The 53321-nt window shown below is 68.1% G+C and carries 50 protein-coding genes, 3 tRNA genes and 3 pseudogenes; 39 read left to right on the top strand and 17 right to left on the bottom strand.

Going from position 1 to position 53321, the window contains the following annotated elements:
- Positions 1-117 (top strand): annotated as a pseudogene (locus tag A5706_RS35300) (exodeoxyribonuclease V subunit gamma); the annotation flags it as partial.
- 33 nt (positions 118-150) lie between these two features.
- On the opposite strand, the pseudogene A5706_RS18635 reads toward A5706_RS35300, so the two are convergent.
- Positions 151-609 (bottom strand): annotated as a pseudogene (locus A5706_RS18635) (exodeoxyribonuclease V subunit gamma); the annotation flags it as partial.
- Between the two features lie 72 nt (positions 610-681).
- Here A5706_RS18635 and A5706_RS18630 point away from each other — a divergent pair.
- The 3 genes from A5706_RS18630 (at position 682) to cynS (ending at position 1938) form a co-directional block, all read left to right on the top strand.
- A complete protein-coding gene (locus tag A5706_RS18630) occupies positions 682-1197 on the top strand; it encodes a nitroreductase family protein (protein WP_068104658.1) in 516 nt (171 codons plus the stop codon).
- Positions 1198-1225: 28 nt separating this feature from the next.
- Positions 1226-1375: a hypothetical protein gene (locus A5706_RS34400; RefSeq protein ID WP_231985349.1), complete on the top strand. Its 150-nt coding sequence runs from the start codon at positions 1226-1228 to the stop codon at positions 1373-1375.
- A gap of 95 nt (positions 1376-1470) precedes the next feature.
- Positions 1471-1938, top strand: coding sequence for a cyanase (gene cynS / locus A5706_RS18625; RefSeq protein ID WP_068133470.1), 468 nt, complete (start codon positions 1471-1473; stop codon positions 1936-1938).
- Positions 1939-2064: 126 nt separating this feature from the next.
- Here the strand turns inward: cynS and A5706_RS18620 are convergent, their stop codons facing one another.
- The 3 genes and pseudogenes from A5706_RS18620 to A5706_RS18610 all read right to left on the bottom strand — a co-directional run bounded on the left by A5706_RS18620 (position 2065) and on the right by A5706_RS18610 (position 4426).
- Entirely contained in the window at positions 2065-2760 is a 696-nt protein-coding gene (locus A5706_RS18620) for a crotonase/enoyl-CoA hydratase family protein (RefSeq protein ID WP_068133467.1), read from the bottom strand.
- Positions 2757-3616, bottom strand: a pseudogene (locus A5706_RS18615) (hypothetical protein). The gene A5706_RS18620 and the pseudogene A5706_RS18615 overlap by 4 nt, the downstream one beginning before the upstream one ends.
- A gap of 96 nt (positions 3617-3712) precedes the next feature.
- Entirely contained in the window at positions 3713-4426 is a 714-nt protein-coding gene (locus A5706_RS18610; protein WP_068133460.1) for an MBL fold metallo-hydrolase, read from the bottom strand.
- Positions 4427-4497: 71 nt separating this feature from the next.
- Between A5706_RS18610 and A5706_RS18605 the strand changes: the two genes are divergently transcribed.
- The 12 genes from A5706_RS18605 (at position 4498) to rplA (ending at position 9617) form a co-directional block, all read left to right on the top strand.
- Positions 4498-4701 (top strand): type II toxin-antitoxin system VapB family antitoxin, encoded by a 204-nt coding sequence (locus A5706_RS18605; protein ID WP_068104650.1) that lies wholly within the window; start codon positions 4498-4500, stop codon positions 4699-4701.
- A 127-nt stretch (positions 4702-4828) separates the two neighbouring features.
- Positions 4829-4901: transfer RNA gene (locus A5706_RS18600), tRNA-Thr, on the top strand.
- 53 nt (positions 4902-4954) lie between these two features.
- Positions 4955-5028: transfer RNA gene (locus A5706_RS18595), tRNA-Met, on the top strand.
- A 50-nt stretch (positions 5029-5078) separates the two neighbouring features.
- Entirely contained in the window at positions 5079-5246 is a 168-nt protein-coding gene (rpmG, locus tag A5706_RS18590) for a 50S ribosomal protein L33 (protein ID WP_066907182.1), read from the top strand.
- 43 nt (positions 5247-5289) lie between these two features.
- Positions 5290-5769, top strand: coding sequence for a (3R)-hydroxyacyl-ACP dehydratase subunit HadA (gene hadA, locus A5706_RS18585; RefSeq protein WP_068133456.1), 480 nt, complete (start codon positions 5290-5292; stop codon positions 5767-5769).
- Positions 5756-6184, top strand: a complete 429-nt coding sequence (hadB, locus tag A5706_RS18580) for a (3R)-hydroxyacyl-ACP dehydratase subunit HadB (protein ID WP_068104646.1) — start codon at positions 5756-5758, stop codon at positions 6182-6184. Before hadA ends, hadB begins: the two co-directional genes overlap by 14 nt.
- A gap of 3 nt (positions 6185-6187) precedes the next feature.
- Positions 6188-6688, top strand: coding sequence for a (3R)-hydroxyacyl-ACP dehydratase subunit HadC (gene hadC / locus A5706_RS18575; RefSeq protein WP_068133455.1), 501 nt, complete (start codon positions 6188-6190; stop codon positions 6686-6688).
- Between the two features lie 144 nt (positions 6689-6832).
- Positions 6833-6905 (top strand) — tRNA-Trp (locus A5706_RS18570).
- A 98-nt stretch (positions 6906-7003) separates the two neighbouring features.
- Positions 7004-7468 carry a preprotein translocase subunit SecE gene (secE, locus tag A5706_RS18565; RefSeq protein ID WP_068133452.1) on the top strand — a complete coding sequence of 155 codons (465 nt, stop codon included), beginning with the start codon at positions 7004-7006 and terminating at the stop codon, positions 7466-7468.
- Positions 7469-7497: 29 nt separating this feature from the next.
- The gene (gene nusG / locus A5706_RS18560; RefSeq protein WP_068133450.1) at positions 7498-8274 is read left to right on the top strand and encodes a transcription termination/antitermination protein NusG; all 777 of its coding nucleotides are present in this window, start codon (positions 7498-7500) and stop codon (positions 8272-8274) included.
- 84 nt (positions 8275-8358) lie between these two features.
- A complete protein-coding gene (rplK, locus tag A5706_RS18555) occupies positions 8359-8787 on the top strand; it encodes a 50S ribosomal protein L11 (RefSeq protein WP_066907205.1) in 429 nt (142 codons plus the stop codon).
- A 122-nt stretch (positions 8788-8909) separates the two neighbouring features.
- Positions 8910-9617, top strand: coding sequence for a 50S ribosomal protein L1 (rplA, locus tag A5706_RS18550; RefSeq protein WP_068133447.1), 708 nt, complete (start codon positions 8910-8912; stop codon positions 9615-9617).
- Between the two features lie 13 nt (positions 9618-9630).
- On the opposite strand, the gene A5706_RS18545 is transcribed toward rplA, so the two are convergent.
- From A5706_RS18545 to A5706_RS18500, 10 genes are all read right to left on the bottom strand, one after another.
- The gene (locus tag A5706_RS18545; RefSeq protein WP_068133443.1) at positions 9631-10848 is read right to left on the bottom strand and encodes an RNA polymerase sigma factor; all 1218 of its coding nucleotides are present in this window, start codon (positions 10846-10848) and stop codon (positions 9631-9633) included.
- Between the two features lie 7 nt (positions 10849-10855).
- Positions 10856-11554: a YciI family protein gene (locus A5706_RS18540; protein ID WP_068133440.1), complete on the bottom strand. Its 699-nt coding sequence runs from the start codon at positions 11552-11554 to the stop codon at positions 10856-10858.
- Between the two features lie 95 nt (positions 11555-11649).
- Complete coding sequence (mmaA4, locus tag A5706_RS18535; protein ID WP_068133438.1) at positions 11650-12549, bottom strand: hydroxymycolate synthase MmaA4; 900 nt, start codon at positions 12547-12549, stop codon at positions 11650-11652.
- An 87-nt stretch (positions 12550-12636) separates the two neighbouring features.
- Positions 12637-13518 carry a methoxy mycolic acid synthase MmaA3 gene (mmaA3, locus tag A5706_RS18530; protein ID WP_068133436.1) on the bottom strand — a complete coding sequence of 294 codons (882 nt, stop codon included), beginning with the start codon at positions 13516-13518 and terminating at the stop codon, positions 12637-12639.
- Positions 13519-13634: 116 nt separating this feature from the next.
- Entirely contained in the window at positions 13635-14498 is an 864-nt protein-coding gene (mmaA2, locus tag A5706_RS18525; RefSeq protein WP_068133433.1) for a cyclopropane mycolic acid synthase MmaA2, read from the bottom strand.
- 36 nt (positions 14499-14534) lie between these two features.
- Positions 14535-15395 (bottom strand): cyclopropane mycolic acid synthase family methyltransferase, encoded by an 861-nt coding sequence (locus tag A5706_RS18520; protein ID WP_068133431.1) that lies wholly within the window; start codon positions 15393-15395, stop codon positions 14535-14537.
- Positions 15396-15484: 89 nt separating this feature from the next.
- Complete coding sequence (locus A5706_RS18515; RefSeq protein WP_068133427.1) at positions 15485-16390, bottom strand: alpha/beta fold hydrolase; 906 nt, start codon at positions 16388-16390, stop codon at positions 15485-15487.
- Between the two features lie 10 nt (positions 16391-16400).
- Positions 16401-17747: an AarF/ABC1/UbiB kinase family protein gene (locus A5706_RS18510; RefSeq protein WP_068133422.1), complete on the bottom strand. Its 1347-nt coding sequence runs from the start codon at positions 17745-17747 to the stop codon at positions 16401-16403.
- Positions 17748-17799: 52 nt separating this feature from the next.
- Positions 17800-18747 carry an alpha/beta fold hydrolase gene (locus A5706_RS18505; RefSeq protein ID WP_068133418.1) on the bottom strand — a complete coding sequence of 316 codons (948 nt, stop codon included), beginning with the start codon at positions 18745-18747 and terminating at the stop codon, positions 17800-17802.
- Positions 18723-19313, bottom strand: a complete 591-nt coding sequence (locus tag A5706_RS18500; protein ID WP_068133415.1) for a DinB family protein — start codon at positions 19311-19313, stop codon at positions 18723-18725. The genes A5706_RS18505 and A5706_RS18500 overlap by 25 nt, the downstream gene beginning before the upstream one ends.
- 58 nt (positions 19314-19371) lie before the next feature.
- On the opposite strand from A5706_RS18500, the gene A5706_RS18495 reads away from it, so the two are divergent.
- The 5 genes from A5706_RS18495 to rplL all read left to right on the top strand — a co-directional run bounded on the left by A5706_RS18495 (position 19372) and on the right by rplL (position 26363).
- Positions 19372-23523 (top strand): NEW3 domain-containing protein, encoded by a 4152-nt coding sequence (locus A5706_RS18495; protein ID WP_068133410.1) that lies wholly within the window; start codon positions 19372-19374, stop codon positions 23521-23523.
- Positions 23520-24137: a malonyl CoA-ACP transacylase gene (locus A5706_RS18490; protein ID WP_068133408.1), complete on the top strand. Its 618-nt coding sequence runs from the start codon at positions 23520-23522 to the stop codon at positions 24135-24137. Before A5706_RS18495 ends, A5706_RS18490 begins: the two co-directional genes overlap by 4 nt.
- Entirely contained in the window at positions 24137-25060 is a 924-nt protein-coding gene (locus tag A5706_RS18485; RefSeq protein ID WP_068133405.1) for an ROK family protein, read from the top strand. Before A5706_RS18490 ends, A5706_RS18485 begins: the two co-directional genes overlap by 1 nt.
- 241 nt (positions 25061-25301) lie before the next feature.
- A complete protein-coding gene (rplJ, locus tag A5706_RS18480; protein WP_068133403.1) occupies positions 25302-25925 on the top strand; it encodes a 50S ribosomal protein L10 in 624 nt (207 codons plus the stop codon).
- 42 nt (positions 25926-25967) lie between these two features.
- A complete protein-coding gene (rplL, locus tag A5706_RS18475) occupies positions 25968-26363 on the top strand; it encodes a 50S ribosomal protein L7/L12 (protein WP_068133400.1) in 396 nt (131 codons plus the stop codon).
- 51 nt (positions 26364-26414) lie between these two features.
- Here the strand turns inward: rplL and A5706_RS18470 are convergent, their stop codons facing one another.
- Positions 26415-27098 carry a TetR/AcrR family transcriptional regulator gene (locus A5706_RS18470; RefSeq protein WP_068133397.1) on the bottom strand — a complete coding sequence of 228 codons (684 nt, stop codon included), beginning with the start codon at positions 27096-27098 and terminating at the stop codon, positions 26415-26417.
- A 71-nt stretch (positions 27099-27169) separates the two neighbouring features.
- On the opposite strand from A5706_RS18470, the gene A5706_RS18465 reads away from it, so the two are divergent.
- From A5706_RS18465 to A5706_RS18420, 10 genes are all read left to right on the top strand, one after another.
- Positions 27170-28651, top strand: a complete 1482-nt coding sequence (locus A5706_RS18465; protein WP_068133395.1) for a carotenoid oxygenase family protein — start codon at positions 27170-27172, stop codon at positions 28649-28651.
- Between the two features lie 161 nt (positions 28652-28812).
- Entirely contained in the window at positions 28813-29826 is a 1014-nt protein-coding gene (locus tag A5706_RS18460; protein ID WP_068104611.1) for an ABC transporter ATP-binding protein, read from the top strand.
- Between the two features lie 402 nt (positions 29827-30228).
- Complete coding sequence (locus tag A5706_RS18455) at positions 30229-33753, top strand: DNA-directed RNA polymerase subunit beta (protein ID WP_156767213.1); 3525 nt, start codon at positions 30229-30231, stop codon at positions 33751-33753.
- A gap of 46 nt (positions 33754-33799) precedes the next feature.
- Complete coding sequence (locus tag A5706_RS18450; RefSeq protein ID WP_068133388.1) at positions 33800-37747, top strand: DNA-directed RNA polymerase subunit beta'; 3948 nt, start codon at positions 33800-33802, stop codon at positions 37745-37747.
- Positions 37748-37882: 135 nt separating this feature from the next.
- Positions 37883-38638 (top strand): deoxyribonuclease IV, encoded by a 756-nt coding sequence (locus A5706_RS18445; RefSeq protein ID WP_068104604.1) that lies wholly within the window; start codon positions 37883-37885, stop codon positions 38636-38638.
- Between the two features lie 11 nt (positions 38639-38649).
- Positions 38650-39486, top strand: a complete 837-nt coding sequence (locus A5706_RS18440; RefSeq protein ID WP_068133384.1) for a PHB depolymerase family esterase — start codon at positions 38650-38652, stop codon at positions 39484-39486.
- A 46-nt stretch (positions 39487-39532) separates the two neighbouring features.
- Positions 39533-41161: an acyl-CoA dehydrogenase family protein gene (locus tag A5706_RS18435; protein ID WP_068133383.1), complete on the top strand. Its 1629-nt coding sequence runs from the start codon at positions 39533-39535 to the stop codon at positions 41159-41161.
- A complete protein-coding gene (locus A5706_RS18430) occupies positions 41158-42096 on the top strand; it encodes a crotonase/enoyl-CoA hydratase family protein (RefSeq protein WP_068133380.1) in 939 nt (312 codons plus the stop codon). Before A5706_RS18435 ends, A5706_RS18430 begins: the two co-directional genes overlap by 4 nt.
- Positions 42097-42099: 3 nt before the next feature.
- On the top strand, positions 42100-42822 hold the full coding sequence (locus A5706_RS18425) for a PaaX family transcriptional regulator C-terminal domain-containing protein (protein ID WP_068133377.1): 723 nt from the start codon (positions 42100-42102) through the stop codon (positions 42820-42822).
- Positions 42819-43586, top strand: coding sequence for a crotonase/enoyl-CoA hydratase family protein (locus A5706_RS18420; protein WP_068133372.1), 768 nt, complete (start codon positions 42819-42821; stop codon positions 43584-43586). Before A5706_RS18425 ends, A5706_RS18420 begins: the two co-directional genes overlap by 4 nt.
- Positions 43587-43596: 10 nt before the next feature.
- Here the strand turns inward: A5706_RS18420 and A5706_RS18415 are convergent, their stop codons facing one another.
- Together A5706_RS18415 and A5706_RS18410 are read right to left on the bottom strand one after the other, a co-directional pair.
- Positions 43597-44079, bottom strand: coding sequence for a DUF3060 domain-containing protein (locus A5706_RS18415; protein WP_068133370.1), 483 nt, complete (start codon positions 44077-44079; stop codon positions 43597-43599).
- A 39-nt stretch (positions 44080-44118) separates the two neighbouring features.
- On the bottom strand, positions 44119-44484 hold the full coding sequence (locus A5706_RS18410; RefSeq protein WP_068133367.1) for a DUF3060 domain-containing protein: 366 nt from the start codon (positions 44482-44484) through the stop codon (positions 44119-44121).
- Between the two features lie 114 nt (positions 44485-44598).
- Here A5706_RS18410 and A5706_RS18405 point away from each other — a divergent pair, with 114 nt between their 5' ends.
- The 8 genes from A5706_RS18405 to A5706_RS18370 all read left to right on the top strand — a co-directional run.
- The gene (locus A5706_RS18405; protein ID WP_068104583.1) at positions 44599-45252 is read left to right on the top strand and encodes a TetR/AcrR family transcriptional regulator; all 654 of its coding nucleotides are present in this window, start codon (positions 44599-44601) and stop codon (positions 45250-45252) included.
- Between the two features lie 252 nt (positions 45253-45504).
- Positions 45505-45879, top strand: coding sequence for a 30S ribosomal protein S12 (gene rpsL, locus A5706_RS18400; protein WP_003879423.1), 375 nt, complete (start codon positions 45505-45507; stop codon positions 45877-45879).
- The gene (gene rpsG, locus A5706_RS18395; RefSeq protein WP_067012878.1) at positions 45879-46349 is read left to right on the top strand and encodes a 30S ribosomal protein S7; all 471 of its coding nucleotides are present in this window, start codon (positions 45879-45881) and stop codon (positions 46347-46349) included. The genes rpsL and rpsG overlap by 1 nt, the downstream gene beginning before the upstream one ends.
- Positions 46350-46421: 72 nt before the next feature.
- On the top strand, positions 46422-48527 hold the full coding sequence (gene fusA, locus A5706_RS18390; protein ID WP_068133366.1) for an elongation factor G: 2106 nt from the start codon (positions 46422-46424) through the stop codon (positions 48525-48527).
- A 155-nt stretch (positions 48528-48682) separates the two neighbouring features.
- On the top strand, positions 48683-49873 hold the full coding sequence (tuf, locus tag A5706_RS18385; RefSeq protein ID WP_068133363.1) for an elongation factor Tu: 1191 nt from the start codon (positions 48683-48685) through the stop codon (positions 49871-49873).
- Between the two features lie 159 nt (positions 49874-50032).
- The gene (locus tag A5706_RS34990) at positions 50033-51589 is read left to right on the top strand and encodes a PE family protein (protein WP_068133360.1); all 1557 of its coding nucleotides are present in this window, start codon (positions 50033-50035) and stop codon (positions 51587-51589) included.
- 134 nt (positions 51590-51723) lie between these two features.
- Positions 51724-52521: a PE family protein gene (locus A5706_RS34985; protein ID WP_068133357.1), complete on the top strand. Its 798-nt coding sequence runs from the start codon at positions 51724-51726 to the stop codon at positions 52519-52521.
- Between the two features lie 85 nt (positions 52522-52606).
- Positions 52607-53321 (top strand): hypothetical protein (locus A5706_RS18370; protein WP_068133354.1); only part of this gene is annotated, 715 nt, incomplete at its 3' end.

Raw genomic sequence — 53321 nt, 5'->3', positions numbered from 1 at the left:
CTGCGACGCGGCCGACGGTATGCGACGGCGCGTCGGCTGGCGGGGCTGTTCGCGTCGTACGCCCGGCAACGCCCGCAATTGCTCGCCGACTGGCTGGCGGGCGACACGGAGAACCTGGACGAGGACCTGCGCTGGCAGCCGGAACTGTGGCGGGCGTTGCCGGGCGTACGACGCGAACAGCCCCGCCAGCCGACGCGCCGTCGCATACCGTCGGCCCCGGCGCAGCTCCGACTCCTCGCCGGTGTGGAAGTGGCCCAAATGTGTTGCCAGCGTTACGCACCACGGCTCGTCGAGGCTGCAGTCGATGACCTCCAGCAGCGGCCACGTCATCGCCTCCGGCGCCCACGGGTCGTCGTCGACGGTGCCAGTGATTTCCGCTATCAGCGACGCCGGACTGCGGAACGCCACCCCCGCGCACACCCCGTCGCCGCCGGCGGGCCCGGACCCCAGCACGTGCGACAACCGCTGAGAAAGCCAGCGCTCCACGCCGCGCGCGGGCACCAGCACCAGCTCCTCGGCGAACGGGTCGGACTGGGGGTTGGCCAGCAGGGCGCCGAGAGCGTCGGCGAGCAGGTCGGTGCGTTCGGCGCGGTGGAGATGGAGGGCCATTGCGCTGCCACCATAGAACGCCGCACCGACGGGCGGGGATGATTCTGCGCCGACATGCCGTTCGAAAAGGTTATGGAAGCTTGGGACGCGATCAGCGCGCGGCGCAATGTGCGGCAGTACAAACCGGAGCCGGTGTCGGAAGAAGACCTGAACCGCATCGCCGAGGCCGGCTGGCGGGCGCCGTCGGCGAAAAACCGGCAGCCGTGGGACTTCGTCATCGTCACCGACCGTGATCAGCTGCAGCAGCTGTCCACGGTGTGGCAGGGCGCCGGTCACATCGCGGCGGCCCCGGCCGCCATCGCCATCGTCGTGCCCGAGCCGCCGGACCAGCGCAGGCTGGTCACCGACACCTACGACATCGGCCAGGCCACGATGGCGATGATGATCGCGGCCACCGACCTGGGCATCGGGACGGGCCATTCGTCGGTGGGTGATCAGGACAAAGCGCGCGCCATCCTGGGCGTGCCCGACGACCACCAGGTGGCCTTCCTGCTCGGCGTCGGGTATCCCGCCGACCGGCCGCTCACCCCGATCCGCAAGCCGAATCGACGCCCGTTCGCCGAGGTCGTCCACCACGGGCGCTGGTGACCGCGGGTGGCCGAATACGCTTGTGCCCGTGCATGATCACCGCGGCGACTACGGAATCGACGGATCGTTCAAGACCCTCTCGGCGCGCGCCCAGGGCATGGGCGTCGTCGCGCAGGCCGCCGTGGTTTTCGACTCGCCTCGTCGCGGCCACCAAACCCGGGTGAGGCTCGGCAGGTAGGGGATATAGGTCGCCGCAGAATTCGATATCGAGGGCGATATCAGATTCGCAGAGCGTGTTTGTCCGCCGACATGAGCCTGTACCAAACCAGTGCAATGCTGATACGCATGACGAGAAACGAACTCACCGAACAGGTCGTCGTCGCGCGGTTGGCCAGGGGGCTGACCTGGCAGGAGCTGGCCGACGCGATCGACAGGCCGGTGCTATGGACCACGTCGGCGTTGCTGGGCCAGCACCCGATCCCCGCCGAGCTCGGCAAGGTCCTCGTTGAAATGCTCGGCCTCGACGAGTCGGCGGTGCCCTTGTTGGCGGCCCCGCCCATGCGCGGCGGCCTGCCCACCGCCGTGCCGACCGATCCCACCATCTACCGCTTCTATGAAGCCCTCCAGGTGTACGGCGGCGCGATCAAGGAGCTGATCCACGAGCAGTTCGGCGACGGCATCATGAGCGCGATCAACTTCAGCGTCGACCTGCAAAAGCGGCCGCACGCGTCGGGTGACCGGGTGGTGGTGACATTCGACGGGAAATTCCTTCCCTACCAATGGACCTCGGCGGACGACTGACCCACGAAGGTGAAGTGACGGCGCGCGGCGTACGTGCCACACTGGCGACGAGGAGGCGAGCAACGCGGTGGCCAGGTCTTTTACCTGCCACCGCGTTCGCCTGCTCGGTTCTCCAGCGCCGACGGCTCAGAGCCCGAACTCGGCCTCTATTCCGTCGATTCCGGCGCGAATGGCTTTGAGCGCTTCGGCGCGGGCGCGCAATTTGGTTGCGGCGTGGGCATGCTGGTGCAGGCCGGCGAACTCACGCGCGGCCTCCTCGGCGCGGCTGACCACGATCTCGGGCAACACGATTTCGTCGACAAAGCCCGCCGCGAGGGCGGTTTCGCCGAAGAATGTCTTGGCCAGCCCGGCGGCCTGCTGATAGGCGGACTGCGTCAGCCGTAGTTTCATGATCTCCAGGGCCGCGTACGGGATGACCATGCCGATCGCGACTTCGTTGGCCTGGATGTTGTAGGCGTGGGCGGCCACCCGGTGGTCGCCGGACGACAGCAGGAACGCGCCCATCGCGATGGCGTGGCCGGTGCAGGCCATCACCACCGGCTTGGGGTAGGACAGCAGCCGGTAGGCGAGTTCGAAGCCGCCCCTGAGCATGTCGATCGCGGGCTGCGCCTGACCCGAGGTCAGGATCTTCAGGTCGAAGCCGCCGCTGAACACGCGGTCGTTCCCGGTGATCACCAGCGCCCCGGCGTTGTCGCTGTCGGCCCGGTCGATCGCCTCGTTGAGCGCCTGCTGCATGGTCGGGCCCAGCGCGTTGACTTTGCCGTCGTCCATCTTGATGACCGCGATGGAGTCCTGCTTGCTGTAGTGGACCGGACCGCTCATAAGTTGCTCCTTTTATCCCGCGTCAGACGTGCTGGCTGCGGTGCTTGGCCAGATCCGCTTCGGCGTCGCCCCAGCGCACGCTGACGTCGGTGGGCTGGTCGAGCACCCGGGTGCGCCAGCGCTCCTGCGTCTCTTGCACGGCGCCGTTGATCCGCTCGATCTCGCTACGGAACACCTCGGGGCGCGTCTCCTTGCTCGCGTAGTGGAAGTAGGTCAGCAGCCCGCGCAACAGCTCCAGCTTCTGCTTTTCCCGTTTCGCCAGGTCGTGCGTCGTCATCAACTCGATGCGCTGGACCGGCGGCAGGGCATCCCAGTCCAGCACCACGGTCGTCTGCAGGGCGGGTCGCTCGCCCTGCCAGAACCGCCAACCGCGCGGCTTGTCTGGGCGGTCGTAATAGATCAGGGTCCCGGTGAAGCGGGATTCGATGCCGGTTCCGATTTCGGCGCGGTCGAGCGCCGAGTCCCACACCATGCGCCATTCCTGCCCTGGCGCGAGCACCGGCAACTCGCTCGGAAGCTTCAGTTCTGCGACGTCGGCATAGCCGTCGGCGGCGTTTTCGTATTCGGCCACCGTCGGCGGATTCGGAAATGAAAAACGGATGTTGTAGGCCGCCGTCTGGCCGAAATTCCTGACCACGAGTTCGATAACATGCCAGTCGGCGGCATGCGGTTCCATGAACATTGCGACGTGCGGTCGGATCCGCTCCGCGGCCACCCGCCGGTTGAGTCTGAGCTGGCGATTTGTGAAGATCAGCGCGACGACACCCAGCAAGATGGCGGCCCACGCCGCCCACGCCAACCAGGTGCTGGACCCCACATTTGTCACCCCGTGCCAGCCGCCCTGGATCCACCCCATTGAATCCACCCTCCGCTTATATCACAGTGATCTTCGGCGGGAAATTTCGTTGGACCGATCCTAGAGGTATTCGGCCCATAAATTGCCCCACGTCAATTACCCGCCCATCAACATTCGCCACTGATCGAGGTCGGCGGCGCGATACACATAGTTTGTGCGCTTGACCTCCGACAGCGAAGCGCTCGGCTCGGCCGAATACCAGTGTCCCGGAAAGACTGTCGGGTCGCCCGGCAGCGCGGCGAGCCGCTGCAGGCTGCGGTACATCTCGTCGGAGTCCCCGCCGGGGAAGTCGGTGCGGCCGCAACCGTCGAGGAACAGCGTGTCACCGGCGACCAGGCGGTCGCCGAGCAGGAAGCACTGGCTGCCGGGGGTGTGCCCCGGCGTGTGCAGCAGCTCGATCTCGATATCGCCGATGCTGACCTTGTCGTGGCTTTCGTGGGTGGTCAGGTCGCCGAGGCCGATCCCGGTGACCCGCGAAACCCACACGGCTTCATGGGTGTTCACGTGCACCGGGACGGCCGCCCGCTCCAGCAGCTCGGCCAGGCCCTCCATCTGGAAGCCCATCATCGAGCCACCCACGTGGTCGGGGTGATGGTGCGTCACCAGCACACCGGACAGGTGCATGCCGTCGGCCTCGAGCGCGTCGAGCAGGTCACCGGCGGCATACGCGGGGTCGACCACCACGCAGTCGCCGGTCTGGCGGTCACCGATCAGGTAGGCAAAGTTGCGCATCTGCGTCGCGAACATGTCACCGGCGGCGAAATCGCGACCCGAGAGCAGTTGGCGAAAATACAGCCGGTCCTCTGACACCTGACCAGACTAGTGGCTCGTCCGCGACTCGCCGCTCGGTTCACGACACCCTTAATGGGTATTGTTGGCCCATGAGGAAGGTCGAGATCGAAATCGACGACGAGCTGGTCCAAGAGGCGATACGTCGGTTCCATCTGGCCGACACGCGCGAGGCCGTTCATCTCGCGTTGCGGACCTTGCTCGGTGAGTCGGACCCGGAAGAGAAGGACGGCGAGGAGTACGACGAGTTCAGCGATCTCAGCGCGTGGCAACCCCGTCACGGCGAGGGCGGGTGATCTATTAGCTCACCGGCCGCCAACTCGTTTCGGGAGCCGACCAGGCCCACGTCGGTGGTTTGGTGACGTTGCGTCCCAGGCTGTACCCTCTTTTTGGCCCGCGGCAGGACTGTCGCTTGGGTGAACGGCCCCCTTAGCTCAGTCGGTAGAGCGTTTCCATGGTAAGGAAAAGGTCAACGGTTCGATTCCGTTAGGGGGCTCGGCGGACGCCGAGCAGGCAGGCGGCCAACACCCCGAAGCGGGGTGGACCAGAGGCGATGTAGCTCAGTCGGTTAGAGCGAACGACTCATAATCGTTAGGTCGCCGGTTCGAGTCCGGCCATCGCTACAGCACAACAGCACAAGAGCGCGACGCGAGAGATTTGAGAGAGAACGGACATGGCTTCCAGTACCGACGTGCGGCCCAAGATCACCTTGGCATGCGAGGTGTGCAAGCACCGCAACTACATCACCAAGAAGAACCGCCGCAACGACCCCGACCGCATGGAGCTGAAGAAGTTCTGCCCTAACTGCGGCAAGCACCAGCCCCATCGGGAGACGCGGTAGCCCCGAGGCATTCATCGAGATTGGCTAGGTAGGTTCTAGACCTGTGTCATTGAGCGCGGACATCGTCGGGATGCACTACCGCTATCCCGACTACTACGTCGTGGAGCGGGAGAAGATCCGCGAGTACGCGGTGGCGGTGCAAAACGACGACAAGTCGTTTTACGAGGAGGACGCGGCCGCCGAACTCGGCTACAAGGCCCTGGTCGCCCCGCTGACCTTCATCTGCGTTTTCGGCTACAAGGCCCAGTCGGCGTTCTTCAAATACGCCAACATCTCGGTCGAGGAAGCGCAGATCGTCCAGGTCGACCAGGTGCTGAAGTTCGCGAAGCCGATCGTGGCGGGTGACAAGCTCTACTGCGATGTGTGGTTGGACTCGATGCGCGAGGCGCACGGCACCCAGATCATCGTGACCAAGAACATCATCACCGATGAGGCAGGTGACATCGTGCAGGAGACCTACACGACCCTGGCGGGCCGTGCCGGCGAAAATGGGGAGGCGGGATTTTCTGATGGCGCTGCGTGAGTTCAGTTCGGTGAAGGTCGGGGACCGGCTGCCGGAGAAGACCTACCCACTGACCCGTCAGGACCTGGTGAACTACGCGGGGGTCTCCGGCGACTTGAACCCGATCCACTGGGACGACGAGATCGCCAAGGTCGTCGGGCTGGACACGGTGATCGCGCACGGCATGCTGACGATGGGCATCGGCGGCGGCTACGTGACGTCGTGGGTCGGCGACCCCGGCGCCGTCACGGAGTACAACGTGCGGTTCACGGCTGTGGTCCCGGTGCCCAACGACGGCAAGGGTGCCGAGCTGGTCTTCAGCGGCAGGGTGAAATCGGTGGATCCGGACAGCAAGTCGGTCACCATCGCCCTCACGGCCACCACCGGCGGCAAGAAGATCTTCGGTCGGGCGATCGCGTCGGCCAAGCTGGCGTAATCCATGGCTCTCAAAACCGACGTCCGAGGGATGACGTGGATCTACCCGGACTACTTCGAGATCGGCCGGGAGCAGAATCGCGCCTTCGCGCGGGCGATCAAGTGCACCGACCGGGCCTGCTTCGACGAGCAAGCGGCCGCCGAGTTGGGATACGGCGCCCTGGTCGTTCCGCTCACCTTTGTGTCGATCTTCGCGAAGATCATCCAGGACGATTTCTTCCGGAACGTCGATGTGGGCATGGAGACCATGCAGATCGTCCAGGTCGACCAGCGATTCCAATACCGCACGCCCTTGCTGGTCGGCGACAAGCTTTTCGGTCGTATGGACATCGAATCGGTGGACGAGCGTTTCGGCGCCGACATCGTCGTCACCAAGAACACCTGCACAAACGAGAATGGCGAGGTGCTGCTCCTCGCCTACACCACCCTGATGGGCCACGAGGGCGACAATTCCATCCAGCTCAGATGGGACAAGGAAACCGGCCAGGTCGTCAGAACCGCGTAATTAGTATCTGACTCCCACGCCGATGTACACTCGGACCTCGGGGTTTTCCCAGCATCAGCGCGCTTTCCGGGATTCGACTAATCGGGGAGCGCGCCTGTCATGTAAGCCCCGGCAGGTAAGCGCAGGTTGGCCTGCCAACCGCGAAGGGGCGTAGCTCAACTGGCAGAGCAGCGGTCTCCAAAACCGCAGGTTGCAGGTTCAAGTCCTGTCGCCCCTGCTGACGGACCCGTGCGGACCGTGCCATGGTGGACACTGGAAGAAGTGCCCCATCATGCGGGACGGCTCGCAGGAAACTAGCAAACAAAGGAGCATGCGGTGAGCGACGAGGGCGACGCTGCCAACGACGCCGCACGCGACGGCGGCGACACTGACGAGAGCCGCGACAGCGGCGGTCGGACGGCCGTGGTGACCCGGCCCCAACGGCCGACCGGCAAGCGGACGCGGCACCGCGTGGCCGACGACTCGGGTTCGTCCGTGGACGCGGAGTCGCCGGACGAGGTCGAGGTCGCCAAGGAGGGCAAGTCCAAAAAGGGCCGGACGGCTCGGACGGCCAAGGCCAAGACCGCGAAGAAGCCCGGCGCCCGTTCGGTCAACCCGTTCGCATTCGTCTACAACTACCTCAAGCAGGTCGTTGCGGAGATGCGGAAGGTGATCTGGCCCAACCGCCGGCAGATGCTCACCTACACCTCCGTGGTGCTGGCGTTCCTGGCGTTCATGGTGGCGCTGGTCGGCCTGGCTGATTTCGGCCTGGCCAAGCTGGTGCTGCTGGTGTTCGGCTGAGCTTTGAGTTATAGGAAGGACTGAAAACCGTGACTACCTTCGACGGTGACACGTCCGCGGGAGAAGCGGTCGACGTGCAAGACGTCGCCGAGACCACCGAGGCCGCCGAGACCAGCGAGACCCTCGAGACCCCCGACACTCCCGGCGAGGAGGCGCAGGCCCAGCCGAGCGAGGAGGTCGAGGACGACCCCGCCGCCGCGCTCAAGGCGGACCTGCGCAGCAAGCCCGGCGACTGGTACGTCATCCACTCGTACGCGGGATATGAGAACAAGGTGAAGGCCAACCTGGAGACCCGGGTGCAGAACCTGGACGTCGGCGACTACATCTTCCAGGTCGAGGTGCCCACCGAAGAGGTCACCGAGATCAAGAACGGCCAGCGCAAGCAGGTCAACCGCAAGGTGCTGCCGGGCTACATCCTGGTGCGGATGGACCTGACCGACGACTCGTGGGCCGCGGTGCGCAACACCCCGGGCGTCACCGGTTTCGTTGGGGCGACATCGCGCCCGTCGGCCCTGGCGCTCGACGACGTGGTGAAGTTCCTGCTGCCGCGGGGGGCGGCGAAGAAGGCCGCCAAGGGCGCGGCCAGCACCGCCACGGTCGCCGAGGCCGGTGGGCTGGAGCGTCCGACCGTCGAGGTCGACTACGAGGTCGGCGAATCGGTGACGGTCATGGACGGACCGTTCGCGACGTTGCCGGCCACCATCAGCGAGGTCAACGGCGAACAGCAGAAGCTCAAGGTGCTGGTGTCGATCTTCGGCCGCGAAACCCCCGTCGAATTGACGTTCAGCCAAGTCTCGAAGATTTAGTCCGGCGACGATGCGGGGCGGCGAACGCCCCGAGGAGGAGCCGGCGAATTCAGCGCAGTAGCAAGGAAGGAACCACAACATCTCATGGCCCCGAAGAAGAAAGTCGTTGGGCTGATCAAGCTGCAGATCCAGGCCGGGCAGGCCAACCCTGCCCCGCCGGTCGGGCCCGCGCTCGGCCAGCACGGCGTCAACATCATGGAGTTCTGCAAGGCGTACAACGCCGCGACAGAAAACCAGCGCGGCAACGTCATCCCGGTGGAGATCACGGTCTACGAGGACCGCAGCTTCACCTTCGCGCTCAAGACGCCGCCGGCCGCCAAGCTGCTGCTCAAGGCCGCCGGCGTGGGTAAGGGCTCGGCCGAGCCGCACAAGACCAAGGTCGCCAAGGTCAGCTGGGATCAGGTCAAAGAGATCGCCGAGACCAAGAAGGCGGACCTCAACGCCAACGACATCGACGCCGCCGCCAAGATCATCGCCGGTACCGCCCGGTCGATGGGCATCACCGTCGAATAGCACCACCCGTCGGGTGACGATGCGGGCCGGTACGGCCCGAGGAGGAATCCGACAGATCAGACCTCGTGGGAGGGCCAGCTTCGGCCCGCTAACCACGACCCAACACCAGATTGGATGAATCAATGAGCAAGAACAGCAAGGCATACCGCGCCGCCGCCGAGAAGGTGGACCGCGACAACCTGTACACCCCGCTTCAGGCGGCCAAGCTCGCCAAGGAGACGTCGTCGGCCAAGCAGGACGCGACCGTCGAGGTGGCGATCCGGCTCGGCGTCGACCCGCGCAAGGCCGACCAGATGGTCCGCGGCACCGTCAACCTGCCGCACGGCACCGGTAAGACGGCCCGGGTCGCGGTCTTCGCCGTCGGCGACAAGGCCGAGCAGGCGCAGGCCGCCGGCGCGGACATCGTCGGCAGCGACGACCTGATCGAGAAGATCCAGGGCGGGTTCCTCGACTTCGACGCCGCGATCGCCACGCCCGACCAGATGGCCAAGGTCGGCCGCATCGCGCGGATCCTAGGTCCGCGCGGGCTGATGCCGAACCCCAAGACCGGCACCGTCACGCCCGACGTCGCCAAGGCCGTGGCCGACATCAAGGGCGGCAAGATCAACTTCCGCGTCGACAAGCAGGCCAACCTGCACTTCGTCATCGGCAAGGCGTCGTTCGACGAGAAGAGCCTGGCGGAGAACTACGGCGCCGCGCTCGACGAGGTGCTGCGGCTCAAGCCGTCGTCGTCGAAGGGTCGCTACCTGAAGAAGATCACGGTGTCGACGACCACAGGCCCGGGCATCCCGGTGGACCCGGCCGTCACCCGCAACTTCGCGGAGGCCTGATTTCGCGGCTGACCTAACCGCCGCACTCGGCGATGCGGCGCCGCAGGAACTCGCGGCCCGGCTCGGAGCCGTTGGACTGCAACGCCGTTCGGTACCACCGCACGGCTTCGGCGGGCCGTCCCGCGCGCCGAAGCAGATCGGCGCGCAGCGTCGCGACGAGATTCGAGCGGCCCAGCCGGGGGTCGTCCGCCGCCCTGTCCAGCGCCGCCAGGCCCGCGTCGGGGCCGTCGCGGAAGCCGATCGCGATCGCGCGGTTGGCGCGGGCAACCGGGGAGTCCGTGATCGACAGCAGCCGGTCGTAGGCCGCGCAGATGGTGACCCAATCCGTTTGCTCCCAGGACGGCGCCGTCGCGTGCAGCGCGGCGATCACCGCCTGCGGCAGGTAGGGGCCGGTCGATCCTTCGGCCCGCCGTAATCGGTCCAGCCCGCGGGCGATGCGGCCGCGGTCCCAGCGGCGGCGGTCCTGCTCCTCGAGCGGCACCAAGAGCCCGTCGGCGTCCACCCGGGTCGCGCGCCGCGAATCGTGCAGCAGCACAAGGGCGGCCAGCGCGTGCGCCTCCGGCTCGTGCGGCATCAGCCCGCACAGCTCCTGTGCCAGCCGGACGCCTTCGTCGCACAGTTCGTCGCGGATCGCCGACGGGCCGGCGGTCGACCAATAGCCCTCGGTGAACACCGAGTAGATGCAGCCGAGCACGTGCGGTGTGCGCTCGGGCAGCAACTCGGCGGGTGGCACCCGCAGCGGGATGTTGGCGTGCCGAACCTTGTTCTTGGCGCGCGTGATTCGCTGGCCGACGGCCGCCTCGCTCTGGAGCAGCGCGCGGGCAATCTCGCCGACTGTCAGCCCGGACACCAACCGCAGCGTGAGCGCCAGCTGCGACGGCCGGTCCAGCGCCGGGTGCGCGCAGGTGAACATCATCCGCAGCTCGTCGTCGACGACGGGGTGCGGGTCGGTGTGATCGGTGCGCGCCCGAATCTCGTCAACCACTGCGGCCAATTCCTTTCCGGGGCGCACCGATTCGCGGCGCAGCCGGTCCCGCGCGCGGTTACGGGCGACGGTCACCAGCCAGCTGCCGGGGCTGTCCGGCACGCCGTCGCGAGACCAGGTGCGCAGCGCCTCGGCGCAGGCCTCCTGGACGGCGTCCTCCGCGACCGTGAGGTCGCCGGACCACCGCGCGAGCGCGGCGACGGCCGGACCCCACTCCCGGCGGAAGACGCCGTCCAGGCCCGTCATCGGCGAGCTAGAGCGCGGAGATCCCGGCCAGCTGCCGCAACTGCACGGTCGAGGCGGGGATCATCGACGCGACCTTGACGGCCTCGTCGCGATCCGCGGCGCCGAGGAGGTAGATGCCCGTGGCGATTTCGGCTCCCTCGACATACGGCCCGTCGGTGATCAGGACCTCGCCGTTGCGCACCCGCACGGTCGTCGCCGTGGACCGGTCGTGCAACGCGGCACCGCCGACGATGTGGTCGCCGGCGGCCGCGTGCAGATCGGCGTGCTTCGCGGCCATGGCCTCCCACTCCGGCGTGCCCGGCGTGTGTGCGGATTCGCCCGGCTCCAGCAGCAGCGCGAGCCAGTCGTTGCCGGTGAGCTTGCGGGACAGGTCAACCGAGTGGACCGCGGGCCACACTTCCACCGCCCCGAACTTGGCGAGCGGGACATCGCGCGCCAGCGCCAGCGCCTCGTCGAGGTTTTCCGCTTCGAACACGTAGAAGCCGCAGGCCACCTCCGCGGCCTCGGCGAACGGGCCGTCGGTGACGACCGGCGCGTCCGGGCCGCCGGAGATGACCACCGCCGCCGCGGCGGGGGCCAGCGCATCCCCAGACTTGATCGCGGGCCCGGCTTTGGCGTGGAAGTTCTCCCATTCGGCCATCGCGGCGGCCGCGTCTTCGGGTGAGCGGTCTTGCTCCTGGCTGATCAACAGTGCTACATACTGCATTTGTCGTCACCTCCGGTAGTGAGCGAAACCCTGTGTTCCACTCTCTACCTACTCGACGAACGGCGCAGCCCCGATCCGACAGTCGCCGCAAAAACTTAGGAGGCGGAGACGGCACCCGGCTTGAGGTAGGTCACCAGGCTGCAGTCGAGCAACTCGTAGTCGAAGTAGTACTCGCACCCGCGCAGGTACTTCATGTACCGCTCGTAGACCTCTTCGGAGGTGATTTCGATGGCCTTGTCCCGGTTGGCTTCGAGCGCATCGCCCCACATGTGCAGCGTTCTGATGTAGTGCGGCCGCAGCGAAAGCGGTTCGGGAACAACGAAACCGGCCTTCTCGCCATGCTCGACCATCATCTCGGTGGACGGCAATCGGCCGCCCGGGAATATCTCGGTGACAATGAACTTGATGAAACGCACCGTCTCGAAAGTGATCTTCTTGCCGCGGGCGGCCATGTCGTAGGGGTGGTAGCTCACGCTGCTTTGAATGGTCATCCGGCCGTCGTCGGGCATGATGTCGAAGCACCGCTTGAAGAAGTCGGGGTAGTTCTCATGGCCGAAGTGCTCGAAGGCCTCGATCGACACGATCCGGTCGACCGGGTCAATGAAGTCCTCCCAGCCGTGCAGGCGAACCTCGCGCGAGCGGCCGGTGTCGAGCGCCCCGAGCACCTGCTCGCTGCGGGCGTGCTGGTTCTTGGACAGCGTCAGGCCGATCACGTTGACGTCGTACTTCTCGACCGCGCGCTTCATGGTCGTCCCCCAGCCGCAGCCGATGTCAAGTAGCGTCATGCCCGGCTTGAGGTCGAGCTTGTCCAGGTTGAGATCGATCTTGGCCAGCTGGGCCTCCTCGAGCGTCAAATCCGGCGGCTCGAAGTAGGCGCAGCTGTACGTCCGGGTCGGGTCCTGGAACAGAGCGAAGAAATCATCGGAGACGTCGTAGTGCGCCTGAATGTCTTCGAAGCGCGTCCGCGTCTTCGTCGGGCTCGGTTGCTCAGCCATTCTCGTCTTGCTCTCCTGACATCACGTTCGCCGCCTGAAGTGCGGGTATGCCGCGTGGCGGTGTCTGGCCTGCAACGATACCCAAGGTCACTTCGCGAGCGTGAATTGGTTGCAGTCGACGTAGCCGGTCCTGAATCCCTTGGCGCAGCCGGTCAGATATTTCATGTACCGCTCGTAGACCTCTTCCGACTGGATCGCGATGGCCTCGTCCCTGTGCGCCTCGAGCGCCTCGGCCCAGAAATCCAGGGTCCGGGCGAAGTCCGGCTGCAGTGACTGCATGCGGACGATTTTGAACCCGGCCTTCTCCGAGTGTTCCTCGACTTTCTCGATCGTCGGCAGCCGGCCGCCCGGGAAGATGTCGGTCACGATGAACCTGATGAACTTGGCCAATTCCATCGTCACTGGGATGCCGCGCTCGATGAGCTGCCTTCCGTGCAACCCCGTGATCGTGTGCAGCAGCATCGCACCGTCGGCCGGCAGAGCCGCGTAAGCGTACTTGAAGAAATCGTCGTAGCGGTCAAAGCCAAAGTGCTCCAACGCTTCGATGACGACGATGCGGTCCACGGACTCGCCGAACTCTGCCCAATCCCGCAGCAGCACCCGTCGCGAACGCGTGCTGTCGACTCCATCGAGCAGTTGTTTGCAGTACGCATACTGGTTCTTGGACAGGGTCAGGCCGACGACGTTGACGTCGTAGCGCTCGATGGCGCGTTTCATCGTCGAGCCCCAGCCGCAGCCGATGTCGAGCAGCGTCATGCCGGGCTCGAGGCCCAGCTTGTCCAGCGTCATGTCGAGCTTGGCGACCTGCGCTTCCTGCAGGGTCATGTCCTCGCGCGCGAAGTAAGCGCAGCTGTAGGTGCGGGTTGGGTCGACAAACAGTGCGAAGAATTCGTCCGAAAGGTCGTAATGTGCCTGGACATCGTCCAGATTAGATCGCCTGTGCGTGGGGACCGGTGATTCGTCAGACATGTGTCCTCCCGATGGACGCACACCTTGACCAGGTGGCCATCCCCGGGGACCCTACACCGGGCCGAGCCGCATAATTTGCATTTAAGACCGCATGCCGCGGGTTTCTGGCGGTACCGCTACTTCTCCAGAGTGAACTGGTTGACATCGATGTAGCCGATCCGGAACGCGTCGGCGCAGCCGGTCAGGTACTTCATGTACCGCTCGTAGACCTCTTCGGACTGGATCGCGATGGCCTCGTCCCGGTGCGCCTCGAGGCCCGCGGCCCACAGGTCGAGGGTCCGGGCGTAATGCGGCTGCAGCGACTGCCGACGGGTCAACGTGAACCCCGCCTGCGCCGAACGCTCCTGGACCATCTCGATCGACGGCAACCGCCCGCCCGGGAAGATCTCGGTGACGATGAACTTGATGAACCGCGCCGTCTCGAACGTCAGCGGAATGCCGCGCTCGGCGCACTGCGGGCCCGTCAGCCCGGTGATCGTGTGCAGCAGCATCACACCGTCGGTCGGGAGGACTCTGTGTGCGAGCTTGAAGAAATCGTCGTAGCGGTCGTGGCCGAAGTGCTCGAACGCGCCGATCGACACGATGCGGTCGACGGGCTCGTCGAACTGCTCCCAGCCGGCCAGCAACACTCGCTTGCTGCGCGGGCTGTCCATGGCGTCGAACGATCTCTGCACATGGGCCGCTTGGTTTTTCGACAGCGTCAGGCCCACGACGTTGACGTCGTAGCGCTCGATCGCCCGGCGCATGGTGGCGCCCCAGCCGCAGCCGACGTCGAGCAGCGTCATGCCCGCCCGCAGACCCAACTTGCCCAGGGCCAGGTCGATCTTGGCGAGCTGCGCCTCTTCCAGCGTCATGTCGTCACGCTCGAAGTAGGCGCAGCTGTACGTCTGGGTCGGGTCGAGGAACAGGCGGAAGAAGTCGTCGGACAGGTCGTAGTGCGCCTGCACGTCGTCGAAGTGCGGCGTCAGATCCTTGGCCATGGCGTTATGTTCCTCCCTCGGTGCCGGCCGGTCACCTCACTTCGTCAGGGTGTACTGGCCCACGTTGGAGATGCCTTTGCGGAAGAGCTCCGCGCAGCCGGTGAGATAGCGCATGTAGCGGTCGTAGACCTCTTCGGACTGGATGGCGATCGCGCGTTCCCGGTTGGCCTCCAGGTTGGCCGCCCATATGTCCAGGGTCCGCGCGTAATGCGGCTGCAGGTACTGAATCTGCTCGATCGAGAATCCGCTGTCCTGCGCATAGTCAACGATGTCGGGTTCGCCGCACATCTGCCCGCCGGGGAAGATCTCCTTGCCGAGAAAATGGAAGAAACGCAGGTCGGACATCGTGATCGGGATGCCGCGGTCCTTCCATTCCGACTGCGGGTAGGTGAAGATGCTGTGCATCATCATCCGGCTGTCGGAGGGCAGGGTCTTGTAGGCCCAGTCCCAGAACGCGGGCCAGCGCTCCTTCTTGAACGCATCGAAGGCCTCGAAGCTCATGATCCGGTCGACGTGCTCGTCGAACTCCTCCCAGCCCTGCAGCCGGGCCTCGACCCGTCGGGTCGTCGGGAGCGCGGCCAGCCTGGCCTTGGTGCGCGCGTAGTGGTTTCGGCTCAGCGTGATGCCGATGACGTTGACGTCGTGCTTCTCGACCGCGCGGACCACGGCTCCGCCCCAACCGCAACCCACGTCGAGCAGCGTCATTCCGGGCTCGAGGTTAAGCTTGCCCAGCGCCAGATCCAGCTTGGCAAGCTGCGCCTCTTCCAGCGTCATGTCGTCGTTCTCGAAGTAGGCGCAGGTGTAGACCATGTTGGGGTCGAGGAAGAGAGCGAAGAAGTCGTCTGAGATGTCGTAGGTTGCTTGCGACTCTTCGTAATACGGCTTCAGCTTGGCCATCGGTACGTCCAACCTCCTTCGCCAACGGTACAACCCGGCGACTTCTCCGAAAAATCGGACGGAAACGTTATACAGCGAAGCTTTTCGGCTCAGTTGGCGTCAGCGAAGTTGCTAGTCAGCACGCCGATCAGCCGATCCCACAACTGCTGAGGCAGGTCGTGGCCCATACCGTCAAACAAGACTAGTCGAGCGCCGTCGATGGCGCGCGCGACGGCGCGGCCGCCGGAGGGTGGCATCAGCCTGTCCGCACGGCCGTGTATCACCACGGTCGGCGCGACCGTGCGCCGGTTGTAGGGCAGCAGGCTGCCGCTGGCCATGATCGCGCTGAAATGCCGGGCGACGCCCCAGGGGTAGTAGCTGCGTTCGTAACCCTCGATGGCCTCGGCGCGGACCTGCTCCTCGGGCGCGCGGTAGCGCGGGCTGCCGGTGATCTTGGTGACGCGCACGACGTTGTCGACGATCACGTCGAGCGGCGAGTCGGGCGGCGGTCCCTTGAGCACCGCAAGCAGGGCGCGCGGGGCGGGCGGCGGAAGGAACGGGCGATTGTTGCTGGAGAAGATGACCGCCAGGCTCTTGGTCCGCTCGACGAATCGCGCCGCGAAGACCTGCGCGATCATGCCGCCCATCGACGCCCCGACGATGTGGGCGCGGTCGATGCCCAGGTGATCCAGCACGGCGGCCGCGTCGTCCGCCAGGTCTTCCAGCGCGTACGCGGCCTCACCGCGCAGGCCGAACCAGAAGCGCAGCAGCCGGGGGACCAGGGGCTGGCCCGCGCCCGCCTTGGGCGTCTTGTCGGACAGGCCGACGTCGCGGTTGTCGTAGCGGATGACCCGCAGGCCCTGGGCGACGAGCTTCTCGCAGAACGCGGTCCGCCACAGCAGCAGCTGCGCGCCCAGGCCCATGATCAGTAGGACGGGCGGGTCGTCGACGTCGCCCATGTCCTCGTAGTAGAGCTTGAGGTCGCCGGATGTCGCGGCGCCGGTGCGGATTTCCATCGGGATAGCCCTAGACCTCCACGTCGGTCTGGTGCTCGCGGCTGACCTCGACCATGAAGTTGGCGAAGTAACCCGTCAGCTGCGGGTCCGACATCATCTGCCACTTCGGGGCGAGCAGCTTCATGTACCGCTCGACGTAGAGGAACTGCTTGCCGATGAGCACCAGCTCGCGGGGCAGCTTGACGTCGTAGGCGTCGGCCAGCGTCGACAGCTGCCGGCCGATGTCGGCGTAGGACATGTCGCCGAGCGTCTGCATGGTCAGCGGGGTGGCGAACTTCTCGAGGTCCTTGGCGGCCTGGGCCTCGGGCTTCACGGTGCCGACGGCGCCCATCAGCACCACGATCTTGCCGGCCGAGGCGTGGTCCTTCTTCACCAGCAGCGCGTACACCAGCTCGCGCAGCAGCCAGCGGGTGCGGGGGTCGATGCGGCCCATGATTCCGAAGTCGAAGAACACGATGCGGCCCTCGTCGTCGACGTAGAGGTTGCCGGCGTGCAGGTCACCGTGGAAGAGCCCGTGCCGCAGCCCGCCCTCGAAGAGGGAGAACAACAGCGCCTTGACCAGCTCGGTGCCGTCGAAGCCGGCCTTGCGGATGGCGGCGACGTCGTCGATGCGGATGCCGTGCACCCGTTCCATGGTCAGCACCCGGTCGCTGGTGAAGTCCCAGTGCACCTGCGGCACCCGGATGTTCTTGCCCAGCGGAGAGGCGTGCAGGTGCGACACCCAGGCCTCCATCGACTGCGCCTCGAGGCGGAAGTTCAGCTCCTCGGCCAGGTTGTCGGAGAAGTCGGCGACCACGTCCTGCGCCGAGAGCCGACGGCCGAGCTTGGCCAGCTCGACCGCCTGGGCGAAGCGCTTGAGGATCTGCAGGTCGGCGGCGACCCGGCGGCGGATGCCCGGTCGCTGGATCTTGACGACGACCTCCTCGCCGGTGTGCAGGGTGGCGTAGTGCACCTGCGCGATCGACGCCGACGCGAACGGCGTTTCGTCCCACTTGGCGAAAAGCTCGGCGGGGTCGGCGCCAAGCTCTTCGACGAAGAGCTTGTGCACCTCTTTGGCGTCGGCGGGCGGCACCCGGTCGAGCAGGCCGCGGAATTCGCGCGACAGCGACTCGCCGAACGCGCCGGGGCTGGACGCGATGATCTGCCCGAACTTCACGTAGGTGGGACCCAGGTCGGCGAACGTCTGCGGGAGCTGCTTGATGACCTTCTGCTGCCACGGGCCCTTGCTGGGCAGCTTGGTGAGGATGCTTGCGGCGGCGCGGGTGACCTGCCAGCCGGTGGCTGCTACCCGGGCCGCTTCGACCGGCAACGGCACCCGGTCGAGCTTGGCCACCTCGCGGTGTTTGGTAGTAGTCATCTGTGCAGTCTGCCAAATCGAGACTGTCAAGTCCCAATTCCTGTGAGCGCGCTCACGGGTTCTCGCCGAGGGCGAAGTTCTCGGTGAGCGTTTCGATGATCGGCCGCCAGACCGGTTTGGGAAGGTCGTGTCCCATCCCGTCGACCACGACGAACCGCGCGCCGGGGATGGCCGCGGCGACGGCGCGCCCGTTGCGCGGCCGCACCATCGGGTCCGCCGAACCGTGTAGCACGACGGTCGGGGCGGTGATCGCCTTGCTGTAACCCAGCAGGCTGCCGGTGCCCAGCACGGCGTCGAATTGGCGCAGCATGCCCGGCGGGTAGCTGCAGCGGTCGGCGAGTCGGCGCACCCGGTCGCGCAGCTCGGCCTCCGGCGGCAGGAAGTTGGGGCCGTTGAACACCGCGACGTTGCGCACCTCGAAGGCCAATTTCTCCTCGGGCGAGGCGTCTTTGGCCGGCGGATCGAAGGCCAGCCTGATGACGCGCCAGGCCGGCAACGCGGCGAACGGCTTGCCGGTGCTCGACATGATGATGCCCAGCGAGGCCACCCGGTGCGGCTCAGTGGCGGCCAGGATCTGGGCGATCATCCCGCCCAGCGAGGCGCCCACCACGTGCGCCCGGCCGATGTCCAGATGGTCCAGCAACGCCACCACGTCGCCGGCCATGTCAGTCAGCGTGTAGGGCACCGGGCTGGGCCGGCCCAGCAGGTAGCGCCCGACGCGCCGGTACACCGAGCCGGCGGCCCGCAGCCCGTGCATCTTGCCCGACAGCCCGGTGTCGCGGTGGTCGAAGCGGATGACGCGGTAACCGGCGTCGAGGACTTGCGCGCAGAACCCGTCGGGCCACATGGGCAGCTGGGCGCCCAGGCCCATGATGAGCAGCGCCGGCGGCGCGGCCGGGTCGCCGAGATCCTCGTAATAGAGCTCGACCGGGCCGTGCGGCGTCTCGCGGCGCGCGACGCCGCTTCGGATTTGCCCTATTTCCGCCAGGGCTGGACCCATCCTTCGATCTGCCAATTTTCCAGCCCGGCGATCAGCTCGTACATGGTGGCGCCGTCGATGGATTCCCGAACGATGTCGGCGTGCCCCGCGTGGCGGGAGAGCTCGTTGATCACGTGCAGGATCACCCAGCGCACCGACCAGGCCTTCTGGTCCTTCGGGAACCAGGGGATGTCCTGCGGCACGGGCACCGTGGCGTCGAGGTCGGCGGTTTCGACGAGCCGCAGTGACTCCGCGTTCTGCGTCTCGAACGCCCTCAGCAGCCCGGCCAGCGTCTCGTCGGGCCGCATCACGTGCTGGTCGCCGAACTCCTTGGCGATCTGCTCGAACGGCCGGGGATCCCTCGGCGGCAGGTCCGGCGCGGCGGCGACGCGGGCCATCCAGTTGCGTTGCATGGCCGTGACGTGCTTGACCAGCCCGCCGACCGACAGCGCGCTGACCGACGGCGTGGAGCGGGCCTGCTCGTCGGTGAGACCGTAGGAGACGGCGAAATAGGCGCTTTGGTGGAACGCCAGGAATTCGCGCAGGGCGTTGCGTTCGTCGGTGACCGGCGGGGCGAGTGCGGGCATGGCCCGATCCTAGGTCGAGATGCCGACACATCGGCCGGTTGCGCCGTAAGGTGCGGGGATGCAGCTGATTTCGGCGGGCTCGACCGAGCTGTTCGTCGGGCCGCCGGACGCGCCGCTGCAGCTCGCGCGCATCGGCGTCGCGGGCTGCGCCGAGCCGACACCGATCCGCATCGACGGCGACGGCCTGAGCGGGGAGGCCATCGCCCGGCCCGGGAGCGACGTCGTCGAGGTCCCGGTCGCGGTCGAGCGCCCGGTCGTCGGCGAGCGCCGAGCCGCGCGGGCGCGCGCCGGGCGCGTCAGCAGGCCATTCGAGTTCGACATCGCCGAGCCCGGGTGGACGATGTTCATGGTCAGTCACTTTCACTACGACCCGGTCTGGTGGAACACCCAGGGCGCCTACACCAGCGAATGGGCCGAGGACCCACCGGGGCGGCAGGCAAACGGCTTCGCGCTGGTCCGAGCGCACCTCGAGATGGCCCGCCGCGAGCCCGAGTACAAGTTCGTGCTGGCCGAGGTGGACTACCTCAAGCCGTACTGGGACACCCACCCCGAGGACCGCGCCGACCTGCGCCGGTTCATCGAGCAGGGCCGCGTCGAGGTGATGGGCGGCACCTACAACGAACCCAACACCAACCTCACCAGCCCGGAGACGACGATTCGGAACCTGGTGCACGGCATGGGTTTTCAGCGCGGTGTCCTCGGCGCCGACCCGGCCACCGCGTGGCAGCTCGACGTGTTCGGCCACGACCCGCAATTCCCCGGGCTGGCCGCCGACGCCGGCCTGACGTCCAGTTCTTGGGCGCGGGGACCACACCACCAATGGGGCCCGGGCGGCGACGTCGAAGCCATGCAGTTCTGCAGCGAGTTCGAGTGGATCGCGCCGTCGGGCCGCGGCCTGCTCACGCACTACATGCCCGCGCACTACGGGGCGGGCTGGGGGATGGACGAGTCGGCCTCGCTCGCCGAGGCGGAGGACGCCACGCTCGCGCTGTTCCGTCGGCTCAAGAAGGTCGCGCTGACGCGCAACGTGCTGCTTCCCGTCGGGACCGACTACACGCCGCCCAACAAGTGGGTCACCGCGATCCATCGCGACTGGGCGGCGCGCTACACCTGGCCGCGGTTCGTGTGCGCGATCCCGCGGGACTTTTTCGCGGCGGTGCGCGCCGAACTCGCGCAGCGCGATTGCCGGCCGTCGCCGCAAACCCGGGACATGAACCCGATCTACACCGGCAAGGACGTGTCCTACATCGACACCAAACAGGCCAACCGGGCCGCCGAGAACGCCGTGCTTGCCGCCGAGCGCTTCGCCGTGTTCGCCGCGCTACTGGCCGGCGCCGCGTACCCGCAGGCCGCGCTGGCGAAGGCGTGGGTTCAGTTGGCCTACGGCGCGCACCACGACGCCATCACCGGCTCGGAATCCGACCAGGTCTACCTCGACCTGCTGATCGGCTGGCGCGACGCGTGGGAGCTGGGCCGCACCGCCCGGGACAACTCGCTGGCGCTGCTGTCGGCCTCGATCGGAGGTGATGTTGTCGTGTGGAACCCGTTGGCACACAAGCGGACCGACATCGTCACCGCCCGGCTCGGCGCGCCGCTCGGCCCCGGGGTGCGCGTGCTCGATCCCGACGGCACCGAGCTGCCGGCACACGTGGAAGACGACGGGCGGTCGGTCACCTGGTTGGCGCGCGACGTGCCGTCGCTGGGCTGGCGGGCCTATCGACTGGTGCCGGCGGGCGAAGCCGCCGGCTGGGAGCCGATGCCCGGCTTCGAGATCGGCAACGAGCACTCTCGGCTTCGGGCCGACCCGGCGCGCGGCGGGGGGATCGTGTCCCTGGTTTCCGGCGGCCGGCAGCTGATCGCGGCGGGCCGCCTGGGTAACGAGCTGGCCCTCTACGAGGAATACCCGTCGCATCCCAGGCAGGGGGAGGGTCCTTGGCACCTGCTGCCCAAGGGGCCGGTGGTGTGCTCGTCGGAGTCGCCGGCGCGGGTGCGGGCCTACCGGGGCCCGCTCGGTCAGCGCCTGGTGGTGCGCGGCCGCATCGGCGCGCAGCTGCGCTACACGCAAACCCTGACGCTGTGGAACGGGCTGGCGCGGCTCGACTGCCGCACAACCATCGACGAATTCACCGGCGAGGACCGGTTGTTGCGGCTGCGCTGGCCGTGCCCGGTGCCGGGCGCCATGCCGGTCAGCGAGGTGGGCGACGCCGTCGTCGGGCGGGGCTTCGCGCTGCTGCACGACGGGGCCCGCTCGGTGGACACCGCGCGGCACCTGTGGACGCTGGACAACCCGGCCTATGGCTGGTTCGGCCTGTCGTCGGCGGTCCGGATTCGGGTCGGCGCCGAGATCCGGGCGGTGTCGGTGGCCGAGGTGGTGTCGCCGGCGGAGGCGCTGTCCGGGCCGCTGGCGCGCGAGCTGATGGTGGCGCTGGCGCGCGCCGGCGTCACGGCCACCTGCAGCGGCGCCGACAAGCCGCGCTACGGCTGCCTCGACGTCGACTCGAACCTGCCCGACGTCCGGATCGCGCTGGGTGGGCCCGCCCGCAACGTGTTCGCCAAAGCCGTTCTGGCGCAGGCGGACCCGGAGTACTCGGCCGAGCTCGAGCGTCAGCTGGCGGAGACGGGGCGGGCCAGGGTCTGGGTGCCGGCCGCCACGCCGTTGGCCGCGGTCTGGGTGCCCGGTGCGGACTTGCGCGCGCCGCTCGCGCTGCCGGTCCTGGTGCTCGACGCGGCTGACGAGGACGGCCTGACCGGCGCGATCGCGTCGCTGGTCGACGACCTCGGGAATGCCGAGATCCCGGTCCGCCAGCGGCCGCCGTCGGGCCTGGAACCCTTCGAATCCCGTACCGTCGCGCTGCTCAACCGCGGGATGCCCAGCTTCGCCGTCGAGACCGACGGCACGCTGCACACCGCGCTGATGCGGTCCTGCACCGGCTGGCCGTCGGGCACCTGGATCGACGATCCGCGCCGCACGGCGCCCGACGGCTCGAACTTCCAGCTCCAGCACTGGACCCACGTCTTCGACTACGCGCTGACTTGCGGCGACGGCGACTGGCGCGAGGCCGAGATCCCCACGCGCAGCGCGGAATTCGGCCACCCGCTGCTCGCCGTCGTGCCCGGCGAAGGGGAGGGTGCGCTGCCGTCGACCGGGTCGCTGCTGAGCGTCGAGCCCGCCGGCTCGGTCCAGCTGGCCGCCCTCAAGGCCACCGGCAACCCGCTGGCGGCGGGCAGCGCCAGGCCCGTCGACCCGAGCGCGGTGGCCCTGAGGTTGGTGCAGACGACCGGGCAGCCCACCCGCGTCGACCTGACCTCCGATGCGGCCATTGTGCGCGGCCTCGCCTACGCCGACCTGCTGGAGGAGCGGCAGCGACGCGCGGAACCGGTCGACCTGCACGGCTATCAGGTGGCCACCGTGCTGGCCCACCTCGAAACGCGAAGCACAGCAACGGGTTTCGCGCAGCTGGCGCCGGAGGCCGAGGCCGCGCAGCCGCTATACGCGCGCTACTGGCTGCACAACCGCGGACCCGCGCCGCTCGGGGGACTGCCGGCCGTCGCGCACCTGCACCCGCAGCGGGTGACCGCCGAACCGGGCGGCGAGGTGGCGTTGCGGCTCACCGTGGCCGGCGACTGCACCGACGCCACGCTGGACGGCGAGGTGACGGTGCTGTGTCCGGACGGCTGGTCGGCCACTCCGGCGGAGCTGCCGTTCACGCTGCACGCGGGCGACCACCGTGAGGCCGACGTGGCGGTGCGCATCCCGGCGCGCGCGCAGCCCGGGCTCTACCCGCTGCGCGCCCGGCTGTGCCTGACCGGGGACGTCCCGGCGGCGTGGCGACAGGAGGTCGAGGACGTGTGCGTGGTGCAGGTCGGCGCGCACGCCGATGCCCATGGGCGCGAGCTGGTGTACCTCGTCGACGGGCCGCGCGACGTCGAGCTCGCGGCGGGCCAGACCGCCCGGCTGGCGGTGACCGTCGGCACCCACGCCCGCGCCGCGCTGGCGCTGGAGGCGCACCTGATCAGCCCCTGGGGCACCTGGGAGTGGATGGGGCCCGCCGCGCTCGGCGCGGTGCTGCCCGCCCGCGGCACGGTCGAGCTCGGCTTCGAGCTGAGCCCGCCGCCGTGGCTGGATTCCGGCCAGTGGTGGGCGCTGGTCCGGGTGGGCTGCGCGGGCCGACTGCTGTACTCGCCGGCGGTGCGGGTGACGGTGACATGAGCGCCGGTCCGGTGGCGACCGTGGCCGGCGAACCGGTGCCCGTCGACGAGGTCGATGCGGCCGAGGCACGGCTGCGTCGCGGGCGTGGGGCGGACGCGCTGCCGGCGAGGGGCACCGCGGAGGGCAGGCAGCTGCGGCGCTGGCTCACCCAACTGATCGTGACCGAGCGGGTGGTCGCCGCCGAGGCCGCCGCCCGCGGCCTCACCGCCGCCGGCGCGCCCGCCGAGGCCGAGCTGCTGCCCGACGCGACCGCGCGGCTGGAGATCGGCAGCGTGGCCGCCGCCGCGCTGGCGGACCCGTTGGCGCGCGCGCTGTTCGCCGACGTCACCGCCGCGATCGGGGTCGGCGACGACGAGGTGGCCGGCTACCACGCCCGCAACCCGCTGCGCTTCGCCGCGCCGCGCCCCGGACCGCACGGCTGGCGGACCCCCGCGCAGGCCGCGCCGCCGCTGGCGGAGGTGCGCTCGGCGATCGCCGAGAACCTGCGGGGCGCCGCGCGCCGGCGTGCCTTCCGGGTGTGGCTGGACGCGCGACGGGCCGCGCTGGTCCGCCTCGCCCCCGGCTACGAGCACCCGGGCGACCCACGCCAGCCCGACAACACCCACCGCCACTGATGGCCGCCCTCACGCTCTGCCTCGACATCGGCGGCACCAAGATCGCCGCCGGCCTGATCGATCCGGGCGGCGCGCTGGTGCACACCGCCATCCGGCCCACCCCGCCCGGCGGCTCCGCGGAGGAGGTGTGGGCCGAGGTCGCCGCGAGCGTCGCCGACACGCTGCGCGTCGCCGGCGGCGGCGTCACCGCGGTGGGCATCGCCTCGGCCGGCCCCATCTACCTGCCCGCCGGAACCGTCAGCCCGGTGAACATCCGGGCCTGGCGCGGCTTCCCGCTGCGCGACCGCGTCGCGGCCATGATTCCCGGGGCCCCGGGCGTGCCCGTCCGCCTCGGCGGCGACGGCGTGTGCATGGCGCTGGGCGAGCACTGGCTCGGGGCGGGCCGCGGCGCCCGCTTCATGCTCGGCATGGTGGTGTCCACCGGCGTGGGCGGGGGATTGGTGCTCGACGGCGTTCCGTACACCGGGCGCACCGGCAACGCCGGCCACGTCGGTCACGTGGTGGTCGAGGATGACGGCCAACCGTGCGCGTGCGGCGGGCGCGGCTGCGTCGAGACCGTCGCGTCCGGACCGTGGATGGTGCGCTGGGCCCGGGAAAACGGGTGGGCCGCCCCGCCCGGCGCGGGTGCCCGGGACCTGGCCGCCGCGGCGGCGGCCGGGGACCCGGTGGCGCAGCGGGCGTTTCGGCGGGGCACCACCGCGCTCGCGGCGATGATCGCGTCCGTCGGGGCGGTCTGCGACCTCGACCTCGTCGTCATCGGCGGCGGTGTGGCCAAGTCCGGGGACCTGCTCTTCGACCCGCTGCGGGCGGCGCTGGCCGAGTACGCCGGGCTGGAGTTTCTGGCCAGCCTGCGGGTGGTGCCCGCGGCGCTCGGGGGCGAGGCCGGCCTGATCGGCGCGGCCAGGCTGGCCGCGCTCGTGTAGCCGTTTTGGCTGACCGCGGGGCTTCGGGCTATCCTGGTTGCCGATCCACCGAAGACCGTCGGTCACCGAGCAATCGGTTGAAGGTCCGGGAACATCCCGGCGGCCCACGCAGGAGGACGAGGCAGTACACCGGCGCACGCCGGTGCATATTCACGCCCCGGCCGCTTCCTGCGCCGGGGCGTACTTCGTTTTGAGGCGCTCCTCGGTGAATCACCGACAACTTTGACCTCAGGAGGCATGCATGGCCAGGGCTGACAAGGCCACCGCCGTTGCAGACATCGCGGAGCAGTTCAAGGACTCGACGGCCACCCTGATCACCGAGTACCGCGGTTTGACGGTGGCCAACCTGGCCGAGCTGCGCCGCTCGCTGGCGGGATCGGCCACCTACACGGTGGCCAAGAACACGCTGATCAAGCGGGCCGCAGCCGACGCCGGCATCGAGGGCCTCGATGAGCTGTTCGCCGGCCCGACGGCCATCGCGTTCGTCAGCGGCGAGCCGGTCGACGCCGCCAAGGCGATCAAGACGTTCGCCAGGGAGAACAAGGCGCTGGTCATCAAGGGCGGCTACATGGATGGCCACCCGCTGAGCGTCTCCGAAGTCGAGCGCATCGCGGACCTGGAGTCCCGCGAGGTGCTGCTGGCCAAGCTGGCCGGCGCGATGAAGGGCAACCTGGCCAAGGCGGCCGGCCTGTTCGCCGCCCCTGCCTCCCAGATGGCCCGGCTGCTGGCCGCCCTGCAGGAGAAGAAGCCCGCCGAAGCCGCTGCGCCGGAGCCTGCCGCAGCGGCCGCTGAGGAACCCGCGGCACCCGCGGAACCCGCGGCGCCCGCCGAGGAAACGCCCGAAGCACCGGCCGAAGCCGAATAACAACCAACCCGCAACTTAGGAAAACAAGGAAGGACCCACACCATGGCCAAAATCTCTAGCGACGACCTGCTCGACGCCTTCAAGGAAATGACCCTGCTGGAGCTCTCGGACTTCGTGAAGAAGTTCGAGGAGACCTTCGAGGTCACCGCGGCCGCCCCGGTCGCCGTCGCCGCCGCCGGTGGTCCGGCCGCGGGTGGCGCGCCCGCCGAGGCCGCCGAGGAGCAGTCGGAGTTCGACGTCATCCTCGAGGCCGCCGGTGACAAGAAGATCGGCGTCATCAAGGTGGTCCGCGAGATCGTCTCCGGCCTGGGCCTCAAGGAGGCCAAGGACCTCGTCGACGGCGCGCCCAAGCCGCTGCTCGAGAAGGTGGCCAAGGAGGCCGCCGACGAGGCCAAGGCCAAGCTCGAGGCTGCCGGCGCCACCGTCACCGTCAAGTAGTTCTGCTTCGCGACGACCCCCGGGACTGCGGTCCCGGGGGTTTTCGTGCGCTCAGCCCGCGCCGAACGCCGCGCGGAACGACTGCCGAATCCTTTCGGGCGAATCTCCCAGGGCGACAAAAAGATTGGTGAACAGCGCGCCGAGCACCGGCCGCACCGCCGCGCCGTCGTCGCCGTAGAAGCCGGCGAGTTCGAGCAATACGAAACCGTGCGTCAGTGCCCAGAACTGGGCCGCTATGGCGACCACCGACTCGTCGTCCGCGCCGCCAACGTTGATCCGACCGGTCAGCCCCGACCGGTGGACCGCACGCACCAAGTGCGAGAAGCTCGGGATGTCCCGCTCGATGTCGGCAACCGTCAGTTTCAGGACGTTTCCCGCCGGGGCGTTGATGCCATGGGCGCTGGTGCTGCCGAACATCAGCCGGTACATGTGGGGGCGGTCGATCGCGTAGCCGCGATAGGCCATCCCGATGGCCAACAAGTCCGCCACCGGGTCGTCGGTCTCGGGCACCGCCAGCGCGGCTTCGAACTGACGCAGGCTCTCCTCGGCGACCGCGGCGATCAGCCCGCGCATCCCGCCGAAATGGGTGTAGACCGCCATCGTCGAGGTCCCCGCCGCGCCGGCCACCCTGCGGGTCTGCAGCGCGTCGGGCCCGTTTTCGTCGAGCAGCTTGACGGCGGCGTCGAGCAACTCGTCGCGGACGCCGCGTACGGCGGGCTCAAGCTCTGAAGTCATTCTTGCCATCTTCTCATCGGGCGCGTACGGTCACAATAACGCTGAAATAACAATGTTATAGGAGCTCAGCAATGACGACTACGGAAACCGTCACGTCCGGGAATCCTTATCTCGAGGGCTTTCTGGCGCCGGTGGGCGCCGAGGTCACCGCGACCGACCTGGAGGTCACCGGGCACATCCCGGAGCACCTTGACGGGCGCTACCTGCGCAACGGACCGAACCCGGCCGAAGAGGTCGACCCGGCGACGTATCACTGGTTCAGTGGCGACGGCATGGTGCACGGCGTCGCGCTGCGCGACGGCAAGGCCCAGTGGTATCGCAACCGCTGGGTGCGCAGCCTCTCGGTGTGCGCCACCCTCGGCGAGCCGGTGCCGGACCGCCTCAACCCGCGGGCGGGCATGCTGTCCTTCGGCGCCAACACCAACGTGCTGACGCACGCCGGCCGCACCCTGGCGCTGGTCGAGGGCGGGGCCGCCAACTACGAGCTGTCCGACGAGCTCGACACCGTCGGAACCTGCGACTTCGACGGCACCCTGGAGGGCGGGTACGCCGCCCATCCGCACCGCGATCCGCACACCGGCGAATTGCACGCCGTGTCTTACTCTTTCGCGCGCGGCCGCACCGTGCAGTACTCGGTGATCGACAACCGCGGGCGGGCCCGCCGCACGGTCGACATCGAGGTGTCCGGGTCGCCGATGATGCACGACTTCTCGCTGACCGAGAAATACGTGGTGATCTACGACCTGCCGGTGACGTTCGACCCGGTGCAAGTGCTGCCGGCGAACGTCCCGCGCTGGCTGGGCGTGCCGGCCCGGCTGGCGCTGCAGTCGCTGATCGGGCGGGTCCGGGTGCCGGGCCCGATCACCGCGATGATGAACCGCAACCCGAAGCACGACGACCGGATGCCGTACGCCTGGAACCCCGGCTACCCGGCGCGCATCGGCGTCATGCCCCGCGAGGGGGCCAACTCCGACGTCCGCTGGTTCGACATCGAACCCTGTTACGTCTACCACCCGCTCAACGCCTACTCCGAAATGCGCGGCGGCGCAGAGGTTTTGGTGCTCGACGTGGTGCGCTACGCGCGGATGTTCGACCGCGACCGGCGCGGCCCCGGCGACACCGCGCCCAGGCTGGACCGCTGGACCATCAACCTGGCGACCGGCGCGGTGGCCACCGAATGCCGCGACGACCGGCCCCAGGAATTCCCGCGGATCAACGAGACCCGCCTCGGCGGGCGGCACCGCTACGGCTACACCGTCGGCGCGTCGTTCCAGGGCGCCGAGGCACCGCTGTACAAGCACGACTACGTCACGGGGTCGGCCACGGTGGCCGCACTCGACCCCGAGCTTTTGCTCGGCGAGATGTCATTCGTGCCGAACCCCGCGGCGGCCGCCGAGGACGACGGCATCCTGATGGGCTACGGCTACCACCGCGGCCGCGACGAAGGGCAGCTGGTGCTGCTGGATGCGCAGACCCTCGAGTCGGTGGCTACCGTGCACCTGCCGCAGCGGGTCCCGATGGGCTTCCACGGCAACTGGGCGCCCTCCGGCTAACACTCGCGTCGAATAGGGGGCGAGGCGCCGAGTCTCAGGTCGGGCACTTTTTGCCAGCGGTCCGATCCAAGCCTGATGCGGGGTGCCTGACGTGCGCTACAGTGACTGATGCCACACAAAAGGGCAGGTGGCGGGCACGAGCGTTGACGGAAGGATTCCCCATGGGCGTCGCAATCGAGGTGAGGGGACTCACGAAGTCGTTCGGTCCCTCGAGAATTTGGGAAGACGTGACGCTGGATATCCCCGCCGGGGAGGTCAGCGTCTTGCTCGGGCCGTCGGGTACCGGCAAATCAGTGTTCCTGAAGTCCCTCATCGGTCTGCTGCGCCCGGAGCGCGGCTCGATCATGATCGACGGCACCGACATCCTCGAGTGTTCGGCCAAGGAGCTTTACGAGATCCGCACGCTGTTCGGCGTCATGTTCCAGGACGGCGCGCTGTTCGGTTCGATGAACCTGTTCGACAACGCGGCGTTCCCACTACGCGAGCACACCAAGAAGAAGGAAAGCGAGATCCGTGACATCGTCATGGAGAAGCTGACGCTGGTGGGCCTCGGCGGCGACGAGAAGAAGTTCCCCGGTGAGATCTCGGGCGGTATGCGCAAGCGCGCCAGCCTGGCCCGGGCGCTGGTGATGGACCCGCAGATCATCCTGTGCGACGAGCCCGACTCCGGTCTGGACCCGGTTCGTACGGCCTACCTCAGCCAGCTGATCCTCGACATCAACGCCCAGATCGACGCCACCGTCTTGATCGTGACGCACAACATCAACATCGCCCGGACCGTGCCGGACAACATGGGCATGTTGTTCCGCCGCAAGCTGGTCATGTTCGGGCCGCGGGAGGTGCTGCTGACCAGCGACGAGCCCGTCGTGCGGCAGTTCCTCAACGGCCGGCGCATCGGGCCGATCGGCATGTCCGAGGAGAAGGACGAGGCCACCATGGCCGAGGAGCAGGCCCTGCTGGATGCCGGCCACCACGCCGGCGGCGTCGAGGAGATCGAGGGGGTGCCGCCGCAGATCACCGCGACGCCGGGCATGCCGGAGCGCAAGGCCGTCGCGCGGCGCCAGGCCCGGGTGCGCGAGATCCTGCACACTCTGCCCAAGAATGCTCAGGCAGCGATCCTCGACGACCTCGAAGGCACCCACCGGTTCAAGGCCAACGAGTTCGGCGGGTCGTAAAAATTTGGAATAACGCGATAACACGGTGCAACTTGCCGCCCCGCCCTCTTGACGACCGGGCCTAAACGGGTCAGTCTGTTGGGCAGCATGTACCCACGGGAAGTCGAGATCGCGAGCCAGCGCCGATGTCCCTGGGTTGATTGTTGTGGGTAGTTGAGGAATGCGCGGTCCTGCGCTATTGTTGGACGTTGCGCTGGCTACCTCCTGCCCACCTCACAATCGCCACTTGACCGCTAACGACACTGTGGTCTTAGCCTGAGCCCCCTCCCGCGGCTTAGCTATTTAGTTGCGCGCGTGAGATCTGGGCAGATCGTTCGCCAGCCGTACCGACAAAATTGATGCGGCGAACGCAGCCGGTTTCCCCGGGGCAGTGAGTCGCACGAGGTGCTGGAAGGACGCATCTTGGCAGATTCCCGCCAGAGCAAGAGTCGCCACCAGAGTTCCAAAGACTCGAATTCCACCAATGGCTCCGTGCCCGGAGCACCCAACCGAGTTTCCTTCGCCAAGCTCCGCGAACCGCTTGAGGTTCCGGGGCTGCTCGACGTGCAGACCGACTCCTTTGAGTGGCTGATCGGGTCGCCGCGCTGGCGCGAGAGCGCTATGGCGCGCGCGGCGGGCATGGGAGGGGCCAACCCGGTGGGCGGCCTTGAAGAGGTGCTCTATGAGCTCTCGCCGATCGAGGACTTCTCGGGCTCGATGTCGCTGTCTTTCTCCGATCCCCGCTTTGACGAGGTCAAGGCGCCGGTCGACGAGTGCAAAGACAAGGACATGACCTACGCGGCCCCGTTGTTCGTCACGGCCGAGTTCATCAACAACAACACCGGCGAGATCAAGAGCCAGACGGTGTTCATGGGCGACTTCCCGATGATGACCGAGAAGGGCACCTTCATCATCAACGGGACCGAGCGCGTCGTCGTCAGCCAGCTGGTGCGCTCGCCCGGCGTCTACTTCGACGAGACCATCGACAAGTCCACCGAGAAGACGCTGCACAGCGTCAAGGTGATCCCCAGCCGCGGGGCGTGGCTCGAGTTCGACGTCGACAAGCGCGACACCGTCGGCGTGCGCATCGACCGCAAGCGTCGCCAGCCGGTCACCGTGTTGCTCAAGGCGCTGGGCTGGACCACCGAGCGGATCACCGAGCGGTTCGGTTTCTCCGAGATCATGATGTCGACGCTGGAGAAGGACAACACCGCCGGCACCGACGAGGCGCTGCTGGACATCTACCGCAAGCTGCGTCCGGGCGAGCCGCCGACCAAGGAGTCCGCGCAGACCCTGCTGGAGAACCTGTTCTTCAAGGAGAAGCGCTACGACCTGGCCCGCGTGGGCCGCTACAAGGTCAACAAGAAGCTCGGCCTGAACACCGAGAACCCGATCACGACGACCACGCTGACCGAAGAGGACGTCGTCGCGACCATCGAGTACCTGGTGCGCCTGCACGAGGGGCAGTCGGTGATGACCGTCCCCGGCGGCGTCGAGGTGCCGGTGGAGACCGACGACATCGACCACTTCGGCAACCGGCGGCTGCGCACGGTCGGCGAGCTGATCCAGAACCAGATCCGGGTCGGCATGTCCCGGATGGAGCGCGTCGTCCGCGAGCGGATGACCACCCAGGACGTCGAGGCCATCACGCCGCAGACGCTGATCAACATCCGGCCGGTGGTCGCCGCGATCAAGGAGTTCTTCGGCACCAGCCAGCTGTCGCAGTTCATGGACCAGAACAACCCGCTGTCGGGTCTGACCCACAAGCGCCGCCTGTCGGCGCTGGGCCCCGGCGGTCTGTCCCGTGAGCGCGCCGGCCTGGAGGTCCGTGACGTGCACCCGTCGCACTACGGCCGCATGTGCCCGATCGAGACCCCGGAGGGTCCGAACATCGGTCTGATCGGCTCGCTTTCGGTGTATGCGCGGGTCAACCCGTTCGGGTTCATCGAGACGCCGTATCGGAAGGTCGTGGACGGGGTCGTTACCGACGAGATCGTGTATTTGACCGCCGACGAGGAGGACCGCCACGTGGTGGCGCAGGCCAACTCGCCGATCGACGAGAGCGGCCGGTTCGTCGAGCCGCGCGTCCTGGTCCGCCGCAAGGCGGGCGAGGTCGAGTACGTGCCGTCGTCCGAGGTCGACTACATGGACGTGTCGCCGCGCCAGATGGTGTCGGTGGCCACCGCCATGATCCCGTTCCTCGAGCACGACGACGCTAACCGCGCCCTGATGGGTGCCAACATGCAGCGCCAGGCGGTTCCGCTGGTGCGCAGCGAGGCACCGCTGGTGGGCACCGGCATGGAGTTGCGTGCCGCGATCGACGCCGGCGACGTCGTCGTCGCGGAGAAGGCCGGGGTGATCGAGGAGGTCTCCGCGGACTACATCACCGTGATGGCCGACGACGGCACCCGGCACACCTACCGGATGCGCAAGTTCGCCCGTTCCAACCACGGCACCTGCGCCAACCAGTCGCCGATCGTCGACGCGGGCGACCGCGTCGAGGCCGGCCAGGTGATCGCCGACGGCCCCTGCACCGAGAACGGTGAGATGGCCCTGGGCAAGAACCTGCTGGTGGCGATCATGCCGTGGGAGGGCCACAACTACGAGGACGCGATCATCCTCTCCAACCGCCTGGTCGAAGAGGACGTGCTGACCTCGATCCACATCGAGGAGCACGAGATCGATGCCCGCGACACCAAGCTGGGCGCCGAGGAGATCACCCGGGACATCCCCAATGTCTCCGACGAGGTCCTGGCCGACCTCGACGAGCGCGGCATCGTGCGGATCGGCGCCGAGGTGCGCGACGGCGACATCCTGGTCGGCAAGGTCACCCCGAAGGGTGAGACCGAGCTGACCCCGGAGGAGCGGCTGTTGCGGGCGATCTTCGGCGAGAAGGCCCGCGAGGTCCGCGACACCTCGCTGAAGGTGCCGCACGGCGAGTCCGGCAAGGTCATCGGCATCCGGGTGTTCTCCCGCGAGGACGACGACGAGCTGCCGGCCGGGGTCAACGAGTTGGTCCGCGTGTACGTGGCCCAGAAGCGCAAGATCTCCGACGGCGACAAGCTCGCCGGCCGGCACGGGAACAAGGGCGTGATCGGCAAGATCCTGCCGGTCGAGGACATGCCGTTCCTGCCGGACGGCACCCCGGTGGACATCATCCTGAACACCCACGGTGTGCCGCGGCGGATGAACATCGGCCAGATCCTGGAAACCCACCTCGGTTGGGTCGCCAAGGCCGGCTGGAAGGTCGACACCGACAAGGGCGTTCCCGAGTGGGCCGCCAACCTGCCCGAGGACCTGTTGCACGCCGAGCCCAACGCCATCGTGTCCACGCCGGTGTTCGACGGCGCGCAGGAGGCCGAGCTGCAGGGTCTGCTGTCGGCCACGCTGCCCAACCGCGACGGTGAGGTGCTGGTCAACGGCGACGGCAAGGCGGTGCTGTTCGACGGCCGCAGCGGCGAGCCGTTCCCGTACCCGGTGACCGTCGGCTTCATGTACATCATGAAGCTGCACCACCTGGTGGACGACAAGATCCACGCCCGCTCCACCGGCCCGTACTCGATGATCACCCAGCAGCCGCTGGGCGGTAAGGCGCAGTTCGGTGGCCAGCGGTTCGGTGAGATGGAGTGCTGGGCCATGCAGGCCTACGGCGCCGCGTACACGCTGCAGGAGCTGTTGACCATCAAGTCCGACGACACCGTCGGCCGGGTCAAGGTGTACGAGGCGATCGTCAAGGGCGAGAACATTCCCGAGCCGGGCATCCCCGAGTCGTTCAAGGTGCTGCTCAAGGAGCTGCAGTCGCTGTGCCTCAACGTCGAGGTGCTGTCCTCCGACGGCGCGGCCATCGAGCTGCGCGAGGGTGAGGACGAGGACCTTGAGCGGGCCGCCGCCAACCTGGGAATCAACTTGTCCCGCAACGAATCCGCGTCCGTCGAGGACCTGGCTTAATCACGTTTTTTTAGGTATCTAAACCCGCAAGGGGAAAGGGAGTTACGTGCTCGACGTCAACTTCTTCGATGAACTCCGTATCGGTCTGGCCACCGCGGAGGACATCAGGCAATGGTCTTACGGCGAGGTCAAGAAGCCGGAGACGATCAACTACCGCACGCTGAAGCCGGAGAAGGACGGCCTGTTCTGCGAGAAGATCTTCGGACCGACTCGGGACTGGGAGTGCTACTGCGGCAAGTACAAGCGCGTCCGCTTCAAGGGCATCATCTGTGAGCGCTGCGGCGTCGAGGTGACCCGCGCCAAGGTGCGCCGCGAGCGGATGGGCCACATCGAGCTGGCGGCGCCCGTCACGCACATCTGGTACTTCAAGGGTGTGCCGTCGCGCCTGGGCTACCTGCTCGACCTGGCGCCGAAGGACCTCGAGAAGATCATCTATTTCGCCGCGTACGTGATCACGTCCGTCGACGACGAGATGCGCCACAACGAGCTGTCCACGCTCGAGGCCGAAATGATGGTGGAGCGCAAGGGAGTTGAGGACCAGCGCGACGCCGAACTCGAGGCGCGTGCGCAAAAGCTGGAGGCGGACCTGGCCGAGCTGGAGGCCGAGGGCGCCAAGGCCGACGCGCGGCGCAAGGTTCGCGACGGCGGCGAGCGCGAGATGCGCCAGATCCGCGACCGCGCCCAGCGCGAGCTGGACCGGCTGGAGGACATCTGGAACACCTTCACCAAGCTGGCCCCCAAGCAGCTGATCGTCGACGAGAACCTTTATCGCGAGCTCGTCGACCGCTACGGCGAGTACTTCACCGGTGCGATGGGCGCGGAGTCGATCCAGAAGCTGATCGAGAACTTCGACATCGACGCCGAGGCCGACTCGCTGCGTGACGTCATCCGAAACGGCAAGGGGCAGAAGAAGCTTCGCGCCCTCAAGCGCCTCAAGGTGGTCGCCGCGTTCCAGCAGTCGGGCAACTCGCCGATGGGCATGGTGCTCGACGCGGTGCCGGTGATCCCGCCGGAGTTGCGCCCCATGGTCCAGCTCGACGGTGGCCGGTTCGCCACCAGCGACCTCAACGACCTGTACCGCCGCGTGATCAACCGCAACAACCGCCTCAAGAGGCTGATCGACCTCGGCGCGCCCGAGATCATCGTCAACAACGAGAAGCGGATGCTGCAGGAGTCGGTGGACGCGCTGTTCGACAACGGCCGTCGCGGCCGCCCGGTCACCGGGCCGGGCAACCGCCCGCTGAAGTCGCTGTCGGATCTGCTGAAGGGCAAGCAGGGCCGGTTCCGCCAGAACCTGCTCGGCAAGCGTGTTGACTACTCCGGCCGTTCGGTCATTGTGGTCGGCCCGCAGCTCAAGCTGCACCAGTGCGGCCTGCCCAAGCTGATGGCGCTGGAGCTGTTCAAGCCGTTCGTGATGAAGCGGCTCGTCGACCTCAACCACGCGCAGAACATCAAGAGCGCCAAGCGGATGGTCGAGCGGCAGCGTCCCCAGGTGTGGGACGTGCTCGAAGAGGTCATCGCCGAGCACCCGGTGCTGCTGAACCGCGCGCCGACGCTGCACCGGCTGGGCATCCAGGCCTTCGAGCCGATGCTGGTGGAGGGCAAGGCGATTCAGCTGCACCCGCTGGTGTGTGAGGCCTTCAACGCCGACTTCGACGGTGACCAGATGGCGGTGCACCTGCCGTTGAGCGCCGAGGCGCAGGCCGAGGCCCGCATCCTGATGCTGTCGTCGAACAACATCCTGTCGCCGGCGTCCGGCCGCCCGTTGGCCATGCCCCGACTGGACATGGTGACCGGGCTGTACTACCTGACCACCGAGGTCGACGGCGACACCGGCGAATACTCACCGGCCGCCAAGGACCAGCCGGAGGTCGGGGTGTACTCCTCGCCCGCCGAGGCGATCATGGCGTCGGACCGCGGTGTGCTGTCGGTGCGGGCCAAGATCAAGGTGCGGCTGACCCAGCTGCGCCCGCCCGCCGAGATCGAGGCGGAGCTGTTCCCCAACGGCTGGCAGCCGGGCGACTCCTGGATGGCCGAGACCACGCTGGGCCGGGTGCTGTTCAACGAGCTGCTGCCGGTGGCCTACCCGTTCGTGAACAAGCAGATGCACAAGAAGGTGCAGGCCGCGATCATCAACGACCTGGCCGAGCGCTACCCGATGATCGTGGTCGCGCAGACCGTGGACAAGCTCAAGGACGCCGGTTTCTACTGGGCGACCCGCAGCGGCGTCACGGTCTCGATGGCCGACGTGCTGGTCCCGCCGCGCAAGAAGGAGATCCTCGACCATTACGAGGAGCGCGCCGAAAAGGTCGAAAAGCAGTTCCAGCGTGGCGCTTTGAACCACGACGAGCGCAACGAGGCGCTGGTGGAGATCTGGAAGGAAGCCACCGACGAGGTCGGTCAGGCGCTGCGCGAGCACTACCCGGCCGACAACCCGATCATCACGATCGTCGACTCGGGTGCCACGGGTAACTTCACCCAGACCCGAACGCTGGCCGGCATGAAGGGCCTGGTGACCAACCCGAAGGGTGAGTTCATCCCGCGTCCGGTCAAGTCGTCGTTCCGCGAGGGCCTGACGGTGCTTGAGTACTTCATCAACACGCACGGCGCTCGAAAGGGCTTGGCGGACACCGCGTTGCGTACCGCCGACTCCGGGTACCTGACCCGTCGTCTGGTGGACGTGAGCCAGGACGTCATCGTCCGCGAGCACGACTGCGAGACCGAGCGCGGCATCGTCGTGGAGCTGGCCGAGCGCCAGCCCGACGGCACGCTGATCCGCGACCCGTACATCGAAACCTCGGCGTACGCGCGGACTTTGGGCACCGACGCGGTCGACGAGAAGGGCAACGTCGTCGTCGCGCGTGGCGAGGACCTGGGTGACCCGGAGATCGACGCGCTGCTGGCGGCCGGCATCACGCAGGTCAAGGTGCGCTCGGTGCTCACCTGCACCACCGGCACCGGCGTCTGCGCGACGTGCTACGGGCGCTCGATGGCCACCGGCAAGCTGGTCGACATCGGCGAGGCCGTCGGCATCGTCGCGGCGCAGTCCATCGGTGAGCCCGGCACCCAGCTGACGATGCGGACCTTCCACCAGGGTGGTGTCGGTGAGGACATCACCGGCGGTCTGCCCCGGGTTCAGGAGCTGTTCGAGGCTCGCGTGCCGCGCGGCAAGGCGCCGATCGCCGACGTCACCGGGCGCGTTCGCCTGGAGGACGGTGAGCGGTTCTACAAGATCACCATCGTTCCCGACGACGGCGGCGAGGAGGTCGTCTACGACAAGCTCTCCAAGCGGCAGCGGCTGCGTGTGTACAAGCACGAGGACGGGTCCGAGGGAGTGCTGTCCGACGGCGACCACGTCGAGGTGGGCCAGCAGCTGATGGAAGGCTCGGCCGACCCGCACGAGGTGCTGCGCGTGCAGGGCCCGCGCGAGGTGCAGATCCACCTGGTCCGCGAGGTCCAGGAGGTCTACCGCGCCCAGGGTGTGTCCATCCACGACAAGCACATCGAGGTGATCGTTCGCCAGATGCTGCGCCGCGTCACCATCATCGACTCGGGCTCGACGGAGTTCCTGCCCGGCTCGCTGATCGACCGCGCGGAGTTCGAGGCGGAGAACCGCCGGGTGGTGGCCGAGGGCGGCGAGCCCGCCGCCGGCCGTCCGGTGCTGATGGGTATCACGAAGGCGTCGTTGGCCACCGACTCGTGGCTGTCCGCGGCGTCGTTCCAGGAGACCACGCGAGTGCTGACCGATGCGGCGATCAACTGCCGCAGCGACAAGCTCAACGGTCTGAAGGAGAACGTGATCATCGGAAAGCTGATCCCGGCCGGTACCGGCATCAACCGGTACCGCAACATCCAGGTCCAGCCGACCGAGGAGGCCCGCGCCGCGGCGTACACGATCCCGTCCTACGAGGATCACTACTACAGCCCGGACTTCGGCCAGGCCACCGGAGCCGCGGTTCCGCTGGACGACTACGGGTACTCCGATTACCGCTAGTCCACACAGAAAAAGCCCCGGGTTTCGGCCCGGGGCTTTTTCGTACCCGCCGAGTGTCACGCCAGCGTGGCTCTGGCGTCCCAATGTCACGCTGGCGTGACGCTCGCGTCGGCTGCGCTTACTACACTGGCCACCGTGCTCATCGGTTCGCACGTCCACTCCGACGATCCCCTGGCCGCCGCGCAGGCCGACGGCGCCGACGCGGTGCAGTTCTTCCTGGGCAACCCGCAGAGCTGGAAGAAGCCCAAACCGCGCGACGACGCGGAGGCGCTGAAGGCGTCGACCATCCCGCTGTACGTCCACGCGCCGTACCTCATCAACGTGGCCTCGGCCAACAACCGCATCCGCATCCCGTCGCGCAAGATCCTGCAGGACACCTGCGACGCCGCCGCGGAGATCGGCGCCACGGCGGTGATCGTGCACGGCGGCCACGCCGACGACGACGACATGGAGGCCGGATTCGAGCGGTGGGTCAAGGCGCTGGACTACCTCGAATCCGATGTGCAGGTGTACCTGGAGAACACGGCGGGCGGCGACCACGCCATGGCCCGTTATTTCGACACCATCGGCAGGCTCTGGGATCACATCGGGGACAAGGGAATCGGCTTCTGCCTGGACACCTGCCACGCGTGGGCCGCGGGTGAGGAGCTGATCGACGCGGTCGACCGGATCAAGGCCCTGACGGGCCGCATCGACCTGGTGCACTGCAACGACTCGCGCGACGCCGCGGGCTCGGGCGCCGACCGGCACGCCAACTTCGGCACCGGTCAGATCGACCCCGACCTGCTGGTCGCGGTGGTCAAGGCCGCCGACGCGCCGGTGATCTGCGAGACCGCCGACGAGGGCCGCAAGGACGACATCGCGTTCCTGCGGGAAAACACCGGCGGCTGATCCGCGGGCCCATGCTCGGTCGGCTCGCGGCGCTTCTCGGAGTGGTCCTGCTGGTCGCCGGCTGCGCGCCGTGGCGCGAACTTCCGTCGGGCTTCGTCACCGGCACCAGCCTGCACCACCTCAACGTCGGCGGCCACGATCGCGACTATCGGCTCTACAAGCCCGCGGAAGCGCCCGCGTCGGCCGCACTGGTGGTCGTCATGCACGGCTATTCCGGCAGCGCCGCGCAAGCCGAAAGAGGTTACGACTGGGACCGTTTGGCCGATTCGGCCAAATTCGTCGTCGCCTATCCGGATGGGTTGGACCGGGCCTGGAACGTCGACGGGGAGGGTTGCTGCGGCCGGCCGGGACGGGAGGGCGTCGACGACGTCGCCTTCATCAGCGCGGCCGTCGCCGACATCGCCCGCAACGTCGGCATCGACCACGCCAAGGTCTACGCCACCGGCATGAGCAACGGCGCCATCATGTCCTTCACGCTGGCGTGCACCACCGACATCTTCGCGGCGATCGGCCCGGTTGCCGGCACCCAGCTGAACGCGTGCCGCAGCCCGCGCCCGACATCGGTCGTGCACATTCACGGCACCGCCGATCGGCTCGTCCCGTACGCCGGCGGGCAGGGCTTCAGCGTCATCAACGGCCCGTCGGTGCCCGACGTCAATGCGTTCTGGCGCAACCTCGACCAATGCGGCGCCGCGACCGCGACCACCAGCGGCCCCGTCACCACCTCGGCGGCGGCGTGCGCGGACAACCGCGGCGTCGTCCTCGTCACCGTCGACGGCGGCGGCCACGAGTGGCCGCCGTTCGCGACCCAGACGCTTTGGCAATTCTTCGCGGCGCACCCGCGCTGATCATTACAGCTCTTGTGCGACTGTCGGAAAAATGTAACATGAACCCATGCCTGATACCCATGTCGTGACCAACCAGGTTCCGCCCCTGGAGAACTACAACCCGGCCACGTCCGCCGTTCTCGTCGAGGCCTTGATCCGCGAGGGCGGGCAGTGGGGCGCCGAAGAGGTGAACGAGCTCGGGGCGCTCGCCGGCAGCCGCGAGGCGCAGCGGTGGGGCGAGCTCGCCGACCGCAACCGGCCGGTGCTGCACACCCACGATCAGTACGGGCACCGCATCGACGAGATCGAGTACGACCCGGCCTATCACGAGCTGATGCGCGCGGCGATCGGCCACGGCATCCACGCGGCGCCCTGGGCGCACGCGCGCCCGGGCGCGCACGTGGTGCGCGCCGCGAAGATGTCGGTTTGGAACGTCGAGCCCGGACACACCTGCCCCGTCTCGATGACGTACGCCGTCGTCCCGGCCCTGCGCTACAACCCCGAACTGGCGGCGATTTACGAGCCGCTGCTGACCAGCCGCGAGTACGACCCCGAGTTGAAACTGGCCACCACGAAGGCCGGCATCACCGCGGGCATGTCGATGACCGAGAAGCAGGGCGGCTCCGACGTGCGCGCGGGCACCACCCAGGCGACGCCGAACGGTGACGGCAGCTACAGCCTGACCGGCCACAAGTGGTTCACCTCGGCGCCCATGTGCGACATCTTTCTGGTGCTGGCGCAGGCGCCGGGCGGGCTTTCCTGCTTCCTGCTGCCGCGGATCCTGCCCGACGGCACCCGCAATCGGATGTTCCTGCAACGGCTCAAGGACAAGCTCGGCAACCATGCCAACGCCTCAAGCGAGGTGGAGTACGACGGCGCCGTCGCGTGGCTGGTGGGTGAAGAGGGCCGCGGCGTCCCCACCATCATCGAGATGGTCAACCTCACCCGGCTGGACTGCACGCTCGGCTCTGCCACCAGCATGCGCACCGGCCTCACCCGCGCCATCCACCACGCCCAGCACCGAAAGGCGTTCGGCGCCTACCTGATCGACCAGCCGCTGATGCGCAACGTGCTGGCCGACCTGGCCGTCGAGGCCGAGGCCGCCACGATCGTCGCGATGCGGATGGCCGGTGCCACCGACAACGCGATCCGGGGCGACGCGACGGAGGCCCTGCTGCGCCGGATCGGCCTGGCCGCCAGCAAGTACTGGGTGTGCAAGCGCGCCACCCCGCACGCCGCCGAGGCGCTGGAATGCCTGGGCGGCAACGGCTACGTCGAGGACTCCGGCATGCCGCGACTGTTCCGCGAGGCGCCGCTCATGGGCATCTGGGAGGGCTCGGGCAACGTCAGTGCGCTGGATACGTTGCGCGCCATGGCAACTCGCCCCGAGTGCGTCGAGGTGCTGTTCGGCGAGCTGGGCAAAACCGCGGGTCAGGATCGCCGGCTGGACGGCCACGTCGAAAAGCTGCGGCAGCACCTGGCCGACCTGGACAACATCGCCTACCGCGCCCGGAAGGTCGCCGAGGACATCTGCCTGGCGCTGCAGGGCTCGCTGCTGGTGCGCCACGGCCACCCCGCCGTCGCCGAGGCATTCCTGGCCACCCGGCTCGACGGCCGGTGGGGCGGCGCATTCGGCACGATGCCCACGGGCCTCGACCTCGCACCGATTCTCGAGCGAGCGTTGGTCAAGGGGTGACCCACGCGATCAGGCCGGTGGACTTCGACAACCTGAAGACGATGACCTACGAGGTCACCGATCGGGTTGCGCGCATCACCTTCAACCGGCCGGAGAAGGGCAACGCGATCGTCGCGGACACCCCGCTGGAGCTCTCGGCGTTGGTGGAGCGCGCCGACCTCGACCCAAGCGTCCACGTCATCCTCGTGTCGGGGCGCGGCGAGGGCTTCTGCGCGGGCTTCGACCTGTCCGCCTACGCCGATCGCACCGGGTCGGCCGGGGGGACCGGCGCCTATCAGGGCACCGTGCTGGACGGCAAGACTCAGGCCGTCAACCACCTGCCGAATCAGCCGTGGGACCCGATGGTCGACTACCAGATGATGAGCCGCTTCGTGCGGGGGTTCTCCAGCCTGATGCACGCCGACAAGCCGACGGTGGTCAAGATTCACGGGTACTGCGTGGCCGGCGGCACCGACATCGCGTTGCACGCCGACCAGGTGATCGCCGCCGCCGACGCCAAGATCGGTTACCCGCCGACCCGGGTGTGGGGCGTCCCGGCGGCTGGGCTGTGGGCCCACCGGCTCGGCGACCAGCGCGCGAAACGCCTGCTGCTCACCGGCGATTGCATCACCGGCGCGCAGGCCGCCGAATGGGGCCTGGCGGTGGAGGCGCCGGACCCCGAGGACCTCGACGAGCGGACCGAGCGGCTGGTCGAAAGGATCGCCGCCGTGCCGGTCAACCAGTTGATCATGGTCAAGCTCGCGCTCAATTCGGCTCTGCTGCAACAGGGAGTGGCCACCAGCAGGATGGTCAGCACGGTGTTCGACGGTGTCGCGCGGCACACCCCCGAGGGGCACGCCTTCGTGGCCGACGCGGTCGAGCACGGCTTCCGGGAAGCCGTCCGGCATCGCGACGAGCCCTTCGGCGACCACGGCCGGAAAGCGTCACAGGTGTAGGCCATGCCGGACATGACGGCCCGGTCGGTGGTGCTCAGCGTGCTGCTCGGCGCCCACCCCGCGTGCGCCACGGCCGGCGAATTGATCGGCCTCACTGCCGATTTCGGCATCAAGGAGACCGCGCTTCGGGTGGCGCTGACCCGCATGGTCGGCGCGGGCGACCTGATCCGGTCCGCCGACGGCTACAGGCTCTCCGATCGATTGCTGGCGCGCCAACGCCGGCAGGACGATGCCATGCGCCCCCAAACCCGACCGTGGCGCGGGGACTGGCTGGTGCTGATCGTGACCAGCGTGGGCGGCGACGCCCGCACCCGCGCGGCGTTGCGAACCGCCATGCACGACAACCGCTTTGGCGAGCTCCGCGAAGGCGTCTGGATGCGGCCCGACAACCTGGCCTCGGAGCTGGACCCGGATGTCGCGGGTCGGGTGCGGACGCTCAGGGCGCGTGACGACGCGCCCGCAGAGCTGGCCGGCGAGCTGTGGGACCTGCCCGGTTGGGCCGAGACCGGCCGCCGGCTGCTCGGCGAGATGGCGGCAGCGTCGGACATTCCCGGCCGGTTCGTCGCCGCAGCGGCGATCGTGCGCCACCTGCTCACCGATCCGATGTTGCCGGCCGATCTGCTGCCCGCCGATTGGCCCGGCGACCGGCTGCGCGACGCTTACCACGACTTCGCCACCGAGCTGGCGCAGCGACGCAACCTACCCCGACTAGTGGAGGCAAAATGAGCGACCCGGTGCGTATCGAGCGAAACGGTCCGGTGACCACGGTCATCCTCGATCGGCCGGCGGCGCGCAACGCCGTCAACGGCCCCACCGCGGCCGCGCTCTACGCGGCGTTCGAGGAGTTCGACCGCGATGACACCGCATCGGTGGCCGTGCTGTGGGGAGACGGCGGAACCTTTTGCGCCGGAGCCGATTTGAAGTCCTTCGGCACGTCCGACGCCAACGAGGTGCACCGCACCGGCCCCGGGCCGATGGGGCCGACGCGGATGGTGCTGTCCAAGCCGGTGATCGCCGCGGTGAGCGGCTACGCCGTCGCCGGCGGCCTGGAGCTGGCCCTGTGGTGCGACCTGCGGGTCGCCGAGGAGGACGCCGTGTTCGGCGTGTTCTGCCGGCGCTGGGGAGTCCCGCTGATCGACGGCGGCACCGTGCGGCTGCCCCGGCTCATCGGGCAGAGCCGCGCCATGGACATGATCCTCACCGGCCGCGGCGTCCGGGCCGACGAGGCGCTGGCCATGGGGCTGGCCAACCGCGTCGTGCCCAAAGGCCAAGCGCGCCAAGCGGCCGAGGAACTGGCGGCAGAGCTCGCGGCCCTGCCGCAACAGTGCCTGCGGTCGGATCGGCTCTCGGCGCTGGCGCAGTGGGGCAGGCCGGAATCGGAGGCGATCGATTTCGAATTCGCCAGCATCGCGCGCGTCGCCGCGGAGGCGGCGGAAGGGGCCGGGAGGTTCGCCGCGGGGGCCGGGCGCCACGGCGCGGCGGCCAATTAGCCTGGCAGCCTTAGCCCTTGCTGATGGTGTTGCCCGAGCCGAGGTTGTCGACCTTCGGCTCGCCGTCCTTGTAGGTGACGGTGTTGTTCAACCCCACCACGCTGATGCGCGTGTCGACCTTGTCGATCGTGATCTTGTTGTTGGCACCGCCGATGGTCACCGTCACACAGGTGCCGGTGACGGTCAGCGTGTTGTTAGAGCCACCGACGTTGAGCGACTTGCCGTTCGCGCAATCAAGCGTGGCCGTCGTCCCCATCGACCCGTAGTTCAACGAGTTCCCGATCTCGACGGAGGCGGTCGTGCTCGCCCCACCCGAGCTCGTCGGCGCCGCGGCGCCGCTCGTCGTGGTGGCGGTGCTCTTCGTCGTGGTCGCTGTGGTGCCGCCGGGCGGATTGGCCGTCGAGCTGCAGCCCGCCAGCACTAAGGCCGCGGCGGCCGGCGCGAGGGCGAGCGCGGCCAGCCTGGACGAGCGGTCGGTGGTGTGGTCACGCATTGATCCTCGATTCCGGAGTTGAAGGTGCCGTGCCGTGCCTCAGCCCGGCACCTGCTGGAGCCGGTTGGTCATGCCAAGTTCGCGCCCGCGATCCCACAGGATAGGCGTGCCGCCGTGGTAGAAGACGGTCTCGTCGTAGCCGTACACGGTGATGTCGTGGGTGACCGAGTCCGCGATGACGGTGTTGCCCGACCCCATCACGGTGACGGCCCAGCAGTTTCCCTTGGCGTTGACGGTGTTCCCGGTGCCGTTGACGATCAGGGTGGCGTCGTTGCAGTCCAGCGTCTGGTCGACGCCCTGCCCGGTGATGTGCGTGTCGCCGTTCTTGGCGTCCGCGGCCGGCGCGGGGACGGCGACGATGACGGCGCAGGTGACCAGCGGCCCGGCGACGGTTGTCCAGTTCACTGCACGCCCCCTCTTAACACGGGTGAATCCGCTCGAATGAGCCTACGAGTTTCCCGGCCGCCGTCAACTAGAGTCATTAGTTAACCCACCCGGGATCAATCGAAGGGCGATCGCATGGCAGCTCCGGAACCGCCATCGGCGGCTGGGCGCCAGCGCGCCGGGAAGTCGGGGTCCCGCCCGGCCAAACTGAGCCGCGACGGCATCGTCGACGGCGCGCTGACCTTCCTGGACCGGGAGGGCTGGGACTCGCTGACCATCAACGCGCTGGCCACGCAGCTGGGCACCAAGGGGCCGTCGCTGTACAACCACGTGGACAGCCTGGAGGACCTGCGCCGGGCGGTGCGGATCCGGGTCATCGACGACATCATCACGATGCTGAACCGGGTCGGGGAGGGGCGCGCCCGCGACGACGCGGTGCTCGTCATGGCCGCCGCCTACCGCAGCTACGCGCATCACCATCCCGGTCGGTACTCGGCTTTCACCCGGATGCCGCTCGGCGGCGACGACCCCGAGTACGCGGCCGCCACCAGGGGCGCGGCCGCGCCGGTGATCGCCGTGCTGGCGTCCTATGGTCTGGACGGCGTCGAGGCGTTCCACGCCGCGCTGGAGTTCTGGTCCGCGATGCATGGCTTCGTGTTGCTGGAAATGACCGGCGTCATGGACGACATCGACACCGACGCCCTGTTCTCCGACATGGTGTTGCGGCTGGCTCGGGGTTTGGAGGGGCTGGAAAGGCGCTCCGCGCACCAGCGGGCCGCACCGGATTAAGCCGCTTTGACCTGCGAGACCGGCGGCGGGTATTGTGGTAGCTCGTGCCTGGCGGCTTACGGCGCCTGACGTAAGGAAGTGGATGCCGGGCTAATTCGCATGTCCACTACGCATCGGATCGAACTCCGTGCTGAGCGCTTGCGACACACCCGGCCGCGGGGTACACGAGTTAGTCCGAGGCGGGGGAAAACTGCAGTACACAGACTTAATAGCTGAGCCAGAACGCACACTTCAACACAGAAAGCCTCCTAGATGCCAACCATTCAGCAGCTGGTCCGCAAGGGTCGTCGGGACAAGATCGGAAAGGTCAAGACCGCGGCTCTGAAGGGCAGCCCGCAGCGCCGTGGCGTATGCACCCGCGTGTACACCACCACCCCGAAGAAGCCGAACTCGGCGCTTCGGAAGGTTGCGCGCGTCAAGCTGACGAGTCAGGTCGAGGTCACGGCGTACATCCCCGGCGAGGGCCACAACCTGCAGGAGCACTCCATGGTGCTGGTGCGTGGTGGCCGGGTTAAGGACCTGCCGGGTGTCCGGTACAAGATAATCCGCGGTTCGCTCGACACCCAGGGCGTCAAGAACCGCAAGCAGGCTCGTAGCCGCTACGGCGCCAAGAAGGAGAAGAGCTGATGCCGCGCAAGGGGCCCGCGCCCAAGCGTCCGTTGGTCAACGACCCGGTCTACGGGTCGCAGCTGGTCACCCAGCTGGTCAACAAAGTTCTGCTCAAGGGGAAGAAATCGCTCGCCGAGCGCATTGTTTATGGAGCGCTCGAGCAAGCGCGGGAAAAGACAGGCACCGACCCCGTGATCACGCTCAAGCGTGCTCTCGACAACGTCAAGCCCGCCCTGGAGGTGCGCAGCCGCCGCGTCGGTGGTGCGACCTACCAGGTGCCCGTCGAGGTGCGTCCCGACCGGTCCACCACGCTGGCGCTGCGCTGGCTTGTCAGCTTCTCGCGGCAACGCCGGGAGAAGACCATGATCGAGCGGCTGGCAAACGAACTCCTGGATGCCAGCAACGGCCTCGGGGCCTCCGTCAAGCGGCGTGAGGACACCCACAAGATGGCCGAGGCCAACCGCGCCTTCGCGCACTATCGCTGGTAGAGGCGACATTCGGCAGAGTCGCCGGGCGCAACTAGACAGCAACCGAGCAATCGAAAGAGTGGGAAGACTTCTGTGGCACAGAAGGACGTGCTGACCGACCTCACCAAGGTCCGCAACATCGGCATCATGGCGCACATCGACGCCGGCAAGACGACGACGACGGAGCGCATCCTCTACTACACCGGCATCAGCTACAAGATCGGTGAGGTGCACGACGGCGCCGCCACCATGGACTGGATGGAGCAGGAGCAGGAGCGGGGGATCACCATCACCTCCGCGGCCACCACCTGCTTCTGGAACGGCAACCAGATCAACATCATCGACACGCCCGGCCACGTCGATTTCACCGTTGAGGTGGAGCGCAGCCTGCGCGTGCTCGACGGTGCCGTCGCCGTCTTCGACGGCAAGGAGGGCGTCGAGCCGCAGTCCGAGCAGGTCTGGCGGCAGGCCGACAAGTACGACGTCCCGCGCATCTGCTTCGTCAACAAGATGGACAAGATCGGCGCCGACTTCTACTTCTCCGTGCGCACCATGGAGGAGCGGCTGGGCGCCAACGTCATTCCCATCCAGCTGCCCGTCGGCTCGGAGGGTGACTTCGAGGGCGTCGTCGACCTGGTCGAGATGAAGGCCAAGGTGTGGCGCGGCGAGACCAAGCTCGGCGAGACCTACGACACCATCGACATCCCGGCCGAGTTGGCGGAGAAGGCCGACGAGTACCGCACCAAGCTGCTCGAGGCGGTCGCCGAGACCGACGAGGCGCTGCTGGAGAAGTACCTCGGCGGCGAGGAGCTGTCGGTCGCGGAGATCAAGGCCGCGCTGCGCAAGCTCACGATCAGCTCCGAGGCCTACCTGGTGCTGTGCGGCAGCGCGTTCAAGAACAAGGGCGTGCAGCCCATGCTCGACGCCGTGATCGACTACCTGCCCTCGCCGCTGGACGTGCCGCCGGCCGTCGGGCACGCGCCGGGCAACGAGGACGAGGAGGTCGTGCGCAGGCCGTCGACCGACGAGCCCTTCTCGGCGCTGGCGTTCAAGGTCGCCACGCACCCGTTCTTCGGCAAGCTGACCTACGTCCGGGTGTACTCGGGCAAGGTCGATTCCGGCAGCCAGGTCATCAACGCCACCAAGGGCAAGAAGGAGCGGCTGGGCAAGCTGTTCCAGATGCACTCCAACAAGGAGAACCCGGTGGAGACCGCCTCGGCCGGCCACATCTATGCCGTGATCGGGCTGAAGGACACCACCACCGGCGATACCCTGAGCGACCCGAACCACCAGATCGTGCTGGAGTCGATGACCTTCCCCGACCCGGTGATCGAGGTGGCCATCGAGCCCAAGACCAAGAGCGACCAGGAGAAGCTCTCCCTGTCGATCCAGAAGCTCGCCGAGGAGGACCCCACCTTCAAGGTGCACCAGGACGTCGAGACCGGCCAGACCGTGATCGGCGGCATGGGCGAGCTGCACCTGGACATCCTCGTGGACCGCATGCGCCGCGAGTTCAAGGTCGAGGCCAACGTCGGCAAGCCCCAGGTGGCGTACAAGGAGACCATCCGTCGCGTGGCGGAGAAGGTCGAGTACACCCACAAGAAGCAGACCGGCGGCTCGGGCCAGTTCGCGAAGGTGCTGATCAACCTCGAACCGTTCCACGGCGAAGACGGCGCCACCTACGAGTTCGAGAACAAGGTCACCGGTGGGCGCATCCCGCGCGAGTACATCCCGTCGGTGGACGCCGGCGCGCAGGACGCCATGCAGTACGGCGTGCTGGCCGGCTACCCGCTGGTGAACCTGAAGGTCACCCTGCTTGACGGCGCCTTCCACGAGGTCGACTCGTCGGAAATGGCGTTCAAGATCGCCGGCTCGCAGGTGCTGAAAAAGGCTGCCGCGCAAGCCCAGCCGGTGATTCTGGAACCGATCATGGCCGTCGAGGTCACCACGCCCGAGGACTACATGGGCGACGTGATCGGCGACCTGAACTCCCGCCGTGGCCAGATCCAGGCCATGGAGGAGCGGGCGGGCGCGCGCGTCGTCAGGGCGCACGTGCCGCTGTCGGAGATGTTCGGCTACGTCGGCGACCTGCGGTCCAAGACTCAGGGCCGGGCGAACTACTCCATGGTGTTCGACTCGTACGCCGAAGTACCGGCCAACGTGTCGAAGGAGATCATCGCGAAGGCGACGGGCCAGTGAGTTCGCGAAGGCGACGGCGAGTGAGCGAAGCTCACGAGTAAGGAGCCGAGCAATCAGCTTTAGCGCACGAGTAAGCTGGCCAGGTTAACACCGCGGCCGAAACCCAAATAATCAACACTGCTTAACAAAGCACCAACAAGTCGGAGGACATAACAGTGGCGAAGGCGAAGTTCGAGCGGACGAAGCCCCACGTCAACATCGGGACCATTGGTCACGTTGACCACGGCAAGACCACGCTGACCGCGGCCATCACCAAGGTCTTGCATGACAAATACCCCACCCTGAACGAATCGCGCGCCTTCGACCAGATCGACAACGCGCCCGAGGAGCGTCAGCGCGGTATCACCATCAACATCTCCCACGTCGAGTACCAGACCGAGAAGCGTCACTACGCGCACGTCGACGCCCCGGGCCACGCCGACTACATCAAGAACATGATCACCGGCGCCGCCCAGATGGACGGCGCGATCCTGGTGGTCGCCGCGACCGACGGCCCGATGCCGCAGACGCGTGAGCACGTGCTGCTCGCCCGTCAGGTCGGCGTGCCCTACATCCTGGTCGCGCTGAACAAGGCCGACGCCGTCGACGACGAGGAGCTGCTCGAGCTCGTCGAGCTGGAGGTCCGCGAGCTGCTGGCCGCCCAGGAGTTCGACGAGGACGCCCCCGTGGTGCGGGTGTCCGCGCTCAAGGCGCTCGAGGGCGACGCCGAATGGGTGAAGTCCGTCGAGGAGCTGATGGACGCGGTCGACGAGTCGATTCCGGACCCGGTCCGCGAGACCGACAAGCCGTTCCTGATGCCCGTCGAAGACGTCTTCACCATCACCGGCCGCGGCACCGTGGTGACCGGTCGTGTGGAGCGCGGCGTCATCAACGTGAACGAGGAAGTCGAGATCGTCGGCATCCGCCCGACCAGCACCAAGACGACCGTCACCGGTGTGGAGATGTTCCGCAAGCTGCTCGACCAGGGCCAGGCCGGCGACAACGTCGGGCTGCTGCTGCGTGGCATCAAGCGCGAGGACGTCGAGCGCGGCCAGGTCGTGACCAAGCCGGGCACCACCACGCCGCACACCGAGTTCGAGGGCCAGGTCTACATCCTGTCCAAGGACGAGGGCGGCCGGCACACGCCGTTCTTCAACAACTACCGTCCGCAGTTCTACTTCCGCACCACCGACGTGACCGGTGTGGTGACGCTGCCGGAGGGCACCGAGATGGTGATGCCCGGTGACAACACCAACATCTCGGTGAAGCTGATCCAGCCCGTCGCCATGGACGAGGGCCTGCGGTTCGCGATCCGCGAGGGCGGCCGCACCGTCGGCGCCGGCCGGGTCGTCAAGATCATCAAGTAAATCTCGCTCGCGCGAAGCCCGGGCTCCCTCGCGGGACGCCCGGGTTTCGTGCGTTCGGGTCACGGCAACGCCTCGGATCGCGTTACCATCGGCGTCTGTTGAGTCCTTGTTCAATAACCGGGCTTTTGTGACCGCAGTGGCCGTTCGTGGAGGTTGAAAGTGTCGTTCGTGGTTGCGGCGCCCGAGTACGTCGCGGCGGCGGCGAAAGATCTGGCGAACATCGGCTCGACGATCGGTGCGGCCAACGCCACCGCGTGGGCCCCGACGTCGCACGTGCTGGCGGCCGGTGCCGACGCGGTCTCGGCGGAAATCGCCGCCCTCTTCGGCGCGCACGCCCAGGCCTATCAGGCCATCAGCGCCCAAGCGGCGTCCTTCCATCAGCGGTTCGTGCAGCTGATCACGGGCGGCGCAACTCAATACGCCCTGGCGGAGGCCGCGAACGCCTCGCCCCTGCAGACGCTGGAACAGGATGTGCTCGGCATCATCAACGCGCCCAGCGAGGCGCTGACCAATCGCCCGCTCATCGGCGACGGCGCCAACGGCGGCCCGGGCCAAAACGGCGCGCCCGGTGGGTGGATCCTCGGCAACGGCGGTAACGGCGGTGCCGGCACCGTCGCCGGAATGAACGGCGGCAACGGTGGACCCGCGGGACTGATCGGCAACGGCGGGGCCGGTGGGGCCGGTTTCGCGCAGCTTTTCGGCAATGCGGCCGGCACCAATGGCGGCGCCGGCGGGCACGGCGGGTGGCTGTACGGCAACGGGGGGGCCGGTGCGCCCGGCGGGGCCGGCGGCAACGGGTTTTCGTCTGGAGGCGGCGGTCACGGCGGCAATGGCGGCGCCGGCGGCCGCGCGGGACTGTTCGGTGGCATCGCCGGAAACGGCGGAGACGCCGGACGTGGCGGCAGCGCATTCCAATCGGGGGTCAGCGCAACCGGCGGGGATGGCGGCGACGGCGGTATCGGCGGCATGGCCGGGCTGCTCGGCGCCGGTGGTCACGGCGGGAACGGCGGCGACGGCGGGGTAGGCAACACCGGTAGCCCGGGGCCCAACGGCGGGTCCGGCGGCGACGGCGGGCAGGGCGGCTTCGGTGGGCTGTTGTTCGGAGTCGGCGGGGCCGGCGGAAACGGCGGCATCAGCCAGGGATTGAACGTGGCGAACCAACTCGATGGCGGCTTCGGTGGTTTCGGTGGTTACGCCGGGCTGTTCGGCGATGGCGGCGCCGGCGGGGCGGCCGGCGCCTACCTGGGTGGCGGCGGCGGGCTCGACGGGCTGGGCGGTTACGGCGGGAACGGCGGGCTGCTGTTCGGCACCGGCGGCCAAGGCGGATCGTCCGGGACGGGATTCGGCGGCAACGGCGGCAACGCCTGGATTTTCGGCAACGGGGGCCACGGCGGCGTGGCCACCGGCACGTTCGGTTCCGGCGGATATGGCGGCAACGGTGGCTTTCTGATCGGCAACGGCGGGGCCGCCGGCGCGGCCACCGGCGCCCATGGCGTGGGCGGCAACGGCGGTGGCGGCGGAGTCATCGGTAGCGGCGGCGACGGCGGATCCGGCACCGGCCTCGACGGCAACGGCGGAGACGGCGGCAACGCCGGCTACATCGGCAACGGCGGCGCCGGCGGCAACGGCACCCAATTCACGGGGACGGCCGGCTTCGGGGGCGCCGGCGGCAAGTTGTTGGGCGCGCACGGCCCGGCCGGCGCCGTACTGCCGTAAATCCCGCGCATCCGGCTCCCTCTATTGCCGAAACTGGAGGCGGGCCGCGCGGGTTACTATAGATTCAGCCTATTCCGTCCGTGTCTAATGACCGGGCGATTGCCCTAGCTGAGCGGCCTGCCCTGGAGGTTCGGATGTCGTTCGTCTTCGCGACGCCCGAATACCTGGCCGCGGCGGCATCCGACCTGGCGAACATCGGTTCGACCATCAGCTCCGCCAACGTGGCCGCGTCGGGCCCCACGTCGGGGGTCCTGGCCGCCGGCGCCGACGAGGTGTCGGCGAGCATAGCCGCGCTGTTCGGCGCCCATGCGGAGGTCTATCAGGCGCTCAGCGCCCAGGCGGCGCTGTTCCACCAGCAGTTCGTCGACCTGATGAGCAGCGGCGGGGTGCAATATGCGCTCGCCGAGGCCAGCAACGCGTCGCCGCTGCAGACCCTCGAGCAAGGGGCTACGAGCGCACTCAGTGCGCCCGCCCAGGCGGCGGGGGTGGCCATCCAGGCCGCCACCGGCGCCGGCGGGTCCCCGGCGGCCGCCGCCGGTGTCGGACCCGGTGCGTTCGGTGCCGGGGGGAGCGGCGCGGCCGGTCAGCTGATCAGCAGCGTCGGCGCCGACCCCGCCGCGGCGGCCGCCGGAACCGGCGGAACCTTCAGTCCCGGCGGGGCCGGCCTCACGGGCAGCCTGGTCGCCGGCCAGAACCTCGGCGCCGTCCCCGCGGCCGGTGGCAGCGGCGCGTTGGCTGAGTCCGGTGGTGCCGTCGAGACCGCCGCCGCCGAAGACCTCGCCATCGGCGAAACCCCCGTGGCCGCCCCGGCGGTCACTCCCCTGGCGGGCTTGCCGACGCCGGGATCCGCCGCGCCGGCCGCGGCGGCCCGACCCGGCACCCCGGCGTATTCTCCCGCGCCGGCGGGGGCGTCCGAACCCGCCGAGGAGTGATCGGCGCTCGAGCACGCTTTGCGAGCGTCCCGCCGGCGACGGCGTTAATCTGACCCGGACTTCCCAGCGAGACGAGGAGAGACACGTGTTGGCGCGCTACCTCAAGGCACAGTTGATCGTTTTGCTGTGCGGCGGCCTGGTCGGGCCGATCTTTTTGGTCGTCTACTTCACCATGGGGTTCGGTGACCTGCTGGCTTGGATGCTCTACGTCGGCCTGCTGATCACCGTCGCCGACGTGGTGATCGCGATCGCGCTGGCCAACTTCGGGGCGAAGTCGTCCGCCAAGAACGCGGAGCTCGAACAGACCGGCGTGCTGGCGCTCGCGCAGATCACCGGGCTCACCGAGACCGGGACGTGGATCAACAATCAGCAGGTGGTGAAGGTGCACCTGCACATCGCCGGGCCCGGGTTCCTGCCGTTCGACAGCGAGGACCGGGTCATCGCCCACCTCACCCGGCTCGGCAACCTCAACGCCCGCAAGGTGGTCGTGCTGGTCAACCCGACCACCCAGGAATACCGCATCGACTGGGAGCGAAGCGCTTTGGTCAACGGGCTGGTGCCCGCGCAGTTCACCCTGAGCGAAGACAACAGGACCTACGATCTCAGCGGGCAGGCGGGTCCGGTGATGGAGATCCTGCAGATCCTGAAGGCCAACAACATCCCGCTGAACCAGGCGGGCGACCTCCGGTCGAATCCGGTGGTGCGCCAGCAGATCCAGGCCGTGGTCCGCCGCGCGGCCGCCCAACAGGCGCCGGCACCCCAGCCCGCGGCGGCCGGCGGCCCGGCGCCCGCCGGGACGC

Origin of the sequence: Mycobacterium sp. E796 (assembly GCF_001672815.1) — a bacterium.
Taxonomy (GTDB): Bacteria; Actinomycetota; Actinomycetes; order Mycobacteriales; family Mycobacteriaceae; genus Mycobacterium.
Note: the sequence above shows the minus strand (reverse complement) of the source record. Positions and strands in the feature narration are given on the sequence as shown.

Coding starts and splice junctions, on each gene's coding strand:
- A5706_RS34985 (WP_068133357.1), top strand. CDS start 51,724: ATGTCGTTCGTCTTCGCGACGCCCGAATACCTGGCCGCGGCGGCATCC.
- A5706_RS18620 (WP_068133467.1), bottom strand. CDS start 2,760: ATGAGCGGTCCGGTCCACTACAGCAAGCAGGACTCCATCGCGGTCATC.
- A5706_RS18465 (WP_068133395.1), top strand. CDS start 27,170: ATGACGACTACGGAAACCGTCACGTCCGGGAATCCTTATCTCGAGGGC.
- A5706_RS18515 (WP_068133427.1), bottom strand. CDS start 16,390: ATGGAAATCCGCACCGGCGCCGCGACATCCGGCGACCTCAAGCTCTAC.
- A5706_RS18540 (WP_068133440.1), bottom strand. CDS start 11,554: ATGCAGTATGTAGCACTGTTGATCAGCCAGGAGCAAGACCGCTCACCC.
- mmaA3 (WP_068133436.1), bottom strand. CDS start 13,518: ATGTCTGACGAATCACCGGTCCCCACGCACAGGCGATCTAATCTGGAC.
- A5706_RS18605 (WP_068104650.1), top strand. CDS start 4,498: ATGAGGAAGGTCGAGATCGAAATCGACGACGAGCTGGTCCAAGAGGCG.
- A5706_RS18415 (WP_068133370.1), bottom strand. CDS start 44,079: ATGCGTGACCACACCACCGACCGCTCGTCCAGGCTGGCCGCGCTCGCC.
- A5706_RS18485 (WP_068133405.1), top strand. CDS start 24,137: ATGGCCGCCCTCACGCTCTGCCTCGACATCGGCGGCACCAAGATCGCC.
- hadC (WP_068133455.1), top strand. CDS start 6,188: ATGGCTCTCAAAACCGACGTCCGAGGGATGACGTGGATCTACCCGGAC.
- A5706_RS18405 (WP_068104583.1), top strand. CDS start 44,599: ATGGCAGCTCCGGAACCGCCATCGGCGGCTGGGCGCCAGCGCGCCGGG.
- rpmG (WP_066907182.1), top strand. CDS start 5,079: ATGGCTTCCAGTACCGACGTGCGGCCCAAGATCACCTTGGCATGCGAG.
- rplA (WP_068133447.1), top strand. CDS start 8,910: ATGAGCAAGAACAGCAAGGCATACCGCGCCGCCGCCGAGAAGGTGGAC.
- mmaA4 (WP_068133438.1), bottom strand. CDS start 12,549: ATGGCTGAGCAACCGAGCCCGACGAAGACGCGGACGCGCTTCGAAGAC.
- rplL (WP_068133400.1), top strand. CDS start 25,968: ATGGCCAAAATCTCTAGCGACGACCTGCTCGACGCCTTCAAGGAAATG.
- A5706_RS18470 (WP_068133397.1), bottom strand. CDS start 27,098: ATGACTTCAGAGCTTGAGCCCGCCGTACGCGGCGTCCGCGACGAGTTG.
- A5706_RS18545 (WP_068133443.1), bottom strand. CDS start 10,848: ATGACGGGCCTGGACGGCGTCTTCCGCCGGGAGTGGGGTCCGGCCGTC.
- A5706_RS18505 (WP_068133418.1), bottom strand. CDS start 18,747: ATGGGTCCAGCCCTGGCGGAAATAGGGCAAATCCGAAGCGGCGTCGCG.
- A5706_RS18630 (WP_068104658.1), top strand. CDS start 682: ATGGAAGCTTGGGACGCGATCAGCGCGCGGCGCAATGTGCGGCAGTAC.
- rpsG (WP_067012878.1), top strand. CDS start 45,879: ATGCCGCGCAAGGGGCCCGCGCCCAAGCGTCCGTTGGTCAACGACCCG.
- A5706_RS18490 (WP_068133408.1), top strand. CDS start 23,520: ATGAGCGCCGGTCCGGTGGCGACCGTGGCCGGCGAACCGGTGCCCGTC.
- rplK (WP_066907205.1), top strand. CDS start 8,359: ATGGCCCCGAAGAAGAAAGTCGTTGGGCTGATCAAGCTGCAGATCCAG.
- A5706_RS18435 (WP_068133383.1), top strand. CDS start 39,533: ATGCCTGATACCCATGTCGTGACCAACCAGGTTCCGCCCCTGGAGAAC.
- mmaA2 (WP_068133433.1), bottom strand. CDS start 14,498: ATGGCCAAGGATCTGACGCCGCACTTCGACGACGTGCAGGCGCACTAC.
- A5706_RS18520 (WP_068133431.1), bottom strand. CDS start 15,395: ATGGCCAAGCTGAAGCCGTATTACGAAGAGTCGCAAGCAACCTACGAC.
- A5706_RS18460 (WP_068104611.1), top strand. CDS start 28,813: ATGGGCGTCGCAATCGAGGTGAGGGGACTCACGAAGTCGTTCGGTCCC.
- A5706_RS18510 (WP_068133422.1), bottom strand. CDS start 17,747: ATGACTACTACCAAACACCGCGAGGTGGCCAAGCTCGACCGGGTGCCG.
- A5706_RS18495 (WP_068133410.1), top strand. CDS start 19,372: ATGCAGCTGATTTCGGCGGGCTCGACCGAGCTGTTCGTCGGGCCGCCG.
- A5706_RS18500 (WP_068133415.1), bottom strand. CDS start 19,313: ATGCCCGCACTCGCCCCGCCGGTCACCGACGAACGCAACGCCCTGCGC.
- A5706_RS18425 (WP_068133377.1), top strand. CDS start 42,100: ATGCCGGACATGACGGCCCGGTCGGTGGTGCTCAGCGTGCTGCTCGGC.
- A5706_RS18420 (WP_068133372.1), top strand. CDS start 42,819: ATGAGCGACCCGGTGCGTATCGAGCGAAACGGTCCGGTGACCACGGTC.
- rpsL (WP_003879423.1), top strand. CDS start 45,505: ATGCCAACCATTCAGCAGCTGGTCCGCAAGGGTCGTCGGGACAAGATC.
- hadB (WP_068104646.1), top strand. CDS start 5,756: ATGGCGCTGCGTGAGTTCAGTTCGGTGAAGGTCGGGGACCGGCTGCCG.
- A5706_RS18440 (WP_068133384.1), top strand. CDS start 38,650: ATGCTCGGTCGGCTCGCGGCGCTTCTCGGAGTGGTCCTGCTGGTCGCC.
- rplJ (WP_068133403.1), top strand. CDS start 25,302: ATGGCCAGGGCTGACAAGGCCACCGCCGTTGCAGACATCGCGGAGCAG.
- cynS (WP_068133470.1), top strand. CDS start 1,471: ATGCTGATACGCATGACGAGAAACGAACTCACCGAACAGGTCGTCGTC.